The sequence below is a fragment of the Acinetobacter sp. 1424608 genome, from assembly GCF_000588255.1.
Classification (GTDB): domain Bacteria; phylum Pseudomonadota; class Gammaproteobacteria; order Pseudomonadales; family Moraxellaceae; genus Acinetobacter; species Acinetobacter nosocomialis.
On the sequence record NZ_JFXL01000025.1, the window covers coordinates 1 to 43,695 of the forward strand.

A 43,695-nucleotide genomic window follows, 5' to 3' on the forward strand; every position below is an offset into this window, starting at 1 on the left:
GGCCATGGCTGCGGATGTCACCATTGCTCAGGTTTCTGAAGTGGTGGAGCTGGGTGGATTAGACCCTGAACACATCATCACCCCGGGTATCTTTGTACAGCATGTTGTACAAGTATCGCCCGCACAGTAAGCAATAAGGAGAAATAACATGAGCTACCAGAAACTCAGCCGTGACCAGATTGCACAACGTGTGGCACAAGATATTCCCGATGGCGCCTATGTGAACTTGGGCATTGGCTTACCGACTAAAATTGCCAGCTACTTACCTAACGATAAAGATATTTTCCTTCATTCTGAAAATGGACTATTGGCATTTGGCCCACCACCAGCTGCAGGTGAAGAAGACCCTGAACTGATTAATGCGGGTAAAGAGTTTGTGACCATGCTTGAAGGCGGCAGCTTTTTCCACCATGGCGACTCCTTTGCGATGATGCGTGGTGGTCATCTTGATATTGCCGTACTTGGTGCCTTTCAGGTTGCAGCCAATGGTGACTTGGCGAACTGGCACACCGGTGCACCGGATGCGATTCCTGCCGTAGGTGGTGCGATGGATTTGGCGGTTGGTGCCAAGAAAGTATTTATCACTACAGACCACGTCACCAAACAAGGTGAACCAAAGATTGTGGCTGAGCTGACTTATCCGGTAACGGGTAAACACTGTGTGGATCGTATTTACACCGACCTGTGTGTGATTGATGTGACCAAAGACGGTTTAAAAGTAGTTGAGAAAGTTAAAGGTCTTAGCTTTGATGAGCTACAGGCTTTAACTGGTGCAACTTTGATTGATGCGACTCAAGATTAAAATTTAAAACAGCAGTAACTATCGTGACAGGCGACATGGATGTCGCCCGTTGGACAGGGAGGCATGGAAGCCTCCTCTGTTCAACAAAGGTTTTTGTTACTTTTGACCTTTCAAAAGTAAGGTATCGCTTATACGACAGACCTATGGGTATCACAGTAAATTACAGCTGTGATGTTATTCGTTGATATGAAAATTTATAAAGCATCACAACGGAGTCTTATCTGTTTAAGTCAGATGCCACCAGCTAATTCGTGTCACTTTTTTTAAAAAGTAACCAAAAACCTTTGTTACTCAGACACAACCTCCCTGTTGTGCTGAGCAACGAGGCGACATCCATGTCGCCACCGTGAAATACCTACGGAGAATGGCTAAAAAGGCCTGAAGTAAAGGACAAAAGTTAGAATGAAAAACGCTTATATCATCGATGCCATCCGCACTCCATTCGGCCGTTATGCCGGTGGTCTTGCACCTGTCCGTGCCGATGACCTTGGCGCTGTGCCGATTAAAGCCCTCATGCAGCGTAACCCAAGTGTAGATTGGGAACAGGTCGATGATGTGATTTATGGCTGTGCCAACCAAGCCGGTGAAGACAACCGTAATGTTGGCCGTATGTCAGCACTGCTTGCTGGTTTGCCGTATCAAGTACCAGCAACCACCATTAACCGTTTGTGCGGTTCATCACTCGATGCCATTGCCATTGCTGCCCGTGCTATTAAAGCCGGTGAAGCGAATTTGGTGATTGCAGGTGGTGTGGAAAGTATGAGCCGTGCCCCCTATGTGATGGGTAAGTCTGACAGTGCTTTTGGCCGTAGCCAGAAGATTGAAGACACCACCATGGGTTGGCGTTTCATTAACCCAAAACTTAAAGAATTGTATGGTGTAGACACCATGCCCCAGACTGCCGAAAACGTGGCTGAACAGTTCAACGTTAATCGTGCAGATCAGGACCAGTTTGCCTTGGTGAGCCAACAACGCACCGCAAGCGCGCAAGCCAAAGGCTTTTTTTCTAAAGAAATCGTGACAGTTGAAATCCCTCAACGTAAGGGTGATGCTGTTGTGATTGATACCGATGAACATCCGCGTGCATCAACCACGCTTGAAGGTTTAAGCAAACTTAAACCTGTAGTTAAAGCAGATGGCACAGTTACTGCGGGGAATGCTTCAGGCATTAACGATGGTGCAGCAGCTCTACTGATTGCTTCTGATGATGCAGTTCAGGCCTACAATCTCAAACCACGTGCCAAGATCATTGCTTCAACAGCAGTGGGTGTAGAGCCACGTATTATGGGTTTTGCTCCAGCGCCTGCAATTAAAAAATTACTTAAACAAGCTAACCTGACTTTAGATCAGATGGATGTGATTGAGCTCAATGAAGCCTTTGCTGCACAGGCATTGGCAGTGACCCGTGATTTAGGCTTGCCAGATGATAGCAACAAGGTAAATCCAAACGGTGGAGCAATTGCATTAGGCCATCCACTGGGTGCTTCAGGTGCACGCCTTGTGACCACTGCCTTAAACCAGCTTGAGCAAACAGATGGTCGTTATGCCTTGTGTTCGATGTGTATTGGTGTGGGACAAGGCATTGCTTTGATTATTGAACGTGTTGAAGCACTTTAAGGAGAAACAAATGCCATCTTTTCAATCTGCCGATGCACAAATTAACTATCAAACCTTTGGTGAGCCATCTTCCCCTGCTCTGGTGTTTTCAAACTCTTTGGGCACCAATTATGGTATGTGGCAAAAACAGTTCAATGAGTTAAAAGATCAATTTTTTGTGATCTGTTATGATACACGTGGCCACGGTTCATCATCTACGCCTGACGGCCCATACACTGTAGAGCAATTAGGTGAAGATGTTGTCCGTTTACTGGATCATCTGAATATTAGCAAAGCTGCTTTTTGTGGAATTTCTATGGGTGGTTTAACGGGCCAATGGCTGGCAATTCACTACCCTAACCGTTTTAGTCATGTGGTGGTGGCAAATACTGCCGCTAAAATTGGACAAGAACAGGCATGGCTTGACCGTGCAAAATTAGTACGTGAGCAAGGTTTACAGCCAATCGCAGCCACAGCAGCTTCGCGATGGTTTACAGATCCCTTTATCCAAAGTCATCCTTCTATTGTCAACAACCTGTGTAACGACTTAAGTGCTGGCAGCGCAATGGGTTATGCCAATTGTTGCGAGGCTTTGGCTAAAGCGGATGTCCGTGAGCAGTTAAACGACATCAAAATACCTGTATTGGTGATTGCTGGAACCCAAGACCCTGTAACGACTGTTGCAGATGGTGAGTTTATGCAGCAACGCATTCCACAATCACAACTTGCAGAGATAGACGCTTCTCATATTTCCAATGTAGAACAGCCCGAAGCTTTTAATAAAATCCTAAAGGATTTTTTATTAGGTTAATTTTAATGATTCAAAAAATGGCCTATAGAGGCCATTTTTTTATATCTCGTAGAATCTTTCAACTTAATACCGAATCATGACCGATTTTAATTCGGTGTAATCTTCAATAAATGCATCTGAAAACTCTCTGCCAATTCCTGAAGCTTTCACACCACCAAATGGAACCGAAGGGTCTAAGAACGTATGCATATTGACCCATAAGGTGCCTGCTTCAATTTTAGGAATTAAACGCAAAGCTTTTGATAAGTCATTTGTCCAGATACTTGCGGTTAAACCAAAGCGTGACTGATTCATAAGCTGAATAAGCTCTTCGTCAGTTTCGAATGGCATTATCCCGACCACTGGACCAAATGTTTCCTCTGAAAATAAAGGATCATCGGTATTTTTGAAGGAAATTAAAGTCGGCTGTACAAAATATCCTGATCGATCTAGAGCCTCACCACCAGCAATAATCTGGTTGTTGGCTTTAGCCATATCTAAATAATGTTTTACTTTATTAAAATGTGGCTGATTCGAGAGTGGACCAAACATACTTCCTTCATCCATAGCCGATCCAATTTTTAAACTAGAAAGTGCTTTAGAGAGCTTCTCGACTAGTTCATCATGTTTTGTATGGTGTACAAAAAAACGCTCTGGGGATGCGCAAACTTGACCTTGATGCACAAAAGTTGCTTGGAGCAAAGTCGGTAAAATCTCATCAATATTTGCATCAGCCAAAACAGCTATGGCATTTTTACCACCCAGCTCCAGACTTACACGGGTTAAATCACTGCTCATCGCGAGTATACCGATGGCAATACCTGTTGGAACTGAACCTGTAAATGAAACTTTCTTAACGAGTGGCGACTCAATTAAATATTGTCCTGTATCGCCCTTACCTGTAACCACATTAATCACACCCGCTGGAATACCTGCCTCAATGGCAAGTTCAGCTAAACGTAATAAAGATAAGCTGGCAAACTCACTTGGTTTAAGCACAATGGTACAGCCAGTTGTTAAAGCTGAGCCGATTTTCCAAACACCAATCATCAGCGAAAAATTCCAAGGCACGATACCTGCGACCACACCAATCGGTTGTCTTAAAGTAAAGGCCGTATATTTTTCACCTTGCATTGATGGAATAGAAGGTTGCATGGTTTGACCATTAATTTTGGTTGCCCAACCAGCAAAATATCTTAAGAAAATAACGGATTGTGCAACTTCAAGATGACGGGAAATATTGATAAGCTTTCCGGTGGATAACGTCTCAAGCTGAGCAAGTTCTTCACCATGTTGCTCAATTAAATCTGCCAACTTATTTAATTTAACGCCACGTTCATAGGGTGTCGTTTCAGCCCAACCATTTTGAAAAGCATGTTTAGCACTTTTGACGGCGCTTGCGACATCTTGTTGACTACCAATACTAATTTGAGCAACCACTTGTTCAGTCGATGGATTTACAATATCCACTTTATCTAAAAGCTCGGCAGCAACTAATTTTCCATCAATAAAATGTCCATGTTGACGTGCTATAAATTGCTGCACATTTTGTAAAATCTGAACTTCACTCATTTTTATTTCTCTCAATTCATTTAAAAGGATTTATTAATAGATGTATTGCAGAATCAACTGCGCATAGACATTGGTCTTGTCATCGTAGTTTTGAGTACCACCACTATGAATATCGTGTTTCGGTTTATAGAGTCCCACTAAAGGAATAACGTTGAATTTTTTATTGACCGACCAGACCGAAAACACATCTAACTCATGTCCATCTACATTAGTTAAAGATTTATTTACTGTTTTGAACTTATAAGCCAAAGCACCCAACATAAAATTTTCTTTCAAATTCATCATGTAAGAAACTTGATGAATATCTGCATTTTTATTAAATGGACCAGCATAGTTTCCGGCAACCTCCCCCTGAAACCACGTACCGAACCCGACCGTATTTCCATAAAACATAGGGTCATATTGGTCTGAAAAATGACTAAAACGGTAACCTAATGAAGGCGTATATTTTGAAGATAAAAAGTTATAGTTCAGTGCTAAATAGCCAGCATTTTCGTGGCTATCTTTTTTATCTTGAACCACAAACTCAGTTTTAACTTGTAGCTCTGGTAAAGGCTGATAATTCAAACGTAAAGCATAATTTTTGAGATCTTGTCGCCCTGAAACCTGTTCAGCATCTTTAAGGTCTAATACGTTTAAGTAAGTGAACCCAACGCCCTTATCTTTAAGTTGATACATCAAATCAGTCACAAACAGTTCAGGTGAAAATTGTGCTTTGTTGTTTGATTTTAAATAAGCCAGCTTTAGCGTTGTATTCTCTTGCGGTTTATATTGAAGCAAAGTCGTAAAATCAAAGCTTCGACGAGCTGCTAGATAATATGCACCGCCTCGATCGAGTGTGCCATCCGCAGGCACTCTACCGAGGTTTAATGCATCACCCGCAATGAAGAACCCATCACCAATCATGATATTTTGTCGACCGATACTTAAATCATAGGTCGTTAACTCATCTTTATTGGTGCCGTCTTTAAAACCAATGATCCATTCATTCACATCTGTTTTACGTTCTTTGCCATTACTATTTTGGCCTGCGTCGCCATCACCAAATGTTGCCGAGCTAATGCCACTTAAGCTTGCATAGAGCTGATTGTTTTTAAAGGTGTATTGTCCTTTAGCACCATATTTAAGATGACCTTCTTGCCAATTGATTCTTTCATCCTCTAGGTTTTCGCCGTTATAGCTTTTACCGCTACTAAAGGCCCCAAAAGTTGCTTCAAAAGTTGGCTTAATTTCAAGCTCACCAGCATGCACAGTTGAAAAAAATGAGACAAAGAGAGTCCCTCTCATAACCTGAGAAAATAAATTTTTCATTGAGAAATTCCTTTTTTGCGAACGGCCTAACCGTGCTCAGGTATGGGTAACTTATTCGTTACCCACCCTCGTTCATCTTGGTTTTTAGTGATGGTCGTGCTGCGTACTTTGCTCTTCTTCACCCAAGTTTAAAGTCGGTGTATTGTCAAAGAAGTTCCAAGGTTTGATTAGGGTATAAACCCATTCTGTCGGCATAATCGGCCATTCTTCAGCACGTGCCACATGGGTTGTGCCTGTTGTCATCCAGACCACAAGGTCTTTATTTTCGATATTTTCGTTGTTACCAATGAACTGTCCTAAGCCTGTATCATGAGTTGAACGGTTTGAATATTTCCCTTCAGGATAACGTTCATCCGGATTGTACTGAGTCACCCAAATTTGCTTATCCATAAAGTTCAAACGTTTAAATAACCATTCATCTTTAGAAAAATTGGCACCCTTCGCAACAGGATGTGTGCCACCTGCAAAAGGAATGAGTTGGTAAGAAACCGGATTGCCTAATTTATTTTCCTTGTTGAAATTCGTGAGTAAGCGAATAGTGGATGGATCAAATTTTTCAGCGGCATTTTGCTCATTGGTAATGACTTTACTGTCAATTTGCATTGAGCTTGTACGAACACCACCTTTGTCATTGGCTTTCACCACAGGGTCCATATGCATAAAGCTGTTATTTTCACCATCGACATCCATGTCTAAACGGAAGTTATAGATGTGCTGATGCGTTGTACCCACAATATTATGGTCAATTAAAGTTCCATATTTGGTATCTTCTTTGGCAGTACTGTCATGCATGGTGCGTGATTTAACGCCTTTAACCGCCTCAATACCCGTTGCACCCGCATTAATTCCAATTACACCATTTTGGGAAAATACCCAGTCAAACATGTAATCGTAGTTTCCAACCGTACTAATCCAGCGCACGACGAGTTCACGGCGTTCTTCACTGGCATCTTGATTGCCAAAAATTTCGTGATGTTTATATTCAGGTCCGGCATATCGTTCAAACACAGCAATGGCATTTGGAATTACTTGAGGCTGGCCTTTGTAGTCTGCAATCACGGCATCAAGTAAAACAGCGTTGTCGGGTGCATCTGTTCCAGGAAGAATAGATGATGTGAGTGTTCCCATACCATATTCGCCAGAGTCCAAATAAGATTTGAAGTACCAGCCAATATCAGGGTCACCATATGGAACCACCATTCCACCCAAGTTACCTTCATACATGACTTTACGCTTCACACCTTTATCTTTGTAGGTCACGGTTGAAAGCTGTAAGCCAACACGAGAGTCTAACGCCACATGCAAACACCAGTTCCCCCAATGTATGGTTTGACCGGTAATGCTAAAGTTTTTGCCCTCAGGTTCAGTAATATTGAGTGGTTTTAGCTTACTTGCTACGGGCTTATTCGACATATAAGGTCGATTTGCCATTGGCACAGGAATGATTGCGCCTTCATCAATCTTGATAATTTTTTCTTTATCTAAATCGACTACAGCAACTAGGTTCTCAATAGGATGTGCCCAGTAGTTCCCATCTCCTACATCGAGGTAAGCGACGACTTTTAATATATTGAGTTGTTTATCCAGACCATCTTTACCGCCAAAATATCCAACAGTTAGCGGAGTAGCAATCACTTTCTTCACATCAGTAATGCCACGTTTGCGTAACGCATCTTGATATTCTTTACTTGTCTCAATTACACGTTGTACAGCTTCAAAATTATCTAGCAGCACCATACCGTGAGTATCTTTAAGTACATTCCATTTTGTGACCTGTTGAGTATTAAGATTAACTTCACCTTCAATCGCTTGATTACCCTTTAATAAAATAAATGAGGCAATACGATCTTCTTTAAATTCTTTGTGATTAATGAAGTAATCCCATACTTTGGCTTTTTCAGGTTCTTTAAGCTTTAACTCGGCAAAACGCATATTTTTATAAGCGTATTTCGAGCGGTTAATCACATCAAATGTCTTTTTGATTTCGTCAGAATTTAAGCTATTGAGCGGGTGAAACGTATTTTCAATTTTGAAAGTTTGATCTAACCCCGACTGGAAGACTTCATTAAAAAAATCTTTTCCAATAACAGGTTTACCATCTTTAATTAATAAAGGCACACTGAGTTTGAAAGGTTTGCCATTCACCAAAACCTGATCCGAATTGGGTTTGGCCCGAACTACCATAGAACCTTTGGTGATTGTATAGGTATTGGTAAAGTCATCTTTAACAACTTTAGCGCCTTGCTCACTCATGTTTTGATAAAGTGAGACCATTTCGGCATGTCCACCATGCGCAAACGCTTGAGTATTGAATCCCCAAAAGCTTGCAGCGATTGATAAGTTAAGTGCCAGTATTTTTTGTATGTCATTCAATAATCGTTGTTTACGCATTGGTTTCATCCTTTTCATCTATCCCTGAACTATCTGAATCAGACAGTTAAAATGCACTTTCCTGTGAGTAAAGTTCATTAGACCAACTTAATAGTTCTATGGTTATTAAGCTTATCTAACCTGCTCTAATGAATTTAATTTCAACACAGTTACATTGGGCTAGCTTGTTCAAGAATGACGTCGAACTTGTCTAAAAATGACATTGAGAGTTAAAAATTTAAACTGACATACCCTCTCTAAATTCTTTAGGAGAGATACCATAAGTCTTTTTAAAGATCTTTGAAAAATGAGCACCGTCCCAAAAACCCCATTTCAAGGCAATTTGGGTAATTGAGCTTTGTTTGTTCTTTTTATCAAGCAAATCCGCTTTGACTTTTTCCAGGCGTTTGAGCTGTATATATTTATTAATAGATAAATTTTCTTGAAGGAACAAACGGTAGAGATGACGTAGCGATACTCCAATATGCTCTGCAATTAATTTAGGTGTTAAATCGGGTTTTGCTAAGTTTTCTATAATATATCGCTCGGCTTTTTCCATCAGGTTATTGGAGCTATTTATATTTTTATAATTAATTGTGGGTTTGATTAAAGCAATTAACGCATCTTCAAAAGCATTCCCATCTTCGGTTGCGTACCAAAGTTTGATGTTTTCAGCAGACATATTTTTCAAAATATTCTTGAGTAAAAAACCACTCATATTTTGCGTAATCAGTTTTCCAAAATATTCAGTACTAATATTTTCTTTAAGTAATTTTTCACGCGACAGATGGACTGAAATCTGGCTTACTAATCCTTGCGGATACATCGAAATAGTTTCGACTGGGTCGACCAAAACAATATCGCCTTCATTCAGACTTAGAGTCTCATTTTTATACTCGAGCAGCATTTTTCCCGAATACTGCAAAATCAAAAAACAAAAACGATTATTCACTCGATCGATTTCATCGGCTTTTCGGACAATTTTATTTGCATTGTTTTTGATAAAAGCAATTTCGGTATCGCCCAATAAAAAGCACTGAACTTCACCAATGAATAAATTACGGGTTCCATCAAAATCGGTTTCAAAATTACCGCACACACTTTTAATATGGTGCGTCCATGTGAGTAATGCATCGCTTACATATTGGTTCATCCCTTACCTCTCTATACATGTGTCACCGCTCAAAATTTTGTGTTTGTGGTGGTGCACTGTCTTGGCTTATTTGCAATCTTGTTTTATTGATAAACAAATTGTGTGCCAAAAATTCCTTATCCTTGGAATTGTTTTGATGATAGTCAGCTAGATGTAAAGAAGCTGATAAATCAATTCAATTTATCAGCTTAATGGGGCTTATGCTACTCCCGCGAAGTCTCGCAGCATGGTAATAAAAATATCTTTTTGTTCCTCAGAATACTTTTTAAACACTTCATTTTGGTGGCTATCAGCAATATCAAACAAATACTGCGCTGTTTGTTTGCCTTTGTCGGTCAATGCATACAAATTATCGTGATCGACCAGTAACCCTTCAAATTTTAAAATTTCAGCCGACCTTTCCACTTCTTGCATTGGCATAGCAATATCTCTAGGTAAATCTTCTTTACTTGAGGCAGTACCACTGGCTAAAACAAGCAGGAGACGTGATTCACTGGTACGGAAACCCGAAGCCATTTGCTTTGGAATATAGTCGGTTTGATAAGCTTTAAAAGCACGGCTCATTAAGTAGCAGACATTATTATATAAATGCCCATAATGTGTTTGGTCTACACCGCTCTGTTCAGTTTGTTTAACTTGAAGGCTTGGATGTGGCATTACACAAGAATATGCACCTTGATGGTAAACCAGCGGGCTTCGGCCTTGATCATGGAAACGAACCACTTTACCAATAATAATCCAATGGTCACCACCTTCAATCACTTGATAACGTTCGCACTCAAACACTGCAGAACAATTTTCTAAAATGGGTGCGCGTCCTGCGCCAAGTTGAAAATTTGTGTCAGCAAATTTATCAATATTGCGTCTCGAAAACTTATTAGACAGCTCAATTTGCGTGCCTGATAAAATATTGACTGCAAAATGTGTTGCTTCTTCAAATACTGAAAAACTTGACGATTTTTTATCAATACTCCACAAAATAAGTGGTGGATCGAGTGACACCGAGTTAAAACTATTTGCAGTTACACCAACTTTCTCACCTTGTGCATTTTGTGCAGTAACAATGGTAACGCCTGTCGCAAAATTTCCTAATGCCCGTCGGAACTGTAATGGATCGACCGTAAACTCATCTATTTGTTGTAATACATTCATCATCTTTCTCCTAAACCTTCTCTTACATCCATATAAATCGCGAGAGCATTAGATATCTAAAACTAGTCTCGGTGTTTTAGAGCGTGAACAACACACCAAGATTTGTTCATTGCTGGCTTTTTCTTCATCAGTAAAATAAACATCTCGATGATCAGGTTCACCTTCAATCACATCGCACATGCAGGTTCCACATACGCCTTGCTCGCAAGACATTTCAATCTCAATGCCTTCTTTAGCCAAAGCCTGCAAAATGGTTTCGCTAGCTTCGACCATAATGATTTTTCCGCTACGCTCAGCCACCACCTCAAATGAATCTCCCGAGGTATCAGTTTCAACTTGGAAATATTCTTTGTGGATTTGCTGTTCAGGGAAATCATGAGTCGTGGCGAGGTTAATCACCCAATCCATAAAACCGACTGGACCACAGGTATAAATATGGCTCTCAAGGTCAATATCTTTAATGGCAGATTCAAAAAATGCTCTGTGGCTTGCCCCTTCGGATTTAAAATGGAACGTTGTATATTTTGCTAACTCACCATTTTTAATTTCATCAACAAAAGCACATTTTTCAGGGCTAGTACCACAATAGTGAAGCTCAAATGATGCACCTTCATGTGCAAGTTGGTATGCCATCGTTATTAACGGCGTAATCCCGATTCCACCGCCAATTAACACACTGTGTTTGGCTTTTAAAAGTGGAAATAAATTTTTTGGCTCACTGACCTGAATTTGCATGCCATCTTTAATTTCATCAAATGCAGAAATCGAGCCGCCACGTGATTCAGGATCACGTAAAATCCCAAGGCGAAACTTACCTTCGTCATTTGGATTTTGGCAAAGCGAATATTGGCGCACCATACCATTCGGTAAGTGCACATCAATATGTGCACCAGGTTCAACCTTTGGTAATGCAGCAGAAGTTGCAGATTCAAACTCCATAACTGCAATATTTCCACCTTCCACATGGCGATTTTTAACGACAACATCATAAAGTGTAGTCATGATTTAACTCCCTTTTCATGCCTAAGCTTGTGGCTTAACGCATGAATAAACCACCGTTAATATCCCATGTTGCACCAGTCACAAAACTTGCATTTGGACTCGCAAGCAACCCACAAGTTTCAGCAATAAAATGCATATTTCCTAAGGCTTTAACCGGAATATTCTGGATGAACTGTTCCATTTTTTCGTCTGGCACCACACTATGAACGATTGGTGACTCCATTGGTCCCGGTGCAATCGCATTGACCGTAACACCTTTTGCCGCAAACTCTTTGGCAAAGATTTTGGTTAACGTCACAATGGCACCTTTGGTTGCCGCGTAGTGTGCACCCGTTGCGGTACCGCCGTTTTGTCCTGCTAACGAGGCCATATTAATGATGCGTCCGTAGCCTTTTTTAGCCATGTATTGACCAATAATTTGACAAGCTTGAAAGGTGCCGCGTTGGTTAACTTGGGTCACCCAATCAAAATCGGCTGCGGTAATTTCTAATACGGGCGTTGCTTTGGTGACGGTGGCATTGTTAATTAACACATCAAGTTTAGAAAATTTCTCTTCAATCCATTGCACCGCTGCATGAAAATCTGCCTCGACCGAAATATCTAGCTTTAAAGGAAACATATTTTGGGCATATTGACTTTGTGCCTTAGCATTTTCGGCTTTTTCAAGCGTACTTGCCGACAAAATCACTTGATGACCTTGGCTCGCAAAATATTCAGCAATCACATTACCGAGTCCAGAAGCAGCACCTGTCACTAAAACAACCTGTTTCATGTTACCGCTCCTAAAGAATGTAGCTAATACCAGCCAAGGTATCGGTTGAGTTAACCAAGTTAATAATTTTACGGTTAATCTTAAAACCAGTATCGGTATCACGAGTTAGATGGTACGTAATATCGGCCGTGTAATGCTTGAGGTTTTCTTTACGAAATTCACGTAGGTTTTGAGCACAGCGTAAAACGATTTCATCATCTTGTTCTTGAATCACTCGTACTCGTGAAATGCTGCGTACCGTATTCGCTTTCGGTGCCGTAGAAATTGCCTCACCATTTTCGAGTCGTTCTACACGTAACTTACGCATATGATTATCGTCATAGGCATAATTTAAGTTGTTTTCGTAGTCTGTGAGGTTCGGGTCAATCGGAATGATATAAACGCCCTTTTCATTCCATAAATTAAGCCATTCACGGTACTCGCTGTGGTCTAACATATCTGCTTCAGCCCAGATGAAAGCAGTGACTTCATTTAATAATTGCAGATTCATATTCATTGCTCTCTCCTTAAGCTGTCATCATCTTTTTCCACTGCTGATATGCAGCACGCATACCTGTTTCAGCACTGACATCACTTTTTAAGCCATCTTCAGTTTTGACTTCGCCCGGTAAACCGCGATTGAGCATGATCCATAAATCATTACCGGCATTGGCACCGTGTTGTACGCGTTCCCAAGCCTCAGAGTCATCTGGCGTACCAAAACCAAATGGGCCTTGGAAATGTTCATGCAAACGTAAGCGATATTGATTGGCAATTTGTGGACCGCCATCCATCGTAATCACCGAGTGATGAATTTCTGTTTCAGCAACTGAAATTGGCTGTAACACACGGAAGAACGCCATTGAACATGCAATATTCGGAAATAAATTTAAGTTAAAGCCAGAACCACCAACTGCTCGAACAATACGGCGTACTTCTAATTCTTCATGGCCTTCGTCACGCAAAGCTTGGGCTAAGTCTTCGAAACGCTCTTGAATTGGTCGCTCCATTAAGTCTTCTTCTAAATCGACCAGTTCAGGAATCATCACCATGACACTGTGACCGTTGCCTAAGTCTTCAACAAAGCCCGGCTGGTTTTCAAAGTTAAAGAGTTCTTCGGTTTTTTCATCTACAGAACTTAAGAATGACTTGTGTACCAACGGGAAGTGATAAGCATCGGTGGTATTTTCAAGCTGGATTTTCCAGTTACCCGGAAAACGGAAGCGGTGTTCACCCAACACTTTAATTGGATAACCCGCACCTTGTTTCATAAACAGGTCAATCCATTTTTTCGCAGGCCCAAGGAACTCTTCAAGCGGTTGAATGTCTTCTTTAAATGAAGCGAAGATCATGCCGTTATATTCTTCTACCCGTAGACTCACCAGCGGTAATTCTGACTTATCTAAACAATCGCCGTAACTTTCCGGAGATGGCACACCACGTAAACTACCATCAAGTGCATAACTCCAACCGTGATATGGGCATACAAAACTGTTAGTTTTTCCTTTTTTATGTTCACATACGGTTGCTGCACGGTGACGGCAACGGTTTAAAAGTACATGGACTTTCTTTTTACGGTCACGCACCACTACAACAGGCTGTTTACCAATATTAATGGTTTTATAGCTTCCGCCTTCCGGAATTTCGCTGGCATGCGCAACCCACACCCAAGTGCTATAAAAGATTTTTTCCATCTCTTCATCAAAAATGCGTTCATCTTTATAAAGAGAAGTATGGGCACGGTCACTTTTAACTAAAGCATCGTAATCAATGCCAATGTTATGCGTTGGGATAATACTGTTCATATCAATAGTCCTTTTAAATATGTCCTGGGTCATTCCTGGGAAGGTACCGGCAACTCGGCTTCACTGTGCCAATGCGATACCGGACGACTGAAAATATTCTGGGTTTGGAAATGTTTAATTTTCCATGTTCCATCTGCTTGCTTATGAAACTTCACCTTGAGCTTTGCCGCATTCAGATGACTACGGCCATCTTGAAAAGTTGAAGTTTGCAACATCAGCCATGAAGCATTTGCATCATTTTGATTTACATAAATTTGTTCTGAATTTACAAAGTGTGCATTCATGACAAAGTGAGATTCTTTTTGGGTATAGCTTTTGAACATGTCATAAATCGACTGCCAAGAATCATAACGACCAAAGGATTTGGAATATTTGTCACCAATACCTTCCCAAATACAGTCTTGATCAAAAAGATTCATCAACTCATAAATATCTGTATTTGCATTGAGCTCGTCGCAGATTTCCATATAACGGTTTATGCAGTTACGGATAGCATTGTGTGCTTCCAACTGTTCTAGCCGTTCTATGATTTCTGCAATATTCACTTTGTCAGTCATTGCGGTCGCCTTAACGTTGAATAATCAATTCACGCCCAACACGAGCTTCAACTTTGCAATATTTCCAAAGTTTGTATGGCCCTTCACCCACCACTGTCGTTCTAAACAAGTTGCAAGCCGCGTGTACAGTTTCAATATCCGGAACATCAGCAAGCAAGTAGGTTGTCCAAGGCCAACCCGTACTTGCACCCACCATGCTTTGGTCATCATCAAGATTCCCAAAAACATGCACGCCCGGTAGGTCATGAATACCATTCCACATTTCACCAAATGCTGCCCAAACCGCTTTTGCTTCAGCAGGTTCTGCATCAAAAAAGTTCTGGTTAATACCCATGCAAAACAACACGCGTAATGGTTTTTTAGCTTCCATCTCAATATTCCTTTTTAAAAATTTAAACTTATAGATAACCTGGGGTTGGCTTTAACCCGAAACTGACCAAACCTGCATTTTGTAAAGTTGCATCCCCCATAAAGGCATGCTGGGTCACCACGTTGGTGTCATTCACAAAACGGCTAAATGGGTTGTTGGTATAAATCGCTGTCATGCCCGCGAGCATTTGCATTTTTCGGGTCACTTTGGCGCAAACGCGAGCTGCATGCGTACATGCCAGACGCATATCGCTAATCTGTTCAGCAGTTGCTTCACGACCAGCAATAATTTCATTCCAGACAAGATCCATGGTTTGATAAAACCAAGACTTTGCAGCCTGAAACTCTGCATCAGCTTGAGCAAACTCATATTGAGTCACTGGGCGGTTGGCAATTTCGGAACCACCCGTAATAGATGCTTTACCCGGTGCTAATTTTTCAAATTCTTCTAGTGCAGCAGCTGCAACCCCAATACCCACCACGGTTAAGACTTGAGTCGCTAAAGACAGTGACGGATATTTAAAAAATGGCTCGCTGAGTTTTGAAGGTTCACCACGTACAAAGGTCCATTTCTTTTCGACCAATACATCTTCAACCACCAAATCATGGCTTCCGGTACCTTTTAGGCCAACAGTGTCCCATGTCATTTCGATTTTGGCTTTGTTGGCAGGCATCACGGCCATACGTGGTAAACCTTGCATTTCATTGTTTTTAAGCGGTGAAATCCCCACGCCGACAATGTCAGCGCCCATACAACCACTTGAGAATTTCCAACGTCCACGCACCACCACACCTTCATCGGTAATTTCGGCAGGCTGAGGTGGGAAAATACCCCCGGCAAATACGACATCTGGCCCATTTTGGTACAACTCTTTCAGCGTTTCTTCCGGCAAACTTCCTAAATACGCAGGGCTCATACCGAAACTAGCCACCCAACCCACTGAACCATCGGCTTTAGATAAAGTTTCGATCAACTCACAAAACTGCCGTGGTGACCATTCCTCACCACCAAAACGTTTAGGCACCAAGGCACGGTAAACACCAATTTTTTTAAGTTTTTCGATAATGTCTTGGCTCACATAGGCCTGATTATCAAACTCACCTGCACAGGCACGCTCACGAATTTCTTGACACAAAGCATCTAAGTCAACTGCTTGGTCTTGAGAAGCAAACTCCATTTTAGACAACTTATTCATCATCTAACTCCTTGTAATTTATTGCATTGCATCAACACAAAATTTTGCTATTGCACATAATTGCTCATCTTTTTGATGCTTTGATACGATCTGTAAGCCCACAGGCAAACCTTCACTGGTTTCAAGTGGCACTGAAATAGCTGGATGTCCTGATAAATTAAATGGTCGAACTAAACCGGTTAGGTTCAAAAAAGCGACCGTGTTTTCAGCTTCAGAAACTTTTGGTGGAATTTGCGGTAGTGTCGGTAGGATCAATGCATCATATTTGTCTAATAGTGCATCGAGTTCTTGGGTGAGCTGTGCTTTCACAACTTCTGCTTGCTTTACTTGCTCTAAAGTGGTGTGTGCCGCTTTTAATAACCGATTATTTACATCAGAACCAATTAAGCCCGTTTGGGTTAACTCACCAAAAGCTTGCCAGTTTTCATAGTTAATAATCTGCATGCCTGCATCATAAGCTGCTTCAAAATGTTCAACTTTTTCTAAAACGGTCTCTAAATTTGCTTTTTGAAGCGCTTGATAAATACAGTTCCAAACAACCTCATCTGCTTTGACATCGAGCACTGCAAGTTTTGGTGTACGAGTGCATTCAGCCCGCTTAAAAGTTGGATCAATAATTTGCATGGCTTTTTCAATCATCTCGACTGAATTTGCAAAAGGACCAACGCAATCTAAAGAACTTGACGGCGGGTATACGCCTTTGCGACTTACCCGACCGAAAGTCGGTTTTAAACCATAAACTCCACAACACGCAGCGGGCATACGAATAGAGCCGCCTGTGTCTGTCCCTAAAGTAAAGTCAGCTTGTTTTGCTGCAACTGCCGCGGCTGAACCACTCGAAGATCCACCCGGAATAAGTTCAGGATATTTAGGATTGATAGGTGTACCAAAAGCGTGATTAATGCCTGTAATTCCAAAAGCCAATTCGTGCAAATTTGTCTTGCCAATAATTTCGCAATCAGCTTTTAAGATGTTTTTAACCACCTCAGCATCATCGTTCGCGGGTTCAACTTCTAATAGAGCTTTACTGCCAGCAATGGTTTTTAGACCTTGAATATCTATAGTGTCCTTCACCATCACCTTAAGTTTGCCGCTTCCTTTTTGCACACTTTGGCTAATAATATTCATTCACTTTTCCATGTATTTTTACCCATTAATTAAAATATCAGAAAATTTAATGGAATTGTCAAGTAATTTTTCTAATGTGTGTTCAGGGAAATATGCAAAATTTTGTTTATAATAGGATTACCCTTTTTTTACTAAGTTATTGCTTAGCTATGCTTGATCATTTAGAACAATTTCTTCCCAATAAAGAACCGTCGAGTATTCAAAACTTCCCCTTTTTCTGGGTTTCCCAGGTTAATGGTAAATATTCACAACTTATTGAAAAATCTATAAAGAAACTTGGCATTGATAATACTCGCCGTAAAATTATTTTAAGTACCAATGCACTTGGGGAAGCCAGTATCACTGACATTGCCAATCTTTCTACTTTAAAACTCACAACAGCCACAAAGGCTGTATATCGTTTGGTAGAAGATGGAATTGTGGAAGTCTACTCTTCTACTTCCGATGAACGCATCTCGATGGTGAAATTAACGGCCAAAGGAGTTGAGCTGGTTGAACAGATTAATCAAATTAGTGTGGTTACCTTAGCTGGGATCCTCAATGCTTTTTCAGAAGACGAGCTACACAATTTAAATTCTCAGTTAAAAAAATTATTTGATCTCATGCCATCAAGTTAATTATTTCCATCGACACTAAATTAACTTGGCTCTAGAGCAGTTAAAGCTAGTCATTCTTTAGCTGCTTACTATAAAAAGTCCGATCCTAAAAATAAAAACAAGTAAAATCATATTTTTATTTAATTAAATTCTTCCAGTAGCTCAATTAACATACTTTTTAGGTATCTAAACATACTCAACAAGTAATGGAATTTTACATATAAAAAGAAAATAATAATTCAATAATCTAGTCAGCATTACTATTTCCGTTTGTGTTAAGTCACCTTCTTCAAGGCCCCTTACCAAACCAAATTCAATCATTTCTAGCCGTTTCATTATTCATTTCAAATGGGGACATATCAAAAATTTTGAGGATGAATAGAAGCTAGAAATCAATTTCTTTAAAGTGTTTTATACATAAGGATTAAGTGTATGAACCAAAGTAATATCGCTGTTGAAAGGATACAAAAGAAAACCAATGCATATGCATGGTATGTGGTCATACTTTGTATGTTGGCCTATATATTTTCATTTATTGACCGTCAAATTCTGGCGTTGATGATTGAACCCATCAAAGCAGACCTTCAACTTTCAGATACTCAATTTAGCTTGTTACATGGCCTTGCCTTTTCACTATTCTACGCTGTGATGGGCTTACCATTAGCCTATATTGCCGACCGTTTTTCCCGACCAAAACTGATTTCAATCGGAATTATTGTCTGGAGCTTGGCAACGGCCACTTGCGGTTTAAGTAAAAACTTTATTCAACTGTTCTTAAGCCGTATGGCTGTGGGCGTTGGTGAAGCAGCTTTATCACCGGCAGCTTATTCAATGTTTAGTGACATGTTTAGTAAAGACAAACTAGGCCGCGCTGTCGGGATCTATTCAATTGGCGCTTTCTTAGGTGGAGGTATCGCCTTTTTAGTTGGCGGTTATGTGATTAACCTGCTTAAAGGCGTGACACTCATTGAAGTTCCTTTATTAGGTGCACTCAAGGCATGGCAAATTGCCTTTTTAGTGGTGGGCTTACCCGGCATTATTATTGGTTTGTTATTTATTTTGACAGTTAAAGACCCTACACGTAAAGGACAGCAGCTCAACCAAAGCGGACAAGTTGACCAAGTTAAATTCACGCAGTGCCTTCAGTTTATCAAGAAACATGCAAAAACTTTTGCTTGTCATTATTTAGGTTTTACCTTTTATGCAATGGCACTCTACAGTCTGACTAGTTGGACACCAGCATTTTACATTCGTAAGTTTCAACTCGCACCGACTGAAACAGGCTATATGCTCGGCACTATATTGCTGGTTGCAAATACTTTAGGCGTGTTTTGTGCAGGATGGCTAAACGACTGGTTTATTAAAAAAGGACGCCAAGATGCACCGATGTTCACGGGTGTGATTGGTATTGTTGGCCTGATTATCCCAATTGCATTTTTTACCCAAACAGATCAACTCTGGCTTTCAGTAACTTTGCTCATTCCTGCAATGTTCTTTGCCTCCTTCCCCCTTGTGATCTCGGCAACAGCATTGCAAATGTTAGCACCCAACCAATTTAGAGCACGCCTTTCTGCCCTATTCCTTTTGGTGAGTAACTTAATTGGACTAGGTGTTGGTACAACATTAGTGGCAATTATTACAGATAAGGTTTTTGGCAATCCATTAATGGTGGGTTCTTCTTTATCTATTGTGGGTGGTTTGTCCTGTGTACTGGCTTTGGCTCTACTTTTTAAAGGCTGCAAATCCTTTAGTGAAAGCATGAAGCTTGAAAAATTACATTAATTGAAGCAACAGCCACTAAAAACAGGAGTTCCCTTTAAACAATTTAGGGAACACCACACCAATATTTCACAATACGTAATGCCGAGGACTGGCATATATCTTGGAAATGGATTATGGAATTATTTCACCGCTTTCAACCACATACTTTAGCTGTTGCCACTTTAATACTTATGTGTAGCAGCTCATGGGCTGCAAATCCAAATCAGCAACCTGAAGATGAATGGAAATTCACTTTAAAAAATGCCTATATCAACCGCGATTTTGATAATGACGCCCTTAAAGATACCGGTAGTTGGTCTCAGGCAGCATCTTTATTTTATAAATCGAAAATGCATGACACTCCGCTAGTCATAGCAGATAAACCGATTACGATTGGGGCCGATGCTTCCGTTCAATACGCCGTGCGTTTAAGTTCTGACAAACATGTCGCAGATACTGTTTTGCCTTTTAATAAAGAAACGCAATCTCAAGCATCTGACTATCTAAAATACGGTGCGACCTTAAAACTAGGTTATGACAAAACACTTTTGAGTGTTGGTGAACTCTGGCTAGATTTACCTGTAACAGCAGTCGATGCTAGCCGTCAGTTACTCACTTCGTATTGGGGAACCAATCTTAAGTCACAGCTTTCAGATCAGCTCTATGCAGAAATTGGTCGAGTTGAAAAAGTCTCGCCACGAAATGAAGAAGACTTTAAAAAGTTTTCTTTCACATCCAATGGAATTACTAAAGAATCTGATGGCTTAAATTATATTGACTTGCGCTATCAATTCACGCCGTCTTTAAAAGGTGAATATTACTTTGGTAATTTAGAAGATCTGTATAACAAACATTATGTTGGACTTGAGCATACTTGGAAACAGCCTAAATTTGCCCTCACCTCTAAGTTTAAATACTTCAATGCGAAAGATGACGGTAATACTTTTAATATTGATGCCCAGAACATAGGCTTACTTGAAACCGTCAAAGTAAAAAATCATACCTTTGGTTTGGGGTACCAACAAATTATTGGAGAGTCGGCTTATCCGCTACCGGATGGTTTCTTACCAGAAACCTATTTCATTAACTGGAATGCCACAGGCTTTTTCAAAGAAGATGAAAAATCTTACCATGTCATGTACGGCTATGACTTTAAAGATTATGTACCCGGCTTAAACGCGATGGTGAAATATGTTTACGGCCATGATTTTAAAGCAGCCAATGGTGAGAAAAACCATGAAACCGAATCAAACATCATTCTGAACTATGCCTTTCAGCAGCCTTTCTTAAAAGGCTTTGCCCTGCAATATATTCGTATTGACTACAACGTTAAACACGGCAATGACTTTGGCGAAGATCGTTTATTTGTCAATTACACCAAAAAATTCTAAATAAAAATTACCCCCTAAATTTTGGGGGTATTTTTTATCCTAATTTATTAACCAACTTTAACGGCAAAACTTTCATGGCAATACTCATTGGTAGCCATGGCCATTGTGGTACATACGCTTTGACAGGTTGTTTTTCAATCGCTTTGACTAAAGCTTTACATCCTGTTTTTGCGTCAACTTCAAAAGGTAAATGTTTTGCACCTTCGTTCAATTCAGTACGAATGTAACCCGGAAAAATGGTTGAGACTTTAATTGGAGTATCCAGTAACTCAGCGCGAATACCTTCGGCCAAGTGAGCAACTGCAGCTTTGCTTGCTGCATAAGTCGATAAGTGTTTTGGTAACCCACGCATCGCACTCATGGATGATATCACGACCAAATGACCTGCATTTTGCGCTCTAAAAATTTCAATCGCTGCCTCACACTGCGCTAAAGCAGAGATAAAGTTTGTTTCGGCCGTGGCTCTATTAATTTCAAAATTACCTTTACCAATACGGCGACCATTTCCGACTCCGGCATTTACAATAATTCGGTCTAAATAGCCAAATTCTTGTTTAAAGGCACGAAAAACTTCAAAAACTTGATCGTAATTGGTAACATCCAGACTTTTCGCAATTACCTTAATACCGTACTCATTTTCTAGTTCGGTTTTTAAAGACTCTAGTCGGTCTAAACGGCGTGCACAAATTGCCAAGTTATAACCTTTGGCTGCAAATTCATGCGCCATACCTGCGCCTAAACCAGAACTTGCACCTGTAATTAAAATTGTCTTCGCCATGCTTTTATCCTTATTTTAAATCCATGTCAGTAAATCTGGACGCTCAGCTTTTATAAAATGATGTTCATTTAAACTTAAAACCTGAGCTTCGTTGCCAACTAAACGTAAAGTGGTGAGGCTTGTATTGGTAATTGCCCAATTCAAAGCAAAAGTTCGACTAGGGCTCAGTTCAAGCAGCTTGCCAATTGCTACGGAAATCACCCCACCAGAGGTAAAAACGATTGCATAACGAGGTTTGGTTTTTGCTAACTCATCACAAAGTTGCTGTAGCGCCGTTTCAACTCTGCTTTTAAAATGCGGCCAAGACTCATCATATTCATGATGAAAATCGCCGTCGGTCCATCGTTCAATCGCACCTTCAAATATTTTGGCAAGATACGCGCGAGGGTTATGCTCTTTTGCGACATCGGCTTTTAACAGTTCAGGCTGTTCAAAACGTGGCTCATAACGGGCAAAAACCTGTTGATGGTTAAACTCATTCCATAAATTATTATGATGAATTACCGCATCTGGAAAACATTCTTTTAGTGCGAGCTGTGCAGTTTGTTCATGGCGCTGCATAGTTCCTGCAACTACATAAGGTTGTTCTTTCAATATTTTCTTAAAATATTGGCCTAATAAAGTCGCTTGAGCTTCACCATTTTCAGACAACTCATCATAGTTACTTTTACCAAATGATGCCTGTCCATGTCTTACCAGATAAATTGTGGTCATCTTCTTAAAATACCCTGTATTTTTTGTAGAGATTGCTGAGCAAATTTCGATTCTTGCAATTTTTGCTGCGCGATAAGTTTTAAAGCTCTCATATGTAGTGCATGGATCACGATCCAGAAATCTTTAAATGCAGGGTTTCGGGTCTGTTTATGGTAATAACGGTAATAGATTTGCTGAGCGATCACTGCTAAACGGAATACACCGAAGACTTCATAAAAAGTCCAGTTTTGAGGTTCCAGACCAGTTTTTTGCAAATAATAGTCAACGACTTCTTTGCGAGAGAACATTCCCTTTAGGTGAGTAGGCTGACGGCGTGTTGATCTGAAGATCATATTATCCGTAGGCTCAACCCAATAAGCTAAAGCACTACCTAAATCCATTAATGGATCACCCAAGGTCGCCATTTCCCAATCCAGCACCCCAATCACTTCTGTTGGATGCTCTGGATCTAAAATTACATTATCAAAACGCCAATCATTGTGAATAATGCAAGTTGTAGAGTCTTGAGGAATATTATCGTTTAGCCATTTTCGGACATATTTAAATGAAGGAACGTTAATTGTGCGGACTTTTTCATAACGTTTATCCCAACCTTCAACTTGTCTACGGCAATATCCTGTACCTTTGCCAAGTTCAGCTAAAGGTGTGTTCTCATAAGGAACTTGATGCAGCTCAATGAGCTTATCAATAACATTTACACAAAGCTCATGAACATCTTCTTCATTAAAGCCAAGCTCAGGCGGCAATTTTGCACGAGGAATAATTCCTTCAATGCGTTCCATGACATAAAAATCACAGCCAATGACCGATTCATCCTGACAAAGTGCCACCATTTTAGGAAGTACTGGATAATAAGGTGCAAGGTTTTTCTGCACTGTATACTCACGAGCCATATCGTGGGCTGACTTGGCTTTTGTTCCTTTTGGTGGACGTCGTAAAATTAAATCCGTATTTTCATACTTTAAACGATAAGTCCAATTCGAGGCCCCGCCCGTATATTGAGTAACGACTGCTGGGCCAACCAGCTCAACACCTTGCTTTTTTAACCAGTTTTCAACTGCCCCAATATCAAGTTCTTCACCTTCACGTACTTCACCGCCAATATCAATTACCGACATATTCTCTTCCTTTAAACTTATACTTTCTTATGACGACCATAACCACGTTTGGCCAACTCTAATTTGGCAATCATGCCTTTATGTACTTCATCTGGACCATCAGCTAAACGTAAACTGCGTGCTTGAGCAAAGAAACCTGTTAATGGTGTATCTCGTGAAACGCCTGCACCGCCATGTAGCTGAATTGCCATGTCGACTACTTTTTCTAATACCCTTGGAGCCACAACTTTAATTGCAGATATTTCTGTTAAAGCAGCCATGTTTCCTAAAGTATCCATTTTATAAGCAGCATACAAGGTTAAAAGTCTGGCTTGATCTATAGCTACTCGCGCATCGGCTACACGTTCGAGGTTCCCACCAAGTTTTAAAATTTCTTTGCCAAACGCCGTTCTAGACATGCCTCTATCAATCATAAGTTCTAGTGCTTTTTCAGCAGCTCCGATACAGCGCATGCAATGGTGAATACGCCCTGGCCCTAAGCGACCTTGTGCAATTTCAAAACCTTGGCCTGCACCACCAATAAAGTTTTCAAGAGGTACTCGAACATTTTTAAGGTGAACTTCACCATGTCCATGTGGTGCATCGTAATCACCAAACACAGGTAACATACGCTGAATTTCAACACCCGCTGTATCAATCGGTACTAAAACCATAGAGTGTTGGTGATGGCGATCTTTGGTTTCATCTGGGGTATGCGCCATAAAAATAATGACTTTGGCATTTGGATCACCTAAACCAGACGACCACCATTTTTTGCCATTTAAAACAATTTCATTTCCTTCGATGAGTGCAGTCGCTTGCATATTGGTTGCATCACTTGACGCAACATCTGGTTCAGTCATACAAAAAACAGAACGAATTTTTCCGTCCAATAAAGGCTGTAACCATTGTTGTTTTTGCTGTTCACTGCCATAGCGCCATAACACCTCCATATTTCCCGTATCTGGTGCATTACAGTTAAAAACGGTTGGTGCCAATAAACTGCGGCCAGTCAATTCAGCAATATGTGCATATTCTTGAACAGTTAACCCAGCACCTAGCTTTTCATCGGGTAAAAACATATTCCAAAGGCCTGCCTGTTTGGCTTTAGATTTTAGAGTTTCTAAAAGGTCTGGCCATTGCCATTTTTTCCAGTTTCCATCTGGATTTAACTCATGAACTTCTTCCCAAAATTTTGCTTCGACAGGTTCTATTTCTTCTTGCATAAATTTTTTAGTTCGCTCAGCAAAATCCTGAGCTTTTTTTGAGAGTTCAAACATTCTTTTTCCTTTACATCATTATCTGGTCTTTACATCAACATAACTTGAAACTTAATATGAATGAAATGATTTTATTAAATAATGTCTCATGAATAATATTCATAACCTACATGGCCTAGACTTAAGTTTTTTTCACCGAATTGATATCAATTTATATCCGCTTTTTATCGCGATTTATGAGCAAAAAAGTATTTCAAATGCGGCAAGTAGTCTCAATATTACACAATCGGCAGCAAGTCATGCTTTGCAGCGTTTACGCCAGCAACTTGAAGATGATGTATTTATACGTGTAGGTAATAAAATGTCTGCAACGCCTTTTGCAGAACAGATTTATCCAACTGTTAAGCAAGCACTTTTAACCATTCAAAATATTAGCCAGCAGAAACATGTGTTCGACCCAACAAGTTTAAAAAGCTTAAAAATCGCCGTGCATGACGAAATTGAGCCAATTATTCTCCCAAGGCTTGCTCAACATTTTCAAAATCTTAATTTAGATTTGCAGTTTGTCAGTATGAAACTCGATCGAAAACATATTATGGCGGACTTGGCTACACAACAGCTCGATTTCGTAATTGACCTAGAACAATACTTATCTCCAAAAATTACTTTTGATCATTTGGTAACAGATGAGTTCGTCATTTGCAGCCAACTTAAAGAAGTCGATTTATCTAGCTACATTAGTGGTAGACACATTGGTGTTTCATCACGCCGTACAGGTGCTTTACTTGAAGATATTTATTTAAACCAACACCAAAAAATCTCTAGAAATATATTTATGCGTTGTCAAAATTATTCAACGGCGTTACAAGTTTTGGGAGCTCAAGCCGACGCAATACTCACTATGCCGCGAATGATTTTGCAGCATTTATCTTATAGCCCTGATATTCAGCTACATTCTCTGCCTTTTGAGATGACCAATATTAAAATGGGTATGTTTTGGCACGAAGATTTGAGGGATAATTTAAGGCATCAATTTTTGCGACATGAAATTATTAAACTTTTTCAGTAAAGCAAATTGATCTACTAAGCTTCTATCGTACAAGGACCAGTAATGAGTAAAGATGAACGGATAATCCAGAATCAGGACAACAAAAAAACGATTCGTCATGAAGATTACATTGCTGGCATTGGTAAAGGCATGGCGATTTTAGATAGCTTTAGTAGTAATCAACATCGTTTAAACATTTCTATGGCGGCTGAAAAAACAGGACTCACCCGAGCAGCAGCAAGACGTCACTTATTAACTTTAGAATACTTAGGATATCTTGAGTCAGATGGTCACTATTACTATTTAACTCCAAAGGTACTCAAATTTTCAGGAGCTTATTTAGGTGCAGCTCAGCTTCCAAAAGTATCTCAACCTTTATTAAATCTTCTAACTAACCAAACCTCTCTCATTTATTCGGTGATGGTACTTGATGGTTATGAAGCGATTACCATTGCCCGTAGTGCTGCCCACCAACAAACTGACCGTGTAAATCCATATGGTTTGCACTTGGGTAACCGCTTGCCTACCCATGCAACTTCGGCGGGTAAAATTTTACTGGCACATTTAAGCCAAGAAGAACAATTGGACTGGCTTCAAAAGTATCCACTTCAGCGTTTAACTAAATATACGCATGTCGAAAATGATAAATTTTTAGAGTTACTAAAAGAAATCCGAGAACAAGATTGGTGTTATTCGCGTGAAGAACACGAATTAGGTGTTCATGCGCTCGCCGTACCAATTTATGGACAAGACTTTAAAGTGGTGGCTGCTTTAAATATTGTCTCTCCAACCATGAGAACAACTGAAGAATATTTAATTCAACATATTTTACCGTTATTGCAAGAGACTGCGCGGGATTTAAGACAAGTCCTTTAAATCTTACTTAGGCTATTTTCATAAAATGAATTTTATTTGCTTAGGCTATTTGAGAACCTAAAATGATCGGAATGAATGCTTAGGCTATTTCTAAAAGTAATTAAATGGGATTTTTAAATAGCGGATACCATTTGCTTCAGGTTCCAGAAAATTTCCACCGTTCATATTAATTTGAATTGAAGGCAGAATTAATTTTGGCATTGCCAAAGTCGCATCTCTTTCCTGACGCATTTTTATGAATGAGTCTTTGGAAACTCGTCGATTTAAATGGATATTGCTTTGTTTTTGAGTTTTTATATCAGTTTGACAGACATATTCATCACGACCTTCGGGCTTATAGTCATGACATAAAAACATACGCATATCGTCGGGAAGTGTGTAAAGTTTTTGTACCGAATCATAAAGTGCAGCAGCACTTCCTTTAGGAAAGTCGCATCTGGCCGAACCATAATCAGGCATGAATAAAGTATCACCTACAAAAACAGCATCACTGATCACATAGCTTAAGCACGCGGGTGTATGCCCTGGTGTAGGGATATTATAGGCTTCTATCTCCCCTATTTTGAAATGTTCATAATCTTCAAACAAATAGTCAAAGGGCTGATTTTCATTAAATTTCTTAAAATCAAAATTATAAATAGTCGAAAATGTTTCTTGTACAACTGAGATTTTTTGACTAATCGCAACTGTACCACCCAATTTAGATTTTAAATATTGAGCCGCAGTCATATGGTCGGCATGTACATGAGTTTCTAAAATCCATTGTACTTTGAAGTTTTGCGCCAAGACATAATCAATAATTAAATCAGCATTAGTCGTTTTTGTAGTGGCCGACGCGGGATCATAGTCAAGCACACTATCAATAATGGCGCATTGACGAGTCGCTAAATCCGCAACAACATAGCTAAAAGTATTGGTATTTTCATCAAAAAAATCTTTTACTAGAGGTTGTTGCATATCTTTAATTTCCTTTATTTAAAATTCGGAAAATAAACATTCCTACTAACATCGCGACAATAAAATAAAGTGCTTCAAAATGTCCTAATCCAACAAGAGTTAAGGCAGGCGCTGGACATATACCTGCTATTCCCCAGCCTATACCGAAAATAAAAGCGCCTACAATTAACCTTTGGTCAATCTGTGTATTCGTTGGTAATTGAATTTGTTCATTAAAAATCGTTTTTGGTTTTTTAATAGCCCTTTGAAACGGAATAAATGCCACAGCAATTGCACCTAGCATCACAAACATTAAGCTAATATCCCATTGCCCAAAAATATCTAGAAACCCTAAAACCTTTGCAGGGTTAGACATACCAGAAATCATTAACCCCAATGAAAACAAACCACCAAATATAAAAGCAAAGACATTTTTCATAAGATTACCCCAGCACATGGCGAATGATATAAACAGTCAGCATGCCAGCAAACATAAAAACTGCGGTCGCTATTATTGAGCGTTTTGATAGCCTGCTCATTCCACAAATGCCATGCCCACTTGTACATCCAGAGCCTAGCCGTGTTCCAAAACCAACAAGTAGCCCTGCCAGAATAAGTACAAATGAATTGGCTTTAATTTCGATTTCAGGCTGATAGAAATAACCATATATGAAAGGTGTAATCACGAGTCCTGCAATAAACCAGAATGCAGAACTTTTAAATATATCTCTAGATGGGCTAATGAATTGAGCAAGCAAACCACTAATTCCGGCTATACGACCATTTATATATAAATATCCAACTGTTGCGATACCGAGTAATAAACCACCCACAAAGGCATAGACAATACTTGACATATAAGCACTCTTAACAATATATGTTTTTATAATCTGTATTATACGCTGATTCTTTTAGAAATACTTAATATAAAACTTTTAAGTTTATAATTCTTCTTAACAAGAAAAAGCCCCAAGATTTTGGGGCTTTTATCATTAAATTAGATCTTTAATGCCTAATTGTTCAGGTAATTTTTCCATAACTTTATTTAATCTATTATTTGCTGGAGAGATACAACCTGTGTAATGGCTTAATTTTGTTTCTGTACCATTTGGTTGAATCCAAGTAATGTAATAGCTAGACATGTCAGTTGCAGTTTGCTGGCAACCCGCAGTTTTAGATTGAGTTCCTGTTTGAGGACGATAAGTTTTTAATTCATCAGCAAGTTTTTGATAATCTTTTACGCTACCTTGGATTTCTTTAACACCAAGTGTTTTTGTATATTGTTTACCTTCAAAACGAATTAAGCCTGTAGGCGCCACTTCTACTGAATAAATTGGACATGCGCCGAAACATGGACTAGAAGCATAACGAATGGTTTCTTGTGTATTAGGTGCTTGTTGAACAGAAGCACAACCCATTAAAGCCAAACCGGATAAAGTTGCAAGAACTAAAAATCTCATTACATCACCTATTATTATCAAGTGGCTTTAATCTAACAAATCAGATCCAAATTGTCATTAAAGACTCATTTTTCATATCTTTATTTAATAAGACTTAGGCTATTTTTAATTTTATAAAGAAATTGTAATACAAAGCACATAAAAAAAGGCCCATCTTTCGATGAGCCTTAAGCCAATTAAAGCTTAAATTCCTGAAATACAAATTATTACTGGGTAGTAATAACCTGCGCCAACCATTCTATAGTAATGCAATACATTATTTAAATATAATATAAGTATATATTTACGCTTGTTTTTCCAACAAAAAAAACATGTTTTTCAAGCCTAAAAAGCTAATAATGTTTATTTTTAATTAAAATTCACAATCTTAAGTTAAACAAAACTTAATAAACTTATTAATCTTATTTATAGGTAAAACATTATAAAAAAATGCTTAATAGTTCGGCTATCTCTAGCGTTCAGAATAAAACATTTATAGGTATATTTTAAGTTTAGCAATAACTTCAAGCACTTTTTTACTATTTGGTAAAGCTATCTCACTAAAATTATAGAATTTCCGCGAACACTCTAATAGAAAAAAGATATTAAAAAATAAGGGCAAAAGAAAATTTATCCTTTTGCCCTCTTTAATTACTTCTCTAAACTATATGCGATCACATAATCACCATGGTCCGGAGACTGACGTGCACCGCCCGCGGTAACCACTACATACTGTTTACCTGTTTTAGGTGAGACATAGCTGATTGGTGTACCTTGGCTACCTACTGGCATACGTGACTTCCACAGCTCTTTACCTGTAGATGAATCAAAAGCACGCAAGTAGTAATCTTGAGTTGCAGCAAAGAAGACTAAGCCACCTTGAGTTGCCATCGGTCCACCAATAGTCGGCATACCAATCGGTGCTTTTAAGCCCATCTTAATACCTAAAGGTCCAGTATCTTCAACTGTGCCAAGTGGTACTTGCCATGCAACCTGACGAGTTTTCATATCAATTGCAGTCATGGTACCAAATGGTGGTTTTTGACATGGAATACTTAAAGCAGACATAAAGCGGTTTTTATTCACTTTATATGGTGTACCTTTCATTGGTACAGCCCCCATACCTGTATTTACTTTTTCACCGCCACTCGCCTGAATCTTAATATCTTCAGGGGTTTGTTTAATGAGTTGAACCCATAAACCAAGACGCATGTCGTTTACGAACATGTAACGATGAGTCGGGTCAAAAGCAATACTTCCCCAGTTCATGCCACCTAAAGAACCAGGAAAACTTAATGAAACATCAGTACCCGGTGCAGTAAATAAACCTTCGTAACGCATTGACTTAAAGTTAATACGGCACATGAGCTGATCAAACGGTGTAGCACCCCACATATCTGACTCAGTTAAAGTCTGATTACCAATTTGAGGCATTTCAACTGAACGTGGTTGAGTTAAACTATATTGCTCACCCGGAATATTCGCAGCTTTCACTGGCTGTTCAATCACTTTAGTAAGTGGTTTACCAGTTACACGGTCAAGAACAAAGAATTGGCCTGATTTAGTTCCAATCACAACAGCTGGCTTAGTCGTACCATCTTTTAATGGAAAGTCGACTAGACTTGGTTGCATTGGTAAATCAAAGTCCCATAAGTCATTATGAACAGTTTGATATACCCACTTTTCTTTACCCGTTGTCGCATCGAGTGCCAACACAGAAGTATTGTATTTGTGATCTAACGGATTACGGTTACCACCCCAAATATCAACAGATGAACTCCCCATAGGTAAGAACACTGTATTCATTTGTGGGTCATACGACATAGCGGCCCAAGAGTTTGCCGAACTACGTTTATACGTTTCACCTGGTTTTAGAACATGGTTAGGATCAGGGTTACGAGGGTCAAATGCCCAGCGGAGTTTACCTGTAATCACATCATAACCACGGATTACGCCACCCGGCATATCTGCTGCCACGTTATCTGCGATACGGCTGCCGACTACAATAGTAGTACCTGCTATCGTTGGTGCAGAAGTCACTTCAAAACGTGGAGCTTTTGTTCCATCGCCTAAGCCTTCGAGCAGGTTAACTGTTCCATTCACACCAAAGTCAGCACAACGTTCACCAGTATCTGCATTGACTGCAATTAAACGAGCATCGGGAGTATTAGTATATACACGGCGTGGACATGCTGTGTTGGCCGCAACAGTAGTGACCGGAGTTGCACCAGCTAAAGTTGGTTGTACAAGCGTTTTTGTTGAATCAAAGTATGCAACACCACGGCAACGCTCCCAAGCATCGGCCTTAGAGTTCACCTCAGCTTTCCAAAGCTGTTTACCCGAATCAGCATCTATTGCAAAAATATTGTTATGCGGCGTACATAAAAAGACTTTATTTCCAACTTGTAGTGGGGTCATTTGGTCTTCAGCACCATTACCGCTACCCGTTGTAAAATCACCTGTTCTAAAGCGCCATGCTTCTTTTAACTTATGAACGTTATCTCGATTAATTTGATCGAGAGCAACAAAGCGACTACCGCCAGAATCATTACCATAATTTTCCCAATTCACCTGTTTTTTAGCAGGATCAACTGGCACTAAAGGTAGCTTTTGACCTGAGCTTGCTACTGTCGGGTGCGGTTGAAACATTTGGTAAAGCGCAATCAACATACCAACAACAACTAGTCCACCAACAGCATACGCTGAAGATGCTGAACCATTTTGAAATTGGTAACGTCGAATTGAAGGTAAGGTAAATAACAACGCAGCAAAAAGACCAGCAGGAAACATTAAGCGCGAGAATAACGGCCAAAATTCCCATCCAGCGTCAATCAGTGACCAAATTACCGTACCGATAAAAACAACTGCAAAAATCCAGACACCAAGTGCTTTTTTACGGAAGATACTAATTGCCGAAATGGTTATAAACAGTCCTGAGATAAGGAAATACCAAGAACCGCCGAGTGATACTAGTTTTCCACCACCTACAATGTAAAAAACACCGGTAGCCAATAAAACTAGACCTAGAATAAAACACCATATTTTGAATAAGATATGAAACTTAGAATCTGACTCAGACATAGATCCTACTCCACATATACTGAACACAAATAGTTCAAGCATTTGGGCCAGTTAAACTATGTCTAACCAGCCATCAATATTGTTAAAAATTAACTTTTACACTCAAACCCGCCACCCAAGCATCATCAACTTCTTTTACACCAGCAGGTTGATGGATATATTGAATATTTGGTCGCAGCATGACGGCCGGAGACCATTGATAGGTATAGTTCAATTCAACGTTTAGTTCGTCGTCCTGAATTGGAATATAGTTAGATGCGATCGGATCATAGCTATAATATCCACGGCTTTCATTTGTCGCGATCTGCTTATCTTTAGCACGGTCATTAACGACATAATTGGCAATACCAAAACCAATTGAATCATTTGGTCGGCTGTCAAATGGCCCCTTATACCAAAGTGCAAGTTGTTGTGTACTTTGTACAAAGGTCGTTGCTTTATCATTTACAACGCCATTAAAACTTACATATAAACCGCGTTTCGGATCTTGGCCGGCATGGCTAAGTTGTTGCTGCGCATTAATCCAGAAGCTTTGTTTTCCGTCATGAACTTTACCTGCAGTTTTAATATCATTTGCTTCTGCGGTTGAGTAAAGTGCACCTACTTTATATTCACCCGGTAAACCATTGAAAGCAGCAAGTTTTGGTTTCCATGCAAGTTCAACCGGTATAGTAGCGCCCTTGACGTTATTCATATCCAGATTAAAACCATCACTGTTTGATTCGGTTTTAATATTGTCTGGATTGACCTCATACACGCCAACACCTAAAGTCCACTCAGGTGCAAACTGATATTTAACGTTTGCAGCCCAAACACCAACTGGTGAGTTATACCAAATTGAACCAATTGATTTTCCTAACTGCCCACCACAAAGCAATAAGTTCTGAAACTCACATTGAGAACTATTAAAGTCCTCTGACATTCCCATACGACCAGCTTTGACTTGTACGGTATTATCAGCAAAGCCTTTTTTTATCCATGCTTGAGATAAACGCCAGATTTTGCCACGACCATAAATCTCTTGTGCGTTACCAAGTTGGCTAGAGCGTGGGTCTTTAATACGCTCTAAAGTAAGCGCATTACCGTCACGTTTAGTCACAACTAAGCTCGCGGTTGTATCTTTCCATCCAGCAATTTTGTCTAAATCGAAAGTTGCACCCAAAGAAAGCTGCGCAGCATTCTCAAAAGTATTGCTGTCGTTATACCCACCATCTAAATTTGTGGCAGCTTGGCTCATGATAGAAGCTGTAAATTTATAACCCTGTTGCTCTAATTGTTGACGCTCACCATTCCAGTCACCCAGTAACCATTGGCGGTCTTGTGACCAAGGCTCATTAGCAAGTGCAAATTGGCTACCTAATACAGCAATTGTTAATACACTCAGTTTGATTACGTTTGGCATTTCAAGTCCCTTTTATCTTTTCTAAAATGCGCCCCCTGTTTTGAGGCGCTTTATTTTTTTGTTATTTAACTTGCACAAACCCAAGCTCAGAAGTTGCACCAAAGTGATCCGTTACATTTGCTGTAATTGAGGCAACTTTGACTGTTGGCTTCCAATTGGCTTTTGCGTTGCCTTGTACGTCTGTGGCAACTGTTATAGTCCCTAAATACTGCTCAGCTTCTTTTGATGTCGTACTCTGGTTGCCAAAAAACTCAACTTGGTAACGTTGGTTTGGTAAACCATTTACCTCTATATTAACTGAACCTTTATTTGCTGTTAACTTAGGCGCTTTAATACCCTGATTCGGCTGCGCATTACAGCCTTGTTCATTTGGCTGAGTACATGTTTTTTGTAGTTTAGATGGCTCAATCACCACACCACCACCACGAGAACCAACAAATCCTTCATGCTCAAGCGCAGGAACTCCAAATACAATTGCACCTAAACGCTGATTTGGTACACATGAACCACCTGCTTCACAGCGTTTAATATCTTTACCGTTGTCCCAAATTAGGTTTTTCGTCAGTGTAATTCTTGCATTTGCATCTTTCTCTGAGCGAATGGCAACACCAATACGATTGCCATGCACTTTATTGCTATCAAGAATATTGCCATCACCCGTCATGTTAAAACCAATCGAGTTATTGGTCATTTCGTTGTAGGCAATATAGTTACGCTTACCCCAGTTAATCTGTAAGCCATCCGAATAATTTTCAAACTTGTTTCCAACTACAGCATTGTCATTGCCCCACAAGATTTCAATACCTTGTGATGGCTCTGGATTTACTTTGGTAGAAACAAAATGGTTATTTGCAATCAGGTTAAATGCTGCACCACGTGTCAGTTCTAAACCATCACCATTGTCTTGGAAAATGTTATCTAAAACTTTGTTGTTATTAGTCGTGGTTGCAGTTGGATTGCCTTTACCATCATCGCCCGTGATCATGACCCCAGCTCCACCATAGTTATTACTAATACGGTTGTGTTGAATGAGGTTATTGCTTGAACGGTTAACCAATACGCCAATGCAGAACCGGTGGATATCTAGGCCTTTTAAAGTCACGTTATTGACATCACGTAGTACAAAACCCGGTAAAGTCATAGTACGTACATTGGTACCATACTGCTCAGGATTTGCTCCCGGGCAAGCTTTTGCACCTTCACCTTTAATATAATTTGAACCATCAATTGCAATGTATTCACCAGTTTTATCCCATTGGGTACCAATAATTTTGATAGGCGCTTTAATTTCAGGAAGCGGGCTGTTTAATTTAATTGCATAAGGTGCTTTGCCTACTGCTTGAATCAAGATATCGCTAGCTTCGCTTGGGTTTGCATTGGCTTGTTCAATTGCCCAGCGTAAAGAGCCTTTGTTGCTATCATCTTGATAACGGTCAACTACATAAGTTTGTGCTGCAGCTACTCCTGAAACCATCAAACCTAATGCAAGAGTAGTTAAACGTAATGTATTCATTTCATCATATCCTTATGATTTATGGGTTTGTTGGTTGAACGGTTTGTAAAATCTGTTTGAGCTTAGTCACATCAATTTGACCCGGTGCAGAAGCCTGACCAATCATGCCAAAGCTATAACTTCCGCCCATATTGGCAGTTGCAACACGAGAAATCGTACCTAATTGGCCCATCGACATCGTCAATAAAGGTTTAGTGGTCTGCTGGCTTACCTTTAAAGTTGCATTCATTAAAGTGAAAACATCTTGTTTAGATTTAGGCATTACAGCAATTTTGAGAACATCTGCGCCCATTTGATCTTGTTTTAACAAGCGTTTTTCAATTTCATCTTGGCTTGGTGTTTTTTGGAAGTCGTGATTAGACATGACAACGAGCACTTTCTTTTGATGTGCTTTTTGAACAATTTCTGAAACTACTTTTTGATTACGGAACATTTCAACATCTAACCAGTCCATGAACGGATTTTTTAAGTAAGCTTGATAGGTCTTACCATAATCCGCATCACTAATTTCAAGCTGACCTCCTTCGTTTTTCGTACGAATGGTGGCAATCAATGGCTTGTTGCCTAAAATCTTTTTCAACTCATGACCTAAGGCAATGACTTGTTTTGTATCGCTGGCAAAGCTTAATAAATCGATACGGAACTCTGCCAAATCAGCATCTGCTGTGTTTGCAATCACTTGAGCCTGTGCCAGAGCTTGTTCTTTGGTTTTTGCGGTAATCGGAACAATCGTTTTAACAGCTGTAGATGCAGTTTGTGTTTGAGCAGCCAAAACGACAGGTTCAGCATTTGCCTGTGCTGTAAAAAATGGGACTACAAGCAAACTTAGGCTTAATAATGTTTTCATGTTCATAGAATTCATCCTTAAAAAGGCTACACACATCCTTGAATAATCAGGTGTAGCCTTAGGTGTTTCTTAAATATCAAAAAATACAGTTTCATCATCGCCTTGAATGCGAATATCGAAGCGATAAACAACTTCACCATTTTCTTCAAAACGTTTCGCAATAAGTGTTTGGCGACGTGGTGCCCATTCAATACTATTTAGAATTGGGTCGTTAGCATTTGCCTCAGCTTCATCGTCAAAATAAACACGTGTATGAAGACCTAAGTTAATACCGCGAGCGAAAATGACTAATGCAATATGTGGTGCCTGAGTTGAGCCTTTACGGCCTGCTGTCGCGCCCGGTTTAATCGTATTGAAGCTCCAAATACCTGTTTCAAAGTCTGCACCTGTACGACCCCAGCCGTGAAATGCAGGATCAGCTTTTTGCTCCCGTGTATCGGCATGACTTGGGTAGATACCATTTGCATCGGCCTGCCAAATCTCGATAAGCACATCACGTAAAGGTAGACCTAACCCGTCAAACACTTGACCTTCAAGACGAATACGTTCACCTTGAGTCTGGTCTTGTACTAATTGGTTATTAAAGTTGTTTTCAAACACTTCGATATTTGCTTGTTGTGGCAATAACCCAATATGAACGTAAGGACCACCTGTTTGAGATGGAGTTTCTTTTAATTCCTGAAAATTCCAGTTATTCATGCTCGTGCTCCCGATTAAGTCAATTCATTTTCGAAGTAAGTCGCTCGACGACCACGCAAAGTGATGTCGAAACGGTAACAACGGCTATCGGCTTCGATAAAGTTGTTTTTATCTTCTAGTGCAATCAATGCACGACGTTGATCTTCAGAAGGAATTGTTTTTAAGATCGGGCAAGTATCGATGAGCGTGTCGCCTTCAAAATAAAATTGCGAAATCAAACGCTGCGCCCAACCATCAGCAATTAATGAGAAATGAATATGGGCAGGACGCCATTCATTAATACGGTTACGCCATGGGTACGGACCCGGTTTAATGGTACGGAAAATATAAAAACCGTTTTCATCTGTTAAGGTACGACCACAACCACCAAAGTTAGGGTCCATTGCACCAATAAACTTGTCATTTGGATGGCGGTAACGACCAGAAGCATTGGCTTGCCATACTTCTAGAAGTGCATTTTTTACAGGACGACCAAACTGATCACGAACATAGCCATGAACAATGACACGCTCACCAATTGGCAAACCATCTTTGGCATAGTTCAAAATCAAATCGTTATCTTTTGGACCAAATAGATTTGAAGAAAAATGCGGTGCAGTAACTTCAGTTAAAGTCTCGTTAATAGAGATCAATGCATTTTTTGGCGAACGCAATACACTTGTTTTATAACCTGGCGTATACGCTGGTGGATGATCATCTGTATTACGTTGGGCGTAGGCACCCCAGCTATGTTGTGACATCTTTATCTCCTTAATCCTGTTCTTTCGCTGCAATTGGGTTTACTACTATTCCCAACTCTTTAAAGACTTCTTCAGCCATGTGCATTGCAGCGTTTGCAGCAGGTAAACCTGCATAGAGTGAACTGTGTAAGATCAGCTCTTTTAAATCTTCTTTGGTTACACCATTGTTGAAACAAGCACGTAAATGCATGCGTAGTTCATCTTCACGGCCCAGTGCCAATAAAATTGCGATAGTCACTAAACTACGTGTATGACGTGGCAAGCCCGGACGCGACCACACCTCACCCCATGCGTAACGGCTAATAAAATTTTGAAAATCTTGGTTAAAGTCATTTAGGTTTTGCAAAGACCGACCAACATGCTTTTCACCTAAAACTTCAGTCCGCAATTCAATGCCTTGTTTATAGCGTTGTTCATCATTCATTGTGATAGACCTCTATTAAGTTGCATCGGTATGCGCAACAAGTGATTTAACAAATACAGCAACAGCCGCAGCAGTCGCTGGAATTAGTAATAAACTGAGAATAGCGGTGAATGACCAATCATTACCGAGTAGCACCGCACCAATCCATGCACCAAATACCGCACCAAAACGTCCAATACCAGTCATCCAAGAAACACCCGTTGCACGGCACTGAGTTGGATAGAAGCGTGCACTTAACGCAGGCATCGAAGATTGCGCACCATTAATGGCGATACCCGCACAAAGCACTAATACTGCAAGTAAGGTTGAGTTGCCTAAGCTTTGACCGACCGCAATTGCAAATAGACCTGCGGCAAAGTAGAAAATGGCGATGACTCGGTTTGGGTTGAATTTGTCCATTGCCCAGCCAATGAACAATGCGCTTACCACACCGCCGAACTGGAACAAACCTCCAATAAATGCAGCACGCTCCATCGAAGCACCTGTTTCACGCATAAGTGTTGGTAACCAGCTTGTCAGCAAGTACACAACCACGAGTCCCATGAAGTAAGTTACCCAAAGTAAAATTGTTCCTTTGGCATATGGCTTAGAAAACATAATTCCAAAGACATTTTTCTTTTGAGCTGTTTCAGTTTTTTCTTCAGGAACGTGAAATGCAGTCGCATTCTGAATTTGTGTTGGCGCGATATGATTTAAAATTTTGCGAACTTTTTCTGGATTCTTACCTTTCACGATTAAGAAGCGGTAAGACTCAGGTAGCACTACAATCACTAAAATCATTAAAATTAAAGGTGACCAGCCGCCGAGCAAAAATAAGCTATGCCAACCATAAGTCGGGATAAGCCAGCTACTAATAAAACCGCCAGTAGCCATACCCAAGTTGTAGCCACAGAACATACATGTCACGAGTAATGAACGAATGCGGGTTGGACAGTACTCAGAAAATAAAGTGGTGGCATTTGGCATTGCTGCACCAAGGCCAATACCGGTTAAAAAACGTAAAACGACAAGGCTATTCAAGTTGGTTGCATAAGCAGATGCCAAAGTAAATCCACCGAACACAAGCATTGCCACAGCTAAAACAACTTTTCGCCCGAAACGGTCCGCTGTCGGACCAGAAACTAAAGCGCCAATAATCATTCCACCAAGTGCTGCACTCATCACTGGTCCTAACTGAGAACGATCAATTCCCCAGTCTTGTGCCAATGCTGGTGCAATAAAGCCCATCGCAGCTGTATCAATACCATCAGTAAAAATAATTAAGAAACAGATGATTGCGATCATCCATTGATATTTACTAAGTGGAGCATCATTAATCAGTGCTTGAGCATCGATGCTTTTGTTTGGTGTAGCGTAATCCTGAGACGCCATATTTGCCTCCTTAAGGCCAATTCCTTTTAAATTACTAAGCGATTAGATTTGCTGAATAAACCTAGTCAATTCCTGTGTAAATCTCTGTGGTTGCTCAATATTAGAAAGATGAGATGCTTCGAGTTTTGCTAACTGGCTGTTCTTAATTGCCTTCTGCATAAATTCGGCATCTGCTACTGTAGTTACCGGATCTTCTGTTCCTGCAATCAGCAGTACTGGAATTTGAATTTGTGCAATTTCATCTCTTAAATCGGCATACGCTAAAGCACGACATGCGTTGGCATAACCTTGTGCTGGTGTGTTTGCCAGACTTTGAATCGTCGTCTGTGCAACAATATTATGTTGATAGTCGAATTTTTCACTGAACCAGCGGGTATGCGTGGTTTTAACCAGCTCAGCTAAACCATTTTGTTCTACCGATTCAGCACGACTTAACCAAGCTTCAGTCTGACCAATTTTGGCTGCCGAGTTTGCAACTGTAATGCTATTAAAACGATTTTGATGATGAATACCCAACCAAAGCCCTGTAATTCCGCCCATTGAAATGCCACAAAAATGAGCTTTTTCAATATTCAAGGCATCTAAAATATCAACAACATCTTCAGCTAAGTTTTGCAATGTGGTATCACTAATTACATCACTTTCACCATGACCACGTGTGTCGTATGTAATGACATTAAAATGACTTTTTAACTCATTCAGTTGAGGTTGCCACATACGATGGTCTGTTCCTAATGAATTAGAAAACACAAGCACAGGAGCATCTTTTAGACCATCTGTATAAACTGCTAACTGTTTTCCTTGACGATTACGAATAGTCTGTTTCACTTTGACTCTCCTTGTGCTTCTTGCAAAACCGCATCAATCTGTTGCTGAATATTGCCTAAATAATTTTCTGGTTTAAAAATATCTCGTATTTCTTGCTGGCTAAACTGTCCTTTTACTTCATCTAGTTGGCTAACAACATCAAACAAATGCTGGTTTTGTGCTACCGCTGTCTTACATGCAGCTTCAACTAAATGATGAGCATTTAAACGGCCAATCTTGGGAGCAAGTGCCATCATCACAGCTTCTGCCATAATTAATCCGTTGGTACACTCAAGGTTCTGTTGCATATGCTCAGCATTAACTTCAAAACCTTGTAGAACTTCATTAGTACGGCTTAATGCTCCAGCACAAAGCTGAAAGATTTCTGGAACTGCTAACCATTCTGCATGCCATGCACCTAAACTCCGTTCATGTTCCTGTACCATGCTTTGATAAATGCTAGACATCAGCGCTGGTACACGATTCGCTGCTGCAAGTACTGAAGCTGCTGCGACTGGATTACGCTTATGAGGCATGGTCGATGAACCACCACGACCCTTTGCGGTTGGCTCAAACAACTCTGCAATTTCAGTTTGCATCATGAGTGACCAGTCGCGTGCCATCTTGCCCGTATTCCCGACAATCATGCCAAGCACACTTGCAATTTCTACAATACGGTCACGCTCACCATGCCATGTACTTGTTGGTACAGTCAGATTCAGTTGCTTCGCAAATGCGCTGACCACAAGCGAACCTTGGTCTTGCAAAGAAGCTAATGAACCCACAGCACCGCCTAACTGAGCAGTGAGCACACGTGATTTCATAGCTTGTATACGGTCTAAATCACGTTTAAATGCAGAAGCCCAACGAGCAAGTTTATATCCCAACGTAATTGGTAAAGCTTGTTGTAACCATGTACGTCCAATCATGACCTGATGGCGATATTGCTTGGCTTGCTGTAATGCAGTCGCATAGCATTGTTGAATTTGAGCTTCCACAATATTTAACGCATCACGGCATTGCAAAATACAAGCTGTGTCTAAAATATCCTGACTGGTTGCACCCCAATGCATATAGCGGGAAGCATCCTCATCCACATCTTTAACAATTGCTGTAAGCTGTTTTACAAATGGAATTGCGATATTCCCAGCTAAACCAGTTGCTACCGCTAAAGCGGAAAAATCAAACTTTTCTAGCGCCTGCTCACCTACTTGAGCAATGGTATTTGCTGCATTTTGAGGAATCACGCCAACTTGTGCCTGCGCTTGGGCTAACGCAACTTCAACCTGAATCATGTATGCGATTAAGGATGAGTCACTAAAGATGTCTATGACGTCTTTTTGGTAAAACAAGCTGGCATATAACTGACTCATGATTAGACTCTCTCAATAATCAAAGCAATACCTTGTCCCACACCAATACACATTGAACATAAGGCATAACGGCCGCCTGTTTGCTCAAGCTGGTTTAAGGCAGTGGTTACGAGGCGTGCACCTGATGCACCAAGCGGATGACCTAATGCAATTGCTCCACCGTTTGGATTTACCTTGTCAGAGTTGTCTGGTAAATCTAAATCACGAGTCACTGCCAAAGCCTGTGCAGCAAAGGCTTCATTGAGCTCAATTACATCCATCTGCTCTAAAGTCAGGTTGGCTTGTTTAAGTAATTTTTTAATGGCTGGTGCTGGAGCAAAACCCATAATACGTGGTTCTACACCCACTGCTGTTGAAGCAATTATCTTGGCACGTGGTTTTAAGTTGTAAGCCTGAACTGCATCATCAGAAGCAATCAGCAATGCGGCTGCACCATCGTTGATGCCTGAAGCATTACCCGCAGTAACTGTACCATCTGCTTTCACAACAGGTTTAAGTTTGCTTAAACCTTCAAGTGTGGTGGATGCACGTGGATGTTCATCAGTATCAATCACAACAGCCTCACCCTTACGCTGAGGGATTTCAACTGCCACAATTTCTTTAGAAAAAAAGCCTTTGGCTTGCGCGCTTGCGGTGCGTTGTTGGCTCACCAAGGCAAACTGGTCCTGATCTGCACGATTGACGTTGAACTGTTCAGCCACGTTTTCGGCAGTCTGGGGCATGGTGTCTACACCATACAATTCTTTAAGTTTTGGGTTAATGAAGCGCCAACCCATTGTGGTGTCTTCAATCTTCTGGCTGCGGCCAAAAGCACTGTCTGACTTACCCATCACATAAGGTGCACGGCTCATGCTTTCCACACCACCTGCAATTACCAGGTTTGCTTCGCCAGCTTTAATGGCACGTGCAGCAATAGCAATGGCATCGAGTGATGAACCACACAAACGGTTAATGGTGGTTGCCGGAACCTGATAAGGTAACCCAGCAAGCAGTGCTGACATACGGCCCACGTTACGGTTATCTTCACCGGCTTGGTTGGCACAACCATAAATCACATCATCGACCTGTTCCCAATCTACACTTGGGTTACGCTGCATAAGAGCTTTAATCGGCACAGCGCCAAGGTCATCGGCACGGATAGGTGCAAGGCCACCGGCATAACGGCCGAATGGAGTGCGGATGGCATCGATGATATAAGCGTTTTTTAATGTCATTTCCCTACTTCCTTACCCTTGAGTCGCATCAATCAAAGTCGCACCCGTTAAAGCCTGTAACTCATCAAAGCTAAGACCTTCAACTTTCTCAATCACCTTTAAACCATCTTTGGTCACATCAATTACACAAAGATCGGTGTAAATACGATCCACACAGTGCTTACCCGTTACCGGATAGCTCAGCTCAGCCACAATTTTCGGCTCGCCTTGCTTGGTGACATGGTCTGTAGTGATAAATACTTTCTTGGCACCAACTGCCAAATCCATCGCACCACCCACCGCAGGAATCGCATCCGGCGCACCTGTATGCCAGTTCGCCAAGTCACCATTGGCTGCAACCTGAAATGCACCAAGTACCGCTATATCAAGGTGACCACCACGCATCATCGCAAATGAGTCACCATGGTGGAAAAAGCTGCCGCCTTCAAGCATGGTCACAAACTCTTTACCCGCATTAATCAGTTCAGGGTCTTCTTCACCTGCAGCTGGTGGTGGGCCAAATGCCAATAGTCCATTTTCAGAATGAAGGAAAATATCTTTATCGTTAGGTAAGTAGCTGGCAATTTTAGTCGGTAAGCCAATGCCCAAGTTCACATAGGCACCATCGGGAATATCTTGTGCCACACGTTGTGCAATCTGGTCACGGCTGAGTTTCTGATAGCTCATGTTATTTCTCCTTATTGCTTACTGTGCGGGCTGTACTTGTACAACATGCTGTACAAAGATACCTGGGGTGATGATGTGCTCAGGGTCTAATCCACCCAGCTCCACCACTTCAGAAACCTGAGCAATGGTGACATCCGCAGCCATGGCC

43 protein-coding genes are annotated in these 43,695 nt (G+C 40.5%); 9 read left to right on the forward strand and 34 right to left on the reverse strand.

The genetic code is table 11. The annotated features are described in order from the left end of the window. The 4 genes from J678_RS20880 to pcaD (J678_RS20895) form a co-directional block, all read left to right on the forward strand. A partial coding sequence (locus J678_RS20880) for a CoA-transferase (RefSeq protein WP_322835837.1) occupies positions 1-130 on the forward strand: 130 nt, incomplete at its 5' end. 18 nt (positions 131-148) lie between these two features. After that, positions 149-802 carry a 3-oxoacid CoA-transferase subunit B gene (locus J678_RS20885; RefSeq protein WP_017394030.1) on the forward strand — a complete coding sequence of 218 codons (654 nt, stop codon included), beginning with the start codon at positions 149-151 and terminating at the stop codon, positions 800-802. 402 nt (positions 803-1,204) lie between these two features. Then, positions 1,205-2,419, forward strand: a complete 1,215-nt coding sequence (pcaF, locus tag J678_RS20890; protein WP_017394031.1) for a 3-oxoadipyl-CoA thiolase — start codon at positions 1,205-1,207, stop codon at positions 2,417-2,419. 10 nt (positions 2,420-2,429) lie between these two features. Next, positions 2,430-3,209, forward strand: a complete 780-nt coding sequence (gene pcaD / locus J678_RS20895) for a 3-oxoadipate enol-lactonase (RefSeq protein WP_017394032.1) — start codon at positions 2,430-2,432, stop codon at positions 3,207-3,209. Between the two features lie 63 nt (positions 3,210-3,272). On the opposite strand, the gene J678_RS20900 is transcribed toward pcaD (J678_RS20895), so the two are convergent. From J678_RS20900 to J678_RS20960, 13 genes are all read right to left on the reverse strand, one after another. Next, positions 3,273-4,760, reverse strand: a complete 1,488-nt coding sequence (locus J678_RS20900; protein ID WP_017394033.1) for an NAD-dependent phenylacetaldehyde dehydrogenase — start codon at positions 4,758-4,760, stop codon at positions 3,273-3,275. A gap of 33 nt (positions 4,761-4,793) precedes the next feature. Next, positions 4,794-6,011 (reverse strand): hypothetical protein, encoded by a 1,218-nt coding sequence (locus tag J678_RS20905; protein ID WP_079378078.1) that lies wholly within the window; start codon positions 6,009-6,011, stop codon positions 4,794-4,796. A gap of 144 nt (positions 6,012-6,155) precedes the next feature. Further along, on the reverse strand, positions 6,156-8,471 hold the full coding sequence (tynA, locus tag J678_RS20910) for a primary-amine oxidase (RefSeq protein WP_081403975.1): 2,316 nt from the start codon (positions 8,469-8,471) through the stop codon (positions 6,156-6,158). Positions 8,472-8,679: 208 nt separating this feature from the next. Further along, positions 8,680-9,594, reverse strand: a complete 915-nt coding sequence (feaR, locus tag J678_RS20915) for a transcriptional regulator FeaR (RefSeq protein WP_001077876.1) — start codon at positions 9,592-9,594, stop codon at positions 8,680-8,682. Positions 9,595-9,792: 198 nt separating this feature from the next. Then, positions 9,793-10,749 carry a p-hydroxyphenylacetate 3-hydroxylase reductase component gene (locus J678_RS20920; protein WP_079378074.1) on the reverse strand — a complete coding sequence of 319 codons (957 nt, stop codon included), beginning with the start codon at positions 10,747-10,749 and terminating at the stop codon, positions 9,793-9,795. A 45-nt stretch (positions 10,750-10,794) separates the two neighbouring features. Further along, positions 10,795-11,748: a PDR/VanB family oxidoreductase gene (locus J678_RS20925; protein WP_017394037.1), complete on the reverse strand. Its 954-nt coding sequence runs from the start codon at positions 11,746-11,748 to the stop codon at positions 10,795-10,797. A gap of 34 nt (positions 11,749-11,782) precedes the next feature. Then, positions 11,783-12,520: an SDR family NAD(P)-dependent oxidoreductase gene (locus J678_RS20930; RefSeq protein WP_017394038.1), complete on the reverse strand. Its 738-nt coding sequence runs from the start codon at positions 12,518-12,520 to the stop codon at positions 11,783-11,785. A gap of 10 nt (positions 12,521-12,530) precedes the next feature. Next, positions 12,531-13,016 (reverse strand): aromatic-ring-hydroxylating dioxygenase subunit beta, encoded by a 486-nt coding sequence (locus J678_RS20935; RefSeq protein WP_017394039.1) that lies wholly within the window; start codon positions 13,014-13,016, stop codon positions 12,531-12,533. 10 nt (positions 13,017-13,026) lie between these two features. Further along, on the reverse strand, positions 13,027-14,304 hold the full coding sequence (locus J678_RS20940; protein WP_001084470.1) for an aromatic ring-hydroxylating oxygenase subunit alpha: 1,278 nt from the start codon (positions 14,302-14,304) through the stop codon (positions 13,027-13,029). Between the two features lie 29 nt (positions 14,305-14,333). After that, positions 14,334-14,861 carry a nuclear transport factor 2 family protein gene (locus tag J678_RS20945; protein ID WP_017394040.1) on the reverse strand — a complete coding sequence of 176 codons (528 nt, stop codon included), beginning with the start codon at positions 14,859-14,861 and terminating at the stop codon, positions 14,334-14,336. 10 nt (positions 14,862-14,871) lie between these two features. Then, the gene (locus tag J678_RS20950; protein WP_000387550.1) at positions 14,872-15,231 is read right to left on the reverse strand and encodes a hypothetical protein; all 360 of its coding nucleotides are present in this window, start codon (positions 15,229-15,231) and stop codon (positions 14,872-14,874) included. 28 nt (positions 15,232-15,259) lie between these two features. Next, positions 15,260-16,408, reverse strand: coding sequence for an acyl-CoA dehydrogenase family protein (locus J678_RS20955; protein WP_079378077.1), 1,149 nt, complete (start codon positions 16,406-16,408; stop codon positions 15,260-15,262). A gap of 36 nt (positions 16,409-16,444) precedes the next feature. Then, on the reverse strand, positions 16,445-17,554 hold the full coding sequence (locus J678_RS20960; protein ID WP_017394042.1) for an amidase: 1,110 nt from the start codon (positions 17,552-17,554) through the stop codon (positions 16,445-16,447). A 149-nt stretch (positions 17,555-17,703) separates the two neighbouring features. Between J678_RS20960 and J678_RS20965 the strand changes: the two genes are divergently transcribed. From J678_RS20965 to J678_RS20975, 3 genes are all read left to right on the forward strand, one after another. Continuing rightward, a complete protein-coding gene (locus J678_RS20965) occupies positions 17,704-18,171 on the forward strand; it encodes a MarR family winged helix-turn-helix transcriptional regulator (protein WP_002048831.1) in 468 nt (155 codons plus the stop codon). Positions 18,172-18,582: 411 nt separating this feature from the next. Further along, complete coding sequence (locus tag J678_RS20970; protein ID WP_017394043.1) at positions 18,583-19,932, forward strand: spinster family MFS transporter; 1,350 nt, start codon at positions 18,583-18,585, stop codon at positions 19,930-19,932. Positions 19,933-20,045: 113 nt separating this feature from the next. Then, positions 20,046-21,302: an OprD family outer membrane porin gene (locus J678_RS20975; RefSeq protein ID WP_017394044.1), complete on the forward strand. Its 1,257-nt coding sequence runs from the start codon at positions 20,046-20,048 to the stop codon at positions 21,300-21,302. A 34-nt stretch (positions 21,303-21,336) separates the two neighbouring features. Here the strand turns inward: J678_RS20975 and J678_RS20980 are convergent, their stop codons facing one another. From J678_RS20980 to J678_RS20995, 4 genes are read right to left on the reverse strand one after another with little or no spacing between them, the layout of a single operon-like run. Continuing rightward, a complete protein-coding gene (locus J678_RS20980; protein WP_017394045.1) occupies positions 21,337-22,080 on the reverse strand; it encodes an SDR family oxidoreductase in 744 nt (247 codons plus the stop codon). Between the two features lie 15 nt (positions 22,081-22,095). Further along, complete coding sequence (locus tag J678_RS20985; RefSeq protein ID WP_017394046.1) at positions 22,096-22,794, reverse strand: histidine phosphatase family protein; 699 nt, start codon at positions 22,792-22,794, stop codon at positions 22,096-22,098. Continuing rightward, positions 22,791-23,912, reverse strand: coding sequence for a phosphotransferase family protein (locus J678_RS20990; RefSeq protein WP_017394047.1), 1,122 nt, complete (start codon positions 23,910-23,912; stop codon positions 22,791-22,793). The genes J678_RS20985 and J678_RS20990 overlap by 4 nt, the downstream gene beginning before the upstream one ends. Positions 23,913-23,929: 17 nt before the next feature. Next, complete coding sequence (locus J678_RS20995) at positions 23,930-25,171, reverse strand: acyl-CoA dehydrogenase family protein (protein WP_032027490.1); 1,242 nt, start codon at positions 25,169-25,171, stop codon at positions 23,930-23,932. A gap of 88 nt (positions 25,172-25,259) precedes the next feature. On the opposite strand from J678_RS20995, the gene J678_RS21000 reads away from it, so the two are divergent. Then, positions 25,260-26,180: a LysR family transcriptional regulator gene (locus J678_RS21000; protein ID WP_017394049.1), complete on the forward strand. Its 921-nt coding sequence runs from the start codon at positions 25,260-25,262 to the stop codon at positions 26,178-26,180. 42 nt (positions 26,181-26,222) lie between these two features. After that, positions 26,223-27,035 (forward strand): IclR family transcriptional regulator PcaU, encoded by an 813-nt coding sequence (gene pcaU, locus J678_RS21005; protein WP_017394050.1) that lies wholly within the window; start codon positions 26,223-26,225, stop codon positions 27,033-27,035. A gap of 90 nt (positions 27,036-27,125) precedes the next feature. On the opposite strand, the gene J678_RS21010 is transcribed toward pcaU, so the two are convergent. From J678_RS21010 to J678_RS21090, 17 genes are all read right to left on the reverse strand, one after another. After that, positions 27,126-27,992, reverse strand: coding sequence for an MBL fold metallo-hydrolase (locus tag J678_RS21010; protein WP_017394051.1), 867 nt, complete (start codon positions 27,990-27,992; stop codon positions 27,126-27,128). Between the two features lie 4 nt (positions 27,993-27,996). Further along, entirely contained in the window at positions 27,997-28,410 is a 414-nt protein-coding gene (locus J678_RS21015; protein ID WP_002048828.1) for a DUF6691 family protein, read from the reverse strand. Between the two features lie 4 nt (positions 28,411-28,414). Continuing rightward, entirely contained in the window at positions 28,415-28,828 is a 414-nt protein-coding gene (locus J678_RS21020; protein WP_000095339.1) for a YeeE/YedE family protein, read from the reverse strand. Between the two features lie 135 nt (positions 28,829-28,963). Then, positions 28,964-29,431 carry a DUF6438 domain-containing protein gene (locus tag J678_RS21025; protein WP_002048825.1) on the reverse strand — a complete coding sequence of 156 codons (468 nt, stop codon included), beginning with the start codon at positions 29,429-29,431 and terminating at the stop codon, positions 28,964-28,966. Positions 29,432-30,061: 630 nt separating this feature from the next. Then, entirely contained in the window at positions 30,062-32,491 is a 2,430-nt protein-coding gene (locus tag J678_RS21030) for a glucose/quinate/shikimate family membrane-bound PQQ-dependent dehydrogenase (protein ID WP_002048874.1), read from the reverse strand. A gap of 82 nt (positions 32,492-32,573) precedes the next feature. Beyond that, complete coding sequence (locus tag J678_RS21035) at positions 32,574-33,893, reverse strand: carbohydrate porin (protein ID WP_017394052.1); 1,320 nt, start codon at positions 33,891-33,893, stop codon at positions 32,574-32,576. A gap of 61 nt (positions 33,894-33,954) precedes the next feature. Then, positions 33,955-35,406 (reverse strand): NosD domain-containing protein, encoded by a 1,452-nt coding sequence (locus tag J678_RS21040; protein ID WP_004886994.1) that lies wholly within the window; start codon positions 35,404-35,406, stop codon positions 33,955-33,957. Positions 35,407-35,425: 19 nt separating this feature from the next. Continuing rightward, on the reverse strand, positions 35,426-36,253 hold the full coding sequence (aroD, locus tag J678_RS21045; protein ID WP_079377517.1) for a type I 3-dehydroquinate dehydratase: 828 nt from the start codon (positions 36,251-36,253) through the stop codon (positions 35,426-35,428). Positions 36,254-36,322: 69 nt separating this feature from the next. Beyond that, positions 36,323-36,952 (reverse strand): protocatechuate 3,4-dioxygenase subunit alpha, encoded by a 630-nt coding sequence (gene pcaG, locus J678_RS21050; protein ID WP_002048841.1) that lies wholly within the window; start codon positions 36,950-36,952, stop codon positions 36,323-36,325. A gap of 14 nt (positions 36,953-36,966) precedes the next feature. After that, entirely contained in the window at positions 36,967-37,692 is a 726-nt protein-coding gene (gene pcaH, locus J678_RS21055) for a protocatechuate 3,4-dioxygenase subunit beta (RefSeq protein ID WP_000077913.1), read from the reverse strand. 10 nt (positions 37,693-37,702) lie between these two features. Then, positions 37,703-38,116, reverse strand: coding sequence for a 4-carboxymuconolactone decarboxylase (gene pcaC, locus J678_RS21060; protein WP_017394054.1), 414 nt, complete (start codon positions 38,114-38,116; stop codon positions 37,703-37,705). A gap of 15 nt (positions 38,117-38,131) precedes the next feature. Further along, on the reverse strand, positions 38,132-39,487 hold the full coding sequence (locus J678_RS21065) for an MFS transporter (RefSeq protein WP_017394055.1): 1,356 nt from the start codon (positions 39,485-39,487) through the stop codon (positions 38,132-38,134). Positions 39,488-39,529: 42 nt separating this feature from the next. Beyond that, the gene (pcaD, locus tag J678_RS21070) at positions 39,530-40,315 is read right to left on the reverse strand and encodes a 3-oxoadipate enol-lactonase (RefSeq protein WP_017394056.1); all 786 of its coding nucleotides are present in this window, start codon (positions 40,313-40,315) and stop codon (positions 39,530-39,532) included. Further along, the gene (locus tag J678_RS21075; protein WP_017394057.1) at positions 40,312-41,667 is read right to left on the reverse strand and encodes a 3-carboxy-cis,cis-muconate cycloisomerase; all 1,356 of its coding nucleotides are present in this window, start codon (positions 41,665-41,667) and stop codon (positions 40,312-40,314) included. The genes pcaD (J678_RS21070) and J678_RS21075 overlap by 4 nt, the downstream gene beginning before the upstream one ends. A gap of 2 nt (positions 41,668-41,669) precedes the next feature. Next, a complete protein-coding gene (pcaF, locus tag J678_RS21080; RefSeq protein WP_017394058.1) occupies positions 41,670-42,881 on the reverse strand; it encodes a 3-oxoadipyl-CoA thiolase in 1,212 nt (403 codons plus the stop codon). Between the two features lie 12 nt (positions 42,882-42,893). After that, on the reverse strand, positions 42,894-43,547 hold the full coding sequence (locus J678_RS21085; protein WP_017394059.1) for a 3-oxoacid CoA-transferase subunit B: 654 nt from the start codon (positions 43,545-43,547) through the stop codon (positions 42,894-42,896). Between the two features lie 18 nt (positions 43,548-43,565). Then, the coding region (locus J678_RS21090; protein ID WP_000740140.1) for a CoA-transferase at positions 43,566-43,695 on the reverse strand (130 nt) is incomplete at its 5' end.

Bases quoted from the DNA above. Each gene is read 5' to 3' on its own strand.
- J678_RS20885 (WP_017394030.1), top strand. From the start codon at position 149: ATGAGCTACCAGAAACTCAGCCGTGACCAGATTGCACAACGTGTGGCA.
- pcaF (WP_017394031.1), top strand. From the start codon at position 1,205: ATGAAAAACGCTTATATCATCGATGCCATCCGCACTCCATTCGGCCGT.
- pcaD (WP_017394032.1), top strand. From the start codon at position 2,430: ATGCCATCTTTTCAATCTGCCGATGCACAAATTAACTATCAAACCTTT.
- J678_RS20900 (WP_017394033.1), bottom strand. From the start codon at position 4,760: ATGAGTGAAGTTCAGATTTTACAAAATGTGCAGCAATTTATAGCACGT.
- tynA (WP_081403975.1), bottom strand. From the start codon at position 8,471: ATGAAACCAATGCGTAAACAACGATTATTGAATGACATACAAAAAATA.
- feaR (WP_001077876.1), bottom strand. From the start codon at position 9,594: ATGAACCAATATGTAAGCGATGCATTACTCACATGGACGCACCATATT.
- J678_RS20920 (WP_079378074.1), bottom strand. From the start codon at position 10,749: ATGATGAATGTATTACAACAAATAGATGAGTTTACGGTCGATCCATTA.
- J678_RS20925 (WP_017394037.1), bottom strand. From the start codon at position 11,748: ATGACTACACTTTATGATGTTGTCGTTAAAAATCGCCATGTGGAAGGT.
- J678_RS20930 (WP_017394038.1), bottom strand. From the start codon at position 12,520: ATGAAACAGGTTGTTTTAGTGACAGGTGCTGCTTCTGGACTCGGTAAT.
- J678_RS20935 (WP_017394039.1), bottom strand. From the start codon at position 13,016: ATGAATATGAATCTGCAATTATTAAATGAAGTCACTGCTTTCATCTGG.
- J678_RS20940 (WP_001084470.1), bottom strand. From the start codon at position 14,304: ATGAACAGTATTATCCCAACGCATAACATTGGCATTGATTACGATGCT.
- J678_RS20945 (WP_017394040.1), bottom strand. From the start codon at position 14,861: ATGACTGACAAAGTGAATATTGCAGAAATCATAGAACGGCTAGAACAG.
- J678_RS20950 (WP_000387550.1), bottom strand. From the start codon at position 15,231: ATGGAAGCTAAAAAACCATTACGCGTGTTGTTTTGCATGGGTATTAAC.
- J678_RS20955 (WP_079378077.1), bottom strand. From the start codon at position 16,408: ATGGAGTTTGCTTCTCAAGACCAAGCAGTTGACTTAGATGCTTTGTGT.
- J678_RS20960 (WP_017394042.1), bottom strand. From the start codon at position 17,554: ATGAATATTATTAGCCAAAGTGTGCAAAAAGGAAGCGGCAAACTTAAG.
- J678_RS20965 (WP_002048831.1), top strand. From the start codon at position 17,704: ATGCTTGATCATTTAGAACAATTTCTTCCCAATAAAGAACCGTCGAGT.
- J678_RS20970 (WP_017394043.1), top strand. From the start codon at position 18,583: ATGAACCAAAGTAATATCGCTGTTGAAAGGATACAAAAGAAAACCAAT.
- J678_RS20975 (WP_017394044.1), top strand. From the start codon at position 20,046: ATGGAATTATTTCACCGCTTTCAACCACATACTTTAGCTGTTGCCACT.
- J678_RS20980 (WP_017394045.1), bottom strand. From the start codon at position 22,080: ATGGCGAAGACAATTTTAATTACAGGTGCAAGTTCTGGTTTAGGCGCA.
- J678_RS20985 (WP_017394046.1), bottom strand. From the start codon at position 22,794: ATGACCACAATTTATCTGGTAAGACATGGACAGGCATCATTTGGTAAA.
- J678_RS20990 (WP_017394047.1), bottom strand. From the start codon at position 23,912: ATGTCGGTAATTGATATTGGCGGTGAAGTACGTGAAGGTGAAGAACTT.
- J678_RS20995 (WP_032027490.1), bottom strand. From the start codon at position 25,171: ATGTTTGAACTCTCAAAAAAAGCTCAGGATTTTGCTGAGCGAACTAAA.
- J678_RS21000 (WP_017394049.1), top strand. From the start codon at position 25,260: ATGAATAATATTCATAACCTACATGGCCTAGACTTAAGTTTTTTTCAC.
- pcaU (WP_017394050.1), top strand. From the start codon at position 26,223: ATGAGTAAAGATGAACGGATAATCCAGAATCAGGACAACAAAAAAACG.
- J678_RS21010 (WP_017394051.1), bottom strand. From the start codon at position 27,992: ATGCAACAACCTCTAGTAAAAGATTTTTTTGATGAAAATACCAATACT.
- J678_RS21015 (WP_002048828.1), bottom strand. From the start codon at position 28,410: ATGAAAAATGTCTTTGCTTTTATATTTGGTGGTTTGTTTTCATTGGGG.
- J678_RS21020 (WP_000095339.1), bottom strand. From the start codon at position 28,828: ATGTCAAGTATTGTCTATGCCTTTGTGGGTGGTTTATTACTCGGTATC.
- J678_RS21025 (WP_002048825.1), bottom strand. From the start codon at position 29,431: ATGAGATTTTTAGTTCTTGCAACTTTATCCGGTTTGGCTTTAATGGGT.
- J678_RS21030 (WP_002048874.1), bottom strand. From the start codon at position 32,491: ATGTCTGAGTCAGATTCTAAGTTTCATATCTTATTCAAAATATGGTGT.
- J678_RS21035 (WP_017394052.1), bottom strand. From the start codon at position 33,893: ATGCCAAACGTAATCAAACTGAGTGTATTAACAATTGCTGTATTAGGT.
- J678_RS21040 (WP_004886994.1), bottom strand. From the start codon at position 35,406: ATGAATACATTACGTTTAACTACTCTTGCATTAGGTTTGATGGTTTCA.
- aroD (WP_079377517.1), bottom strand. From the start codon at position 36,253: ATGAAAACATTATTAAGCCTAAGTTTGCTTGTAGTCCCATTTTTTACA.
- pcaG (WP_002048841.1), bottom strand. From the start codon at position 36,952: ATGAATAACTGGAATTTTCAGGAATTAAAAGAAACTCCATCTCAAACA.
- pcaH (WP_000077913.1), bottom strand. From the start codon at position 37,692: ATGTCACAACATAGCTGGGGTGCCTACGCCCAACGTAATACAGATGAT.
- pcaC (WP_017394054.1), bottom strand. From the start codon at position 38,116: ATGAATGATGAACAACGCTATAAACAAGGCATTGAATTGCGGACTGAA.
- J678_RS21065 (WP_017394055.1), bottom strand. From the start codon at position 39,487: ATGGCGTCTCAGGATTACGCTACACCAAACAAAAGCATCGATGCTCAA.
- J678_RS21075 (WP_017394057.1), bottom strand. From the start codon at position 41,667: ATGAGTCAGTTATATGCCAGCTTGTTTTACCAAAAAGACGTCATAGAC.
- pcaF (WP_017394058.1), bottom strand. From the start codon at position 42,881: ATGACATTAAAAAACGCTTATATCATCGATGCCATCCGCACTCCATTC.
- J678_RS21085 (WP_017394059.1), bottom strand. From the start codon at position 43,547: ATGAGCTATCAGAAACTCAGCCGTGACCAGATTGCACAACGTGTGGCA.